General features: G+C 40.6%; 49 protein-coding genes (1 of these 49 cut by a window edge). 34 read left to right on the top strand and 15 right to left on the bottom strand.

The features are described 5' to 3' along the window. The 7 genes from MPH60_RS11010 to MPH60_RS10980 form a co-directional block, all read left to right on the top strand. Positions 1–1049 carry the 3' portion of a long-chain-fatty-acid--CoA ligase gene (locus MPH60_RS11010; protein WP_241588734.1) on the top strand. 541 nt of this gene lie to the left of the window's left edge, so only the last 1049 of its 1590 coding nucleotides appear in the window; its start codon lies off the left edge, out of view; its stop codon occupies positions 1047–1049. Positions 1050–1520: 471 nt separating this feature from the next. After that, positions 1521–2624 carry an amidohydrolase/deacetylase family metallohydrolase gene (locus MPH60_RS11005; protein WP_241588733.1) on the top strand — a complete coding sequence of 368 codons (1104 nt, stop codon included), beginning with the start codon at positions 1521–1523 and terminating at the stop codon, positions 2622–2624. Then, positions 2602–3711, top strand: coding sequence for a DgaE family pyridoxal phosphate-dependent ammonia lyase (locus tag MPH60_RS11000; RefSeq protein ID WP_241588732.1), 1110 nt, complete (start codon positions 2602–2604; stop codon positions 3709–3711). The genes MPH60_RS11005 and MPH60_RS11000 overlap by 23 nt, the downstream gene beginning before the upstream one ends. Beyond that, positions 3708–4463, top strand: coding sequence for a 2-dehydro-3-deoxy-phosphogluconate aldolase (dagF, locus tag MPH60_RS10995; protein ID WP_241588731.1), 756 nt, complete (start codon positions 3708–3710; stop codon positions 4461–4463). The genes MPH60_RS11000 and dagF overlap by 4 nt, the downstream gene beginning before the upstream one ends. Next, positions 4456–5469 carry a sugar kinase gene (locus MPH60_RS10990; protein ID WP_241588730.1) on the top strand — a complete coding sequence of 338 codons (1014 nt, stop codon included), beginning with the start codon at positions 4456–4458 and terminating at the stop codon, positions 5467–5469. Before dagF ends, MPH60_RS10990 begins: the two co-directional genes overlap by 8 nt. Before the next feature lie 16 nt (positions 5470–5485). Next, the gene (locus MPH60_RS10985) at positions 5486–6208 is read left to right on the top strand and encodes a GntR family transcriptional regulator (RefSeq protein ID WP_241588729.1); all 723 of its coding nucleotides are present in this window, start codon (positions 5486–5488) and stop codon (positions 6206–6208) included. A 55-nt stretch (positions 6209–6263) separates the two neighbouring features. Next, on the top strand, positions 6264–7589 hold the full coding sequence (locus MPH60_RS10980; protein ID WP_241588728.1) for a GntT/GntP/DsdX family permease: 1326 nt from the start codon (positions 6264–6266) through the stop codon (positions 7587–7589). 212 nt (positions 7590–7801) lie between these two features. On the opposite strand, the gene yppF is transcribed toward MPH60_RS10980, so the two are convergent. Both yppF and MPH60_RS10970 read right to left on the bottom strand, forming a co-directional pair. Further along, a complete protein-coding gene (gene yppF, locus MPH60_RS27895) occupies positions 7802–7984 on the bottom strand; it encodes a YppF family protein (RefSeq protein WP_214746539.1) in 183 nt (60 codons plus the stop codon). A 259-nt stretch (positions 7985–8243) separates the two neighbouring features. After that, positions 8244–9536, bottom strand: a complete 1293-nt coding sequence (locus MPH60_RS10970) for an MFS transporter (RefSeq protein ID WP_241588727.1) — start codon at positions 9534–9536, stop codon at positions 8244–8246. Positions 9537–10220: 684 nt separating this feature from the next. Between MPH60_RS10970 and MPH60_RS10965 the strand changes: the two genes are divergently transcribed. From MPH60_RS10965 to MPH60_RS10875, 19 genes are all read left to right on the top strand, one after another. Then, positions 10221–10412, top strand: a complete 192-nt coding sequence (locus tag MPH60_RS10965) for a hypothetical protein (RefSeq protein WP_241588726.1) — start codon at positions 10221–10223, stop codon at positions 10410–10412. Positions 10413–10680: 268 nt separating this feature from the next. Then, entirely contained in the window at positions 10681–11496 is an 816-nt protein-coding gene (locus MPH60_RS10960) for an IclR family transcriptional regulator (protein WP_137020733.1), read from the top strand. A 270-nt stretch (positions 11497–11766) separates the two neighbouring features. Next, positions 11767–12300 carry a cupin domain-containing protein gene (locus MPH60_RS10955; protein ID WP_241588725.1) on the top strand — a complete coding sequence of 178 codons (534 nt, stop codon included), beginning with the start codon at positions 11767–11769 and terminating at the stop codon, positions 12298–12300. A 122-nt stretch (positions 12301–12422) separates the two neighbouring features. Next, complete coding sequence (locus MPH60_RS10950; protein WP_137020735.1) at positions 12423–13361, top strand: VOC family protein; 939 nt, start codon at positions 12423–12425, stop codon at positions 13359–13361. A gap of 82 nt (positions 13362–13443) precedes the next feature. Continuing rightward, positions 13444–14235, top strand: coding sequence for an SDR family oxidoreductase (locus tag MPH60_RS10945; RefSeq protein ID WP_101221933.1), 792 nt, complete (start codon positions 13444–13446; stop codon positions 14233–14235). Between the two features lie 30 nt (positions 14236–14265). Further along, complete coding sequence (locus MPH60_RS10940) at positions 14266–15954, top strand: thiamine pyrophosphate-binding protein (protein ID WP_241588724.1); 1689 nt, start codon at positions 14266–14268, stop codon at positions 15952–15954. 12 nt (positions 15955–15966) lie between these two features. Continuing rightward, entirely contained in the window at positions 15967–17412 is a 1446-nt protein-coding gene (locus MPH60_RS10935) for an aldehyde dehydrogenase family protein (RefSeq protein ID WP_241615826.1), read from the top strand. 17 nt (positions 17413–17429) lie between these two features. Then, positions 17430–18215: an aspartate dehydrogenase gene (gene nadX, locus MPH60_RS10930; RefSeq protein WP_241588722.1), complete on the top strand. Its 786-nt coding sequence runs from the start codon at positions 17430–17432 to the stop codon at positions 18213–18215. 38 nt (positions 18216–18253) lie between these two features. Next, positions 18254–19555, top strand: a complete 1302-nt coding sequence (locus MPH60_RS10925; protein WP_098371931.1) for an aromatic ring-hydroxylating oxygenase subunit alpha — start codon at positions 18254–18256, stop codon at positions 19553–19555. A 21-nt stretch (positions 19556–19576) separates the two neighbouring features. Further along, positions 19577–20086, top strand: coding sequence for an aromatic-ring-hydroxylating dioxygenase subunit beta (locus MPH60_RS10920; protein WP_241588721.1), 510 nt, complete (start codon positions 19577–19579; stop codon positions 20084–20086). Between the two features lie 33 nt (positions 20087–20119). Beyond that, on the top strand, positions 20120–20908 hold the full coding sequence (locus MPH60_RS10915) for an SDR family NAD(P)-dependent oxidoreductase (protein WP_241588720.1): 789 nt from the start codon (positions 20120–20122) through the stop codon (positions 20906–20908). Positions 20909–20948: 40 nt separating this feature from the next. Next, the gene (locus tag MPH60_RS10910; protein WP_241588719.1) at positions 20949–21908 is read left to right on the top strand and encodes a VOC family protein; all 960 of its coding nucleotides are present in this window, start codon (positions 20949–20951) and stop codon (positions 21906–21908) included. A gap of 329 nt (positions 21909–22237) precedes the next feature. Then, a complete protein-coding gene (locus tag MPH60_RS10905; protein WP_241615825.1) occupies positions 22238–22765 on the top strand; it encodes an SRPBCC family protein in 528 nt (175 codons plus the stop codon). Continuing rightward, a complete protein-coding gene (locus MPH60_RS27890) occupies positions 22752–23681 on the top strand; it encodes an FAD binding domain-containing protein (RefSeq protein WP_336275362.1) in 930 nt (309 codons plus the stop codon). The genes MPH60_RS10905 and MPH60_RS27890 overlap by 14 nt, the downstream gene beginning before the upstream one ends. Further along, entirely contained in the window at positions 23681–24157 is a 477-nt protein-coding gene (locus MPH60_RS10895) for a (2Fe-2S)-binding protein (RefSeq protein ID WP_241589033.1), read from the top strand. Before MPH60_RS27890 ends, MPH60_RS10895 begins: the two co-directional genes overlap by 1 nt. A 13-nt stretch (positions 24158–24170) precedes the next feature. Next, positions 24171–26549, top strand: coding sequence for a xanthine dehydrogenase family protein molybdopterin-binding subunit (locus tag MPH60_RS10890; RefSeq protein ID WP_241588716.1), 2379 nt, complete (start codon positions 24171–24173; stop codon positions 26547–26549). A 141-nt stretch (positions 26550–26690) separates the two neighbouring features. Then, positions 26691–27965: an MFS transporter gene (locus MPH60_RS10885; protein WP_241588715.1), complete on the top strand. Its 1275-nt coding sequence runs from the start codon at positions 26691–26693 to the stop codon at positions 27963–27965. A 118-nt stretch (positions 27966–28083) separates the two neighbouring features. Beyond that, the gene (locus MPH60_RS10880; protein ID WP_241588714.1) at positions 28084–29133 is read left to right on the top strand and encodes an XdhC family protein; all 1050 of its coding nucleotides are present in this window, start codon (positions 28084–28086) and stop codon (positions 29131–29133) included. After that, entirely contained in the window at positions 29126–29740 is a 615-nt protein-coding gene (locus MPH60_RS10875) for a nucleotidyltransferase family protein (RefSeq protein ID WP_241588713.1), read from the top strand. Before MPH60_RS10880 ends, MPH60_RS10875 begins: the two co-directional genes overlap by 8 nt. A gap of 156 nt (positions 29741–29896) precedes the next feature. Here MPH60_RS10875 and MPH60_RS10870 read toward each other — a convergent pair whose 3' ends face one another. After that, positions 29897–30610, bottom strand: a complete 714-nt coding sequence (locus MPH60_RS10870) for a GntR family transcriptional regulator (protein ID WP_241588712.1) — start codon at positions 30608–30610, stop codon at positions 29897–29899. Between the two features lie 499 nt (positions 30611–31109). On the opposite strand from MPH60_RS10870, the gene MPH60_RS10865 reads away from it, so the two are divergent. Further along, complete coding sequence (locus MPH60_RS10865; protein ID WP_241588711.1) at positions 31110–32105, top strand: D-cysteine desulfhydrase; 996 nt, start codon at positions 31110–31112, stop codon at positions 32103–32105. 159 nt (positions 32106–32264) lie between these two features. Here the strand turns inward: MPH60_RS10865 and MPH60_RS10860 are convergent, their stop codons facing one another. The 5 genes from MPH60_RS10860 to MPH60_RS10840 all read right to left on the bottom strand — a co-directional run bounded on the left by MPH60_RS10860 (position 32265) and on the right by MPH60_RS10840 (position 39723). Beyond that, positions 32265–33896 carry an amidohydrolase gene (locus tag MPH60_RS10860; RefSeq protein ID WP_241588710.1) on the bottom strand — a complete coding sequence of 544 codons (1632 nt, stop codon included), beginning with the start codon at positions 33894–33896 and terminating at the stop codon, positions 32265–32267. A 43-nt stretch (positions 33897–33939) separates the two neighbouring features. After that, positions 33940–35283, bottom strand: a complete 1344-nt coding sequence (locus MPH60_RS10855) for an APC family permease (RefSeq protein ID WP_241588709.1) — start codon at positions 35281–35283, stop codon at positions 33940–33942. Positions 35284–35381: 98 nt separating this feature from the next. Beyond that, entirely contained in the window at positions 35382–36992 is a 1611-nt protein-coding gene (locus MPH60_RS10850) for an amidohydrolase (RefSeq protein ID WP_241589032.1), read from the bottom strand. A 33-nt stretch (positions 36993–37025) separates the two neighbouring features. Next, positions 37026–38369 carry an APC family permease gene (locus MPH60_RS10845; protein WP_241588708.1) on the bottom strand — a complete coding sequence of 448 codons (1344 nt, stop codon included), beginning with the start codon at positions 38367–38369 and terminating at the stop codon, positions 37026–37028. 490 nt (positions 38370–38859) lie between these two features. After that, positions 38860–39723 (bottom strand): MerR family transcriptional regulator, encoded by an 864-nt coding sequence (locus MPH60_RS10840; protein WP_241588707.1) that lies wholly within the window; start codon positions 39721–39723, stop codon positions 38860–38862. Positions 39724–40161: 438 nt separating this feature from the next. Between MPH60_RS10840 and MPH60_RS10835 the strand changes: the two genes are divergently transcribed. Both MPH60_RS10835 and sigH read left to right on the top strand, forming a co-directional pair. Beyond that, on the top strand, positions 40162–40665 hold the full coding sequence (locus MPH60_RS10835) for a DinB family protein (protein ID WP_241588706.1): 504 nt from the start codon (positions 40162–40164) through the stop codon (positions 40663–40665). A gap of 619 nt (positions 40666–41284) precedes the next feature. After that, positions 41285–41935, top strand: coding sequence for an RNA polymerase sporulation sigma factor SigH (sigH, locus tag MPH60_RS10830; protein ID WP_241588705.1), 651 nt, complete (start codon positions 41285–41287; stop codon positions 41933–41935). 243 nt (positions 41936–42178) lie between these two features. Here the strand turns inward: sigH and MPH60_RS10825 are convergent, their stop codons facing one another. Both MPH60_RS10825 and MPH60_RS10820 read right to left on the bottom strand, forming a co-directional pair. Continuing rightward, the gene (locus MPH60_RS10825) at positions 42179–42493 is read right to left on the bottom strand and encodes an iron-sulfur cluster biosynthesis family protein (protein ID WP_241588704.1); all 315 of its coding nucleotides are present in this window, start codon (positions 42491–42493) and stop codon (positions 42179–42181) included. A 228-nt stretch (positions 42494–42721) separates the two neighbouring features. After that, positions 42722–43630, bottom strand: a complete 909-nt coding sequence (locus MPH60_RS10820) for a LysR family transcriptional regulator (RefSeq protein WP_241588703.1) — start codon at positions 43628–43630, stop codon at positions 42722–42724. 330 nt (positions 43631–43960) lie between these two features. Here MPH60_RS10820 and MPH60_RS10815 point away from each other — a divergent pair, with 330 nt between their 5' ends. Beyond that, positions 43961–45775, top strand: coding sequence for an assimilatory sulfite reductase (NADPH) flavoprotein subunit (locus tag MPH60_RS10815; protein WP_241588702.1), 1815 nt, complete (start codon positions 43961–43963; stop codon positions 45773–45775). Between the two features lie 26 nt (positions 45776–45801). Further along, positions 45802–47520, top strand: coding sequence for an assimilatory sulfite reductase (NADPH) hemoprotein subunit (cysI, locus tag MPH60_RS10810; protein ID WP_241588701.1), 1719 nt, complete (start codon positions 45802–45804; stop codon positions 47518–47520). A gap of 157 nt (positions 47521–47677) precedes the next feature. Here cysI and MPH60_RS10805 read toward each other — a convergent pair whose 3' ends face one another. The 4 genes from MPH60_RS10805 to MPH60_RS10790 form a co-directional block, all read right to left on the bottom strand. Further along, positions 47678–48229: a Rid family hydrolase gene (locus MPH60_RS10805; protein ID WP_241588700.1), complete on the bottom strand. Its 552-nt coding sequence runs from the start codon at positions 48227–48229 to the stop codon at positions 47678–47680. Positions 48230–48479: 250 nt separating this feature from the next. Beyond that, complete coding sequence (locus tag MPH60_RS10800; RefSeq protein ID WP_241588699.1) at positions 48480–49565, bottom strand: Ger(x)C family spore germination protein; 1086 nt, start codon at positions 49563–49565, stop codon at positions 48480–48482. Then, complete coding sequence (locus MPH60_RS10795) at positions 49562–50653, bottom strand: GerAB/ArcD/ProY family transporter (RefSeq protein WP_241588698.1); 1092 nt, start codon at positions 50651–50653, stop codon at positions 49562–49564. Before MPH60_RS10795 ends, MPH60_RS10800 begins: the two co-directional genes overlap by 4 nt. Positions 50654–50671: 18 nt before the next feature. After that, positions 50672–52129: a spore germination protein gene (locus MPH60_RS10790; RefSeq protein ID WP_336275361.1), complete on the bottom strand. Its 1458-nt coding sequence runs from the start codon at positions 52127–52129 to the stop codon at positions 50672–50674. A 277-nt stretch (positions 52130–52406) separates the two neighbouring features. Between MPH60_RS10790 and MPH60_RS10785 the strand changes: the two genes are divergently transcribed. Genes MPH60_RS10785 through MPH60_RS10775 form a run of 3 tightly spaced genes read left to right on the top strand, consistent with a single transcriptional unit; the run spans position 52407 to position 56036 of the window. Beyond that, entirely contained in the window at positions 52407–53861 is a 1455-nt protein-coding gene (locus MPH60_RS10785) for a spore germination protein (protein WP_241588696.1), read from the top strand. Beyond that, entirely contained in the window at positions 53833–54927 is a 1095-nt protein-coding gene (locus tag MPH60_RS10780; protein ID WP_241588695.1) for a GerAB/ArcD/ProY family transporter, read from the top strand. Before MPH60_RS10785 ends, MPH60_RS10780 begins: the two co-directional genes overlap by 29 nt. Next, on the top strand, positions 54924–56036 hold the full coding sequence (locus MPH60_RS10775; protein ID WP_241588694.1) for a Ger(x)C family spore germination protein: 1113 nt from the start codon (positions 54924–54926) through the stop codon (positions 56034–56036). The genes MPH60_RS10780 and MPH60_RS10775 overlap by 4 nt, the downstream gene beginning before the upstream one ends. A gap of 93 nt (positions 56037–56129) precedes the next feature. On the opposite strand, the gene MPH60_RS10770 is transcribed toward MPH60_RS10775, so the two are convergent. Next, a complete protein-coding gene (locus MPH60_RS10770) occupies positions 56130–57578 on the bottom strand; it encodes a flavin monoamine oxidase family protein (protein WP_405390740.1) in 1449 nt (482 codons plus the stop codon). Positions 57579–57671 lie beyond the last annotated feature (93 nt).

Genomic DNA, 57671 nt, shown 5'->3' with positions numbered 1-57671 from the left:
AAGGGGTAATGTTGACCCATCGCGGGAATTACATGAACGCCGCTAATTTCATTTATCACCTTGGCGTGAATCATGACGATGTATACTTACATACCCTGCCAATGTTTCACGCTAATGGCTGGGGAGGTGTATGGTCGGTAACGGCTACTGGCGGGACTCATGTATGTTTAAGGAAAGTGGATCCCCCTCTTATCCTCAACTTATTCGCCCAGCATAAGATTACATTATTATGTGGAGCACCTACTGTCGTAAATATGCTAGTGAATGATCCTAAAGCAAAAGAAACAAATATCAAAGTGCGTCCAAGGATGGCAACAGCAGGTGCTCCTCCAGCAGCAGCGCTTATACAAAAGGCACAAGAAATCCTTGGTTTGAATATGATTCACGTATATGGATTAACAGAAACATCCCCTTTCATCCTATATAACGAGTGGAAGGATGAGTTTGAAGCAAAATCGGCGGACGAACAAGCAATAATAAAGGCAAGACAAGGTATTGAATTGATTTTCAATGGGGAAACGATGGTAGTCAATCAATATGGGAAAGCAGTCGCTTGGGACGGAAAGGAACTGGGGGAAATTATTACTCGCGGCAACGTTGTAATGGAAGGATATTATAAGGATCCGGAAAAGACGGCCGAAGCAATTCGGGATGGCTGGTTTCATACAGGGGATCTGGCAGTGACCTATCCCGATGGATATATTGAAATACAGGACAGGGCTAAGGATTTAATCATTTCCGGCGGGGAAAATATTTCTTCTACAGAGGTGGAAGGGATATTGTATAAACATCCAGATGTTTTGGAGGCAGCGGTCATTGCCATCCCACACGATAAATGGGGAGAAACGCCTAAGGCAATCATAGTGCTGCATCCCAATGCGGAAGTGACAGAAAATGAGATTATTGCCTTTTGCCGTTCAAAAATGGCCCACTTTAAAGCACCGACAAAAGTTGAATTCGTAGAGTCTTTACCGAAAACGGCAACAGGAAAGCTACAAAAATACCGTTTGAGGGAAATCCATTGGAAAGGATCGAAAAAGGTAAATTAAAGGCTTTCCTTATAGGGACGGGTTGTCATAAAAGTTTAAAATCAAATATAGTGCTGTAAATAACAAGACCAAGAATGCATATAAATAACTATTCTTGGTTTTATAGTTATGGAAAGCACCATTTCCGGATAATTAGAGTAGGAACTTACAGCATTGGTTATTGGTAACAACTCATAAACAAAGGCGGGAGAAAAAACAAATTGTTTTTTCTCCCGCCTTTGTTATGAATAAAAAAATTTTAAAAAACATAATGAGATCATATTATATGAAGAAACTAAGAAACACAACAAACGATGAGCTATTAAAAATTCTGTAAATTTAATTCAAACATTATAACGTTATATTGATTAGTTTGAAAAAATATGATAATCTATTTTTGTAAAGAGAAATAAAATGAATTCTCATACAATTCAGTGTAACCGTATACAAAGTACTTGCAATCGATAGGAAGTATCAAAAAGGATGAGGGAAATGACAGATACGTTAGTTCTGAAGAATGTAAAGATGTTAGAGGGAAATGCAGCGGATATCATACTGGAAAATGGGATGATTAAAGAAATTGCACCTCCCGGAACTGCAACAGGGGATAAGATAATAGATTATGATCAAAAAGTTTATGTTTCTAGCGGATGGATTGATATGCATGTACATGCTTTCCCGGAATTCGATCCTTATGGTGATGAAGTTGATGAGATTGGATACAAGACTGGTGTAACAACGGTCATTGATGCGGGAAGCACGGGGGCAGATAGGATATCTGATTTGGTAAACAGCTGTAAAAATTCCAAAACCAATGTTTTCGCCTTTCTGAATATTTCTCGGATTGGATTGAAAAGGATTGATGAGTTATCTGATATTTCATGGCTGGACGAAGGGGAATTAAGAAAGGCAGTTTCCAAGTACGGGGATTTTGTCGTTGGGCTTAAAGCGAGAATAAGTAAAAGTGTGGTTGGTCCAAATGGTGTCGATCCATTAAAAATCGCTAGGAAGTTCTCGACTGAAACTGGTTTACCATTAATGGTCCATATCGGTTCAGGGCCCCCTGATATTAAAGAAGTCCTTGAATTACTAGAGGAAAAGGACATCATTACACATTTCTTAAATGGTAAAGCGAATAATTTATTTAATGAAAGAGATGAGCCGCTGCCTGAGTTCAGTAAGGCGATTGAACGTGGTATCCATTTGGATGTAGGTCATGGAACGGCAAGCTTTTCTTTTAAAACTGCAGAAATGGCGAAACAGCGGGGAATCCGCTTCAATACGATCAGTACGGATATATATCGGAAAAACAGAGAGAATGGGCCGGTTTTTAATATGGCAAATGTGCTTACAAAATTTTTGTACCTCGGTTATCCGTTAAAAGATGTAATAGATGCAGTTACGGTGAATGCAGCTGCTTGGTTGCATAAACCAGAGCTTGGCAGGATTTCATCTGGGGATATTGCGAACTTGACCTTATTCTCGATCGAGAATGAACCGATTCTTTTATTGGATTCCGAAGGTGAAAAAAGGATGGCAGAAAAAAGAGTTGTTGTAAAAGGAGTGGTGATAAATGGAGAATTCATTGAACGCTAAATACGGTTTGAAAAGAGTCATCAATGCAAGCGGAAGAATGAGCATATTGGGGGTTTCTGCCCCAACTGACACAGTGATGGGCGCGATGAAACAAGGTGGGCAAAATTATGTTGAAATTTCTGATTTAGTTGATAAGTCAGGGCAGCATATAGCGAATTTGCTTCATTCTGAAGCAGCGGTCGTCGTAAACTCAGCATCAAGTGGAATTGCGCTTTCAGTAGCGGCGATCGTGACTGAAGGAAACAGAAGGAAAAGTGAAAGGCTTCATCAAGATCTCATTCAAAAGAATGAAATCATCATGCTGAAAGGCCATAACGTTCAGTATGGTGCACCAGTTGAAACCATGATTTACCTTGGTGGCGGAAAATTGGTTGAAGTTGGGTATGCAAACGAGGGGAAGGCGGAACATATTGCGGATGCCATTAATGAAAATACTGCCGCCATTTTATATGTGAAATCACATCATGCTGTTCAGAAAAATATGATATCGGTCGAAGAAGCATGGGAAGTGGCCAAAAAGAATAGTATCCCTCTGATTGTTGATGCAGCAGCCGAGGAGGATTTGGAAAAATATGTACAATTATCCGACTTGGCGATCTATAGTGGATCAAAAGCCATTGAAGGACCCACATCAGGTATCGTTGCTGGCAGAAAAAAGTATATCGAATGGGTAAAGGTTCAACTGCACTGTATCGGAAGGAGCATGAAGGTTGGAAAGGAAACTACCTTTGGGCTGCTACAGGCATTGGATGAGTATTTTGTCAAGACAGATAATAGCGAAAAAGAAAAAGCTAGTTTACAAGTTCTCACATCACTTGACTCCATTGATGGCGTAAAAGTAACGATAGTGCAGGATGAAGCCGGCCGTGCCATATACAGAGCCCGTATTTCCATTGATCCTTTGATAACGGAAACAACGGCGAAAGAAGTGAACGAGCAGCTCAGAAATGGGGATATTGCCATTTATACACGTGATTATGGGATACGGCAAGGGTTTTTCGATATAGATCCGCGTCCATTGCAAGGTGATGATATACATGTCATTGAAGGACAATTAAGAACCATATTAGGAGGACAACAAGGATGACAAACATAAACAAACGGTTATTGAATGATCGTGTAGCCTTAAATGTACTTGCAAATAGTGTAGAAAATGCAGTGGAAGTCTTTGAAGCGGCGGAAGGCCATGTATTGGTTGGCGTACTCTCAAAAGATTATCCAACTGTGGAAGCTGGTGTTACAGCAATGAAAGAATATGGGGAAGCCATTGATGAGGCCGTTTCAATAGGATTGGGCGCGGGCGATAATAGACAGGCAGCAGTGGTCGCAGAAATCGCAAAATCCTATCCTGGCAGTCATATTAACCAGGTTTTTCCGGCTGTTGGTGCTACGAGGGCCAATTTAGGTGTGAAGGATAGCTGGATCAATTCACTTGTTTCTCCAACTGGGAAAGTCGGTTATGTGAATATCTCCACTGGTCCAGTAAGTGCAGGTGCAAGTGAAACGGCCATTGTGCCTATCAAAGCTGCCATTGCGCTTGTTCGCGATATGGGAGGAAATGCATTGAAATACTTCCCGATGAAAGGCCTGAAGCATGAAGATGAATATCGTGCTGTGGCAAAAGCTTGTGGTGAAGAGGGATTTGCTTTGGAACCAACAGGGGGAATCGATTTGAATAATTTCGAGACCATATTGGAAATTGCATTAGAAGCAAAAGTGCCTAAAGTCATTCCCCATGTATATTCTTCCATCATCGATGAAGAGACTGGTAAAACGAATGGTGAGGATGTACGGAAATTATTGGCCATAACAAAAAAATTGGTTGAAAAATATGCCTAAAAGGATTGTGGCATTCGGGGAAGTAATGATGCGTTTGCAGGTACCGGGGTATGATTTGCTATCACAGGCTAACACTTTGCAATACTCCTTTTCAGGCACGGGAGTAAACGTAGCTTCTGCGATGACAAAGCTTGGTCATGATGGATATGTTGTGACCAAGTTACCGGATAACCCCCTTGGGGATTCAGCGATTTCAGCTTTGCAGCGCTTAGGAATTGGAAGGAATTTCATCTCCAGAGGCGGCAAATACATGGGGATGTACTTTTTGGAAAATGGTTTTGGACAGCGGGCGAGCCGTGTCACCTATTCCAATCGACTCGAAAGCAGTTTTAATACAGCCACCTTATCTGATTACGATATGGATATAATTTCGGAAAGTACGGATATCATCCATTTTTGCGGAATCACGCTTGCAATGGCGGAAAATGTACGGGAAAGTATGAAGGCGCTGGCTGGAAAGGTCAAAGAAAAAGGCGGTACAGTCTGTTTCGATTGCAACTACCGTCCCACTTTATGGGAGGGAGGTTACGCTGTCGCAAGGCCTCATTATGAAGAAATGCTTTCTTTGGCTGATATCGTCATGATGAATGAGAAAGACGCCCTATATATTTTAGGTATGAAGTCAGAAGGCTCCACAAGGGAAGAGCAGCTTATTGAGTTGATCCCAGAAGTGGCCAAGAAATTCAATATTCAATCGATAGCAGGAACACATCGTTCGATCAACAGTGATAATAGCCATACATTGAGGGGGTATATATACAAGGACGAGACATTTTACTTTTCCGATATCCTATCATTTTCCGTATATGATAGAATAGGTTCAGGCGATGCTTACACAAGCGGAATCCTACATGGCGAATTGCTAGGATATTCCCCTGAAAAGACAGTTCGGTTTGCGGCTGTTTCAGGAATGCTGGCGTGTACGGTCGTTGGAGATACTCCATTGGCAACCGAAAAGGAAATACTTTCGGCAATGGAAGGTAAAATGGAAGATATTAAGAGATAAAGGCAGGAGATTAGGAATGAATGTGAACAGAAAAAATGGACCGATGTATTTACAGATAAAAGAAATATTAAAGGATCGTATTTTACATGGGGTTTATGCCATTGACACAAACATTCCCTCTGAGCCTCTTTTGGAAGAAGAATTTAACGTAAGTAAGGTCACTGTCCGTAATGCAATCAAAGAACTCGTGCAAGAGGGCTATGTTGAAAAGAAAAGCGGCAAAGGCACTAGGGTCATAGCTAATGGTGCGATTGTCAAACTTTCCAAAGGAAAGCGTTTCACAGAGCTGTTGGTGGAGGAAGGGCACTCCATTTTAAAAAAGGTGTTAAACATAAGTCATGTTGACCTTTCTTCAGACTCAAAGCTGCACTCTTTATTTGGTGATCATTGCATAAGTATCGAACGGATATATTTATTGGACAATGAACCTTATATTTACTTTACACATTATATTTCACTCGATATGAACGATGAAGAAATGAAAGAGGTCCAGATCAATTCTTTGTACCGCTTTTTGGAAGATCAAAACGTCAAACTTGAAGCATTCAGAGATGAGTTTGCCGTTGCTATCGCTCCGGATCACATTTGCGAAACACTGAAAATCGAAAACAATAGTCCTGTACTAAAAAGGATTCGGATTTCCAGTGATGGGGACGGAAATGTTATGGAATACAGTGAAGGATATTACAACACGGCTAAACAGAACTACATTGTGACATATAATGAGCCGGTACAATAATTCGATTATTGTATCGGATTGATTGTAAGCGATTTCAATAGGGTGGGGAGAACATATGGATCTATATTTATTAGGAATCACGCTGATAGCTATCGTAATTGTTATTTTGGGGGTATCATGGTGGAAATGGCATGCTTTCATTAGCTTGACTGTAGCCAGTTTATTTTTAGCGGTTTTTTCTGGATTGCCGATGGACAAGATTGTAGGAGCATATGAAACGGGTGTCGGAGCGGTCCTTGGTCACCTTATAGGAATATTGGCTTTAGGGACCATCTTAGGAAAGATGATGTCCGACTCTGGAGCCGGTATGCAGGTTGCTGACTTTTTCATTAATAAATTCGGCGTGAAAAAACTGCCATGGGCCATGCTTTTATCTGGTTTCATCATCGGCATTCCGGTATTTTTCGAGGTTGGTTTAGTAATATTGCTTCCTTTGGTCATTTCCATTCGGAAATCTACCAAAGTGAACATCTTGTTAATTGGTATTCCAGTACTTGCTGGTTTATCGATCGTACATGGGCTGGTACCTCCGCATCCGGGAGCCATGACAGCTATTGGAATCTATAATGCTAACATGGGGCAGGTACTTCTGTACTCATTGATCATCGCTTTCCCGACTGCTATAATTGCGGGACCTCTATTCTCAAAATGGATTCATAAACGGGTTATTCCTGTCGGAGAACCGGAATTGATCCGGGTGGAAACAAAATCAAGTGGATTACCAGGCACTGGAGTTTCGTTCTTCATTATCCTTTTGCCAGTTTTGTTGATGGTTTTAACTGTAGTGGCGCCTTATATGCCGATTCCGGGTTCCATTGAAAAATTCTTATTGTTTATCGGAAGTCCAGTGATCGCCCTATTAATCTCCTGTTTTGCAGCTTACTATTTCTTGGGCTACAGACAGGGAATGGACAAATCACTAATTAAACAGCTGACGGAAGAATGCTTATTGCCATTAGCTTCCATAATTCTTATTATCGGTGCTGGCGGAGGGTTCAAGCAAATTTTAATTGATAGTGGCGTAGGGACTGCAATCGCTTCCATGTCTGAGGAAATTTCTTTATCCCCGATCGTTCTTGCATTCCTTGTGGCCGGATTGATTCGGATTGCCACAGGTTCTGCAACCGTCGCTTTGACTACGGCAGCAGGGATCGTTTCCCCGGTCGTTGCCAATATGACGGGTGTTAATCTAGAATTGCTCGTTATTGCCACGGGAGCAGGGTCACTTATGTTTTCCCATGTTAATGACGCCGGTTTCTGGTTAGTAAAAGAATACATGGGACTAACCGTTAAAGAAACTTTCAAAACATGGACAGTGATGGAAACATTACTTTCCTTCGTAGCATTCGGTTTGGTTTTAATTTTCGATATATTCATTTAATTAAAGAAAATTTCTGCAATGTCTGATTAAGTAACATTTACCTCCGTGAACTGTCTTAAGTTGGCAGATCACGGAGGCTTTTATTAGTTATGAACATATTGAGGAGAGAGGAAATGACCGACTTTACATTTATGGATAGGTCGTTGCGGAAAAAACAGAAACTAAAATCATTCACAATTGGAAATAGTATGACCAGTGACAAGGGTGTAGTTTCACCCAGGAGACGTTTGCTTGGCCCCTCGAAGATATAAGTCCTGACAGAGACTTCTATATTGCAAGATTGACAGCTTCCCGTTTACATATTCATTCTGAATATAATCCAATAATTCATTGGCATGGTTAGGCTTTTGACGTTTTTCCTGAATATAATGGAGAATTAAAACTTCTATATTCACACACTCACCTTACTTGACAAGTATTTTTTTCCATTAACAATATAACATGGGTAATCAAAAAAATATCATTTTTTGAATATTTTAACTATCGACATATTTATACAAATAAAGGAGTGATTCGGAGTAAGCGTTGAAAATTTTATCGGGAAATGCAAAAAGAACGATATTGACTTGATTTTAAGGTCGGCACAAAAAAATCCCTTGATAATTCAAGGGTTTTTTTGTTGATTTAGGTGATAAAAATGACCTTTCAAGAACTTCATGCTTGTATCTTTTGTACAGGTAAAGGTGATAAGCGCAGTTCTGCTGATTCTCTCTTAATGGAGAATAAATAAGCTGCCAAACCTAGGAAGGCTGTAAAAATCAGCATCGCGATCGATGAACTGAAGTCCCCGCCAGACAAGTCACGAAGCCATCCCATGATATAGCTCGAAAAGCCGCCCATGATATTCGTGAACCCAATTAGACCAGCGGCTCGTCCTGCAGTTTCAGGTGTTGAGTATTTTACCATGAGCATATTACTTAGATGGAACACCCCGCCTTGACATCCCATTGCCAGTCCCATACATAGTCCTGCCAAAATAGGGTTGGGGATGAAGACAGCTACAGTCAAAAAGACAGCCGTCAATGAAAATAGAATCGTGGCCATCAAACTTGGACGTCTGGTTTTGTCAGCAAGAAAACCGCATGCCAAGACAAATCCTAAAGCGAATAGCCAGGAAAGTGAAGTAATGCTCGACATTCCTTCCTTTTCGAATCCTTTTGCCTCAATGAGGTAGGTAGGAAGCCAAATGCTGATTCCGAAGAATAAAAAGGAGCATACGAGCATGCCGAACCAAACAATCCAGAAACGATAATCTTGGGCGAAACTCTTCTTGTTCTCGGAGGATGTGGTTTCTTTCATTTCATCATCCGTTTGGCGAATGAAAGCCAATTCTTCCTTACTTATACGGGAGTGCTCTTCTGGCCTATTCCTCGTCATAAAGATGAACATCGGGATATTTATAAATAAGTTGAAAGCTGCGAGCATAAAGAAAGCTGCTTGCCAGTGGAGTAAAGATATCACGAGCACCAAAACAACGGCTCCCATTGCCGGTCCTAAATAGTTTCCGGTAAGCCAAGATGCCTGGGCCCTCCCCAATTCGCGTTTATTAAACCAGTTAGAAATGAGCTTTCCGGAAACCGGAATCATCATCCCTTCACCAAAACCAAGAATGATCCTGCTAATTAAAAATATTTCATATGAATTTGCCAGGCCTGACATAATCATCGTGAGTGTCCAAACGAATAAACCGGCGATGGCTGTTTTACGGGCACCTAATTTATCAATGATGAAGCCCCAAAAAAGATTTGAAACTCCATAAGCAATGGTGAATACAAATGATAGAAGACCGATCTTTGCATTTTTGTCATCACCTGTCATACCGAGTGCATGCAGGAATTCTGGATCTGTTTGAATGATGGAAATGCCAACCTTATCAATTTGCCCGAAAAACCAAAAGAAAAAAATTGGAACGGCAATATACAACCATCTTTTTTGCCCATTTAACATAATACCATCTCCTTATCGCTTTTTAACATTCCTTAAAACACTTACATGTGAGAATAAGTGTTTTACGGTTATCCCTTTAGAAAGGTACTAGTTTTGATTTTTCCCGCCTTTCTTTATAATTTTGATAGATAAAAAGGAACAGAAGTGTTTTGTAAGGAAAACAAAGTTTTACTTTCTTAACGATAAATTAAAATAATTTGATTGTCAATTTAATATTTTGACAATTTTATATTTTTGGAATAAACAATCTTATAAGCGCTTTCAGTTAAAAGTCGAACTCTGTTTCATCTTTTTTGAGTAGATGGATCTCTATCAAGCAAGGACTTATATTGGATTCTTTGTGTCAAAAAAACAAATTATTATCAAATTATTAAAAATTCTGACATGTTGATATTGAATTTAAAATCAGGAAAATCTATAATTCATTTATATTGTTTTGTATATGAAATACTTAATAATGGAAAATTTCTTGATTTGGCAAAGAATATCGGTGTATTAAAATTCTTCATTTGTTTTTACTTGTATATTTGGTTATATTTGGTTATATAACAACGAGCTTTTCTGTCGATAAGTCAATTACGCTAGGCCTTCCAAATAGTTTTATATATGTAAATATGCTTTAATTGACACATATACACTATTCTACTTAAACATGAAGGGTAAAGGATTGCGAGGTAGAAATGGTTGCCAATTTGCAGTACTGCCCGATTCGTTATCAGGAATAGGGATAAGGAATATCACTTGAAGACACCAGCTTGGTTATCGCTCTCGGCCTTTACTAGCCGTTATCCGGAAGCGGTGAAAGAGTTGATTGTATCTGATGTGACTCGCGGACCAGCTGTTGTTAGCATGAAAGAAAGTAATCGGAACGTTTGAATTGATTACAATCCATCGAAATATGATCGGATGAACTTGTTAAGCAGAGGGAAGTGCGCAGCTACTGGCGCCAAAGTTCCTGTCTAGTTAAGGAAGCAAAAGAAAACAGCCAACCATTGAAGGCTGCATCAAAAACATTCACCAAATGAACTATCAGAAAAAAATGTACATATACTGCAAGTTCTTCTTTCTAGTTATGAAGAAAGCTTTACTGAATGGTTATAGTCAGGAGAAAATGAGATTTATTCACAACGGGGGGAATACTCGAATGGCAAGCGAAGAAAAAGAGAAAGAGAAATATAGTGCTAATTCATTGGTTAGAGGTTTGGAAATCATTAAGCTCTTTAATGAAGTACAGCCGAGCTTGTCTCTTTCAGAAATAGCAAAACAACTGGGAGTAAGCAGAACAGTACCATATCGTTTATTATTCACATTACAAAATATTGGTTACTTGTCTCAGGACGAACATACCAAACGTTATAGTTTAACGCCAAAGGTCCTTGAATTGGGATTCAGCTATTTGAATAGCTTGAAATTCCAGGAAATAGTCCAACCTTATATGGAGACCTTGCGTGATGAAATCGGAGCCTCCTGCCATCTTTCCATTTTGGATGGACAGGAAGTTGTTTATGTTGGAAGTGCCCCGATCAGAGGTGTATCCGCTGTCAATGTAAACATAGGTTTGCGGCTGCCGGCACATGCTTTGGCCAATGGAAAATTACTTTTGGCATATCAACCGAAAGAAATGCTAATGCAAATGTTCAAAATCTCAAACCTAACTCCTTATACAGACAAAACACTCACTGCGCCTGGTGAATTTCAAAAACAGCTGGAATCGATTCGGCAAAATGGTTATTCGATGACAAGCGGTGAATTCCACCCTGGCATCCGGTCGGTTGCCGCCCCGATTTTTGACAGGACAGGGAAAGTATTGGCTGCCTTGAATGTCGTGGCAACAGAGTCTGCTTACCAGGAGGATTTCATCGATAAAATTGCCTTGCCGAAACTGTTGGAAGTTTCTCGACAGTTATCCGTTTATATGGGATATAGCGGGGTTAAGCCTTATCAACATGAAGATGTCTGAACGATTTAAAATCTATTAATAAATGAATAACCGCTTTCGAAAGTGTGGATCCCCAATAGGGAATCCACACTTTTTGTGTTAATAAAAGCAAAGCATTACAAGTTTATCCTGTATTGGTGAGCATTCGGATTATAAAAATAGTTTTAAATATTCTAAAAACTATTTGACAATGAAGCGGTTTCATTTTAGACTTAATTCATAGACAAAACAGTGTTTTGCTTATGAAACATAATGCGGTTTGGAAACAACAAATAAGGGAGGAATTTTAAAATGACTAAAGAAGCTTTTTCAGTGAAGGATTTTGAAAAAAAATATGTTGCCCGATTGCAAGACCGTTCGCTTGATTGGGATGTCTTGAAGTTCCAAGAAGAAATTGATCCCGCTTATAAACGCGCACAGATGAGATATATCGGACGTGGTGCGACTGCTAATAATGATACGAATGTAATTGCAGGTGTACATTTCACTTTAAGTACAATGGTGCTTCCTCCGGGATGTATCGGTCCTTTGCACCTGCACGACGATGTTGAAGAAGTGTTTTTCATTCTTGAAGGTGAAGTCACCGCATTAATTCAAGAGGACAGCTACAGTGAAGTGCATGAAATTAAATTAAGTGCGAGAGACTGCATCAGCAGCCCACCAGGGGTTTATCGGGGAATCAGGAATGACGGGGATGTAGAGGCGCGCATGCTCGTGATGCTAGGGGCAGTGAAACCTAACTTGCCGACTTATCCTGAAGGCAGTGACCTCGAAGAACTGCGTAAACAACGCGCTAAAGAAAGAGAAGCCATCATTAAAGAGTGATCATTTAGCTGAGAAGGGCACCTGCATTATGAAAATTAATGAGGCGCCCTTTTCGATTAGATTGTTAAATATGGCCAATGCAATTTATCTAAAGTCCAATTAAATTATGGGAGGTATAAAAAATGCTTGGGATTACTCATTTACGGCATATAAGCATGATAACTCCGAATTTCGACGATCAAGCAGAGTTTTATGAAAAGGTTTGGGGACTGGATAGAGTGGATGTTCCGGAAGAGGAGAATACGGTTTATTTCCGCGGGGCTGGACCGGAACATCATATTTTGAGCCTTCACAAGGGAGAAAAACGTGGTTTGCATCATATAGCTTTTGGCATGGTCGATAAAAATGCGGTGGATCGTGCAGCAGGGATATTACAATCGAAGGGCGTTCGAATTATTGAACCACCTGGATATTTGGATGAAGCAGGGGCCGGTTATGGCCTGCGGTTTATTGATCCGGAAAACCGCGTGATTGAGCTTTCGGCTTGGGTTGAAGTGCAAACGTCTATTTGGAGCAAGAAAAATGTTGACCCAGTGAAATTGAACCATGTTGTGATGAACACGAAGAACTTAGATATGATCGTTGAGTTTTATACGGATGTACTTGGTTTTAAAGTTACTGATTGGAGTGAGCACCAAATGTCATTCCTCCGGTGCAACAGAAAGCATCACTCCATTGCCTTCAATCAAGATGAGCATGCGTCAGTCAATCATATTGCATACGAGGTCGATTCCGTGGATGAATTGATGCGAGGAATAAGCAATGTGCGAAAAGCGGGCTTGTCAGAACTTTGGGGACCTGGACGTCATGGGCCGGGAGACAATATCTTCTGTTATTTTCAAGACCCAGGCGGTTTTGTTATGGAGTATACATGCTATCTGGAAACGATCGAAGATGAATCTGAGTGGAGAGCACGTGTATGGAAACGGGTTCCGCATTTAATGGATCAGTGGGGGATTGCAGGGCCGCCGAAACCTGAAGCCCGCAAAGCAATGGGAGGAGATCCCGATCCAGGCTGGGTTGATTCTCATATAGATGGTTCTGTCATGGCGGAAAAATGAGGAGGATTTTTGATTTCCTCCCATGATTCTTGCACGTAGTTACAGCGTTTGAGGAAAATGGCTTTGAAAAGGAGTGAAGAGAGTGGATTTAGGATTGCAAGGAAAAGTGGCTGTCATTATGGGCGGCACGTCGGGAGTGGGATTAAAAACAGCAGAAATGTTTTTAGCAGAAGGAGCGAAAGTGGCTATTTGCGGCAGAAGCGCTGAGCGTATGGAAAGTGCACAAAGTCAATTGCTCTCATTTGGTGAAAAGGCAGATATTTTTGCATCAACATGTGATGTCACCTCGAAATCGGATGTGGATTCTTTCATTAATGGTACCGCTGAGAGGTTTGGCGGAATCGATATATTGGTGAATGCAGCCGGTCAAAGCGTGATGGGTCACTTTTTTGACATAACGGATGAGCAGTGGGAAGAACAGATTCAGTTAAAGTTCTTTGCCATCATATATGCCGTTCGTGCTTCGCATCCTCATTTAGTGAAAAGGGGAGGAGGGCGGATCATTAATATTAATGCAACGCTTGCTAAAGAACCTGAACGTCATATGGTAGCGACTGCAGCAGCAAGGGCTGGTCTCCTTAATTTAAGCAAAACCTTGTCCCAGGAATTGGCTTTTGACAATATATTGGTTAATTCAGTGAGTCTTGGATTGATCCGGACCGATCAATGGGAGCGAAGAAGATTGAAAAATGCACCTGATATGGACCCTGAAGAGTATTACGGAGACCTTGCGAAGAAACGTAATATCCCTCTTGGACGTGTAGGTGAAGCGGAAGAAGTGGCCAGTGTCATCGTTTTTCTTGCTTCAGACAAAGCAAGTTATGTAGCGGGTTCGACGATTGAGACGGCAGGAGCGATCGGAAAGGCACTTTAAATATATTACTAAAAAAGGTAGGATAACGCGATGAAAATACAAGAAGAAATAGAGTTTACGACCGCCGATTCCATCGTAAAGGAGCTTGTACAAGCAGGAGTGGAAGCTGCTTTCGGGATTGTCAGTATTCACAATATGCCAATCTATGATGCAATTCTTAGAGAAGGGAGCATCAAACTCATTTGTTCACGCGGTGAGAGCGGTGCCGTGAATATGGCTGATGGATATGCCCGCGCCACTGGGAAACTGGGTGTAGTGATTACAAGTACCGGAACAGGGGCAGGAAATGCTGCTGGTTCTCTGGTGGAAGCATGGGCAGCTGGTGTCCCCCTTCTTCATCTTACCGGTGAGGTGGCTTCTTCTTATCTTGGTACAGGTAAAGGATACATACATGAGTGTAAAGACCAGCTATCAATGATGAGCGGAGCTTGTAAAAATGCGGTGAGGCTTAGAAACCCTGACCAATCAGCAGCAGTGGTAAGGAAGGCGATCCAAGAAGCATTAACTGCACCAACCGGTCCGGTTACATTGGAAATCCCGATTGACTTTCAATCGGCGATCATAGAAGATCTTTCACTCGAAGGGTTGCGGTCTTCAACATCTGAAACAAATTCATTGCCATTCATTCCTGAACAAGCCGTGCAAAAAATGGTAGGCGCACGCCGTCCTGTAATATGGGCTGGTGGTGGAGTCATCAGTGCCAATGCTTCGCAAGAGCTGCAAAAATTAGCGGAACTCCTTGGTGCTGCGGTTATAACAAGTCAGTCAGGAAAAGGGGCTATTCCAGAAAACCATGAACAATGCATCGGACATTTTGCAGCATATGAAACAACAAAAGAGTTTTTAAGAAATGCAGATTTATTGATTAGCGTAGGTGTAAGGTTTAGGGGGAATGAAACATCCAACTGGAAAGTGCCGGTGCCACAAGAACATATAGCGATCGATGCGGATTGGCAAGCCATTAACCGGAACTATAAAGCTTCGTTAGGCTTGGTTGGCGATGCGAAAGATATGCTGGCTGCCATCATTCAAAAGCTCGAAGACCATTCAGTTCATGCGGAACCTTCTTATTTAGAAGATGTTCTTTCACTTAGAAATGAAGTGCGCACCCAACTCAGGGAAACGCTTGGACCTTACGAGCAATTTGTGGATGGCATGAGGGAGATATTACCAGACGATACCATTCTGGTTCGTGATGTAACCGTACAGGCAAACGTTTGGGGCAGCCGTTTATTTGAAATCTATGAACCGAGAACATCCATTCATGCATCAGGCGGCGGAATTGGTCAAGGTCTTCCAACAGCAATCGGTGCCCAAATGGGTTGTCCAGATAAGACCGTCGTTTTAATGGCTGGGGACGGTGGGTTTATGGTGAATGTCGGGGAAATGGTCACGGCAGCCGAAGAAAACTTACCAATTATCATCGTATTGTTCGATGACTCAGGCTATGGGGTTCTTCGAAACATTCAAACAGCCGCATACGGTCGGCAGGTAGCCGTGGATTTATTGAGTCCTGATTTTGTGAAATTGGCTGAGTCCATGCATTTTGATGCTGTCCGTATTGGTTCTGGAGATGAATTCATATCCGAACTGAAAAAGGCAAAGGAAAGACGTAAACCTTCAATGATCGTTGTTGATATGGAAGCTGTAGGGCCAATGGCCAAGCCATTTGGCGGACCGCCCGGAGCTGCGGAAGCATTCAAGCCCAAAAAACTATAAGGAGGATTGAGAATGATTTCGACATACCCATTTGTTTCAGGGAAATATCTAGTTAATGGAGAATGGTTAGAAATATCGGAAAAAGTCGATGTAGTAAATCCGGCAAATACATCAGAAGTAGTTGGCCAGGTGGCAAAATGCTCTGAAGAAAACGTGAATGACGTGATTGAAGCGGCAGAAAATGCTTTTGAAACATGGTCCCGCTCTGATATCGGGGAACGGGCTAAGCGGATGAATACTGCTGCAGATGAACTTTCAAAAGTAATCGAGGAAAATGTTACAGTGTTTGTACGTGAAAATGGGAAAACACTTGTAGAAGCTAAAAAGGATTTACTGCGCTTTGTTGAAGTCATGAAGGGCTGTGCAGCAGAGTTACTCCATTGGTGGAAGCCTGAAGTGCTCCCTGGAAATCAAAAAGTCCAGATCCGAAGAAGGGCAAGAGGTGTCACGGCCATTATCACACCGTGGAATTCTCCGATGATATTAACATTTAAACGGGTTATACCTGCTGTTCTGGCAGGCAATGCCGTTGTCGTAAAACCTGCAACGAATTGTCCTTTAACGATAATGACCTGTTTAAAAGTTGTTGCTGAACATTTTCCTCCAGGAGTCATCAATATAGTCTCAGGATCAGGAAAAGCAATTGGCGACAAACTATGTTCCGATTCACGCGTACGGACATTGGCGTTTGTCGGAAGTACGGAAACCGGAAAAGATATCATGCAAAAATCAGCTGGAAATCTGCAAAAAGTATATATGGAACTTGGCGGTAATGATCCTGCCATCATTTTGGAAGATGCCATTATGGATGAAGCCGCTATCAAGCGTTTGAGGATGGGGATTTTACGAGCAGCGGGTCAGGTCTGTTCTGCAGTAAAAAGAGTGTACGTCCATAAATCACGTTATGAAGAGGTTGTGGAAAAGCTGACCAAGGAGTTTAGCCGGATGGTAATTGGTGATGGCATTCAGCCTGACGTGACTATGGGCCCATTGAATAATAAAGCACAATATGACTTTGTGAAGGGCTTGATCGAACGTACCGCTAAATCAGGAGGAAATATAATCACGACTGGCATTCAGTTGAATCCTGAGACTTGGGATAAAGGTTTTTATATGCTTCCTTCCATTATTACTGGTGTCGATCAGCAAAGCGAATTGGTACGGGTAGAACAATTTGGACCCCTCATTCCAATTTTACCTTTCAATGATATTGATGAAGCTGTAAAATTAGCGAATGATAGTGAGTTTGCACTGCGTGCATCTGTTTGGACCGAGAATGAAGATATCGCTGTCGAAATGGCAGATCGCCTTGAAGCTGGTGCGGTTTTCCATAATAATCATACCGTTTTCAGCGACTTGGCTCTGGATTTCCCTGGCTTAAAAGAAAGTGGTGTTTCTCGGGAAACAAGACATTGCGGGTTGGAATTCTTTGCGGACTCATACGGGTTTGCTGATTGAGGAAGGATGAAACTAACATGAAATTAGGTTTAATCGGGTGTGGTAATATCGGAAAATTTCTGCTTCAGGCCATTAATACCGACGGGCTTCTTCCGGGTGGGAAAATCGTTGCGATTTATGCCCGCCGTGAAGAAATCGCGGCACAGCTAGCAGAAGAATTCAGGACACAGTCATTTAGTGATGTCGATGAACTCCTTAAATCCGATGTGGATTTAGTCATAGAGGCTGCTACGATTGAAGCAGCTGAAGAGTATGCATTGAAAGTGCTTAAAAGCGGGAAGGATCTCTTGCTAAGCAGCATTGGCGTGATGGCGAATCCTGCATTTGAAGAACAATCAAATCAGATTTGCAAAATGAATAATGTGAATATTCTCCTTCCGTCTGGTGCGATTGGAGGTCTCGATGTACTTAAGTCGGCAAAAGCGGTGAATGGCCTTGAATCTGTTTGCATCACCACAAGAAAACCGCCAAACGCATTGCCTGCAGGTTCTACAGTGACAGAAGAAACGGTATTATTTGAAGGAACTGCTGCAGAAGCGATTAAACAGTTTCCGAGAAACATTAATGTTGCGATTGTGCTGTCCTTGGCTGGCCTTGGAACTGAAAAGACGAAAGTGAAAATCATTGCCGATCCAAATGTGTTAAAAAACAATCACCTCATAGAAGCGTCAGGTTCATTCGGGAAACTGAAACTGGAAGTCGAAAATGATCCGATGCCAAATAATCCGAAAACGAGTTATCTAGCGGCATTAAGTGTTTTGGCTACTCTGCAAAATAAGGAAAAGAGCGTTCAAATCGGTTAAAGACTTATGATTTAAAGCTTGGAAGGGAGAGAAAAAGTATGCTTAAAACTGATAAATCCTTAGAAGAAATGTCGAAACAGCAAGTTATTAACTATCTGAACGAAACGGTTAAACCAGAGGAAGGCGCTATACCTGCATACCTCCTTGGTGACCCAAAGGTTTATGATATAGAACATGAAAAAGTGTTTTTGAAAACATGGGTTTTTATCGGTCATGATTCTGAAGTACCCAACAAAGGAGACTTCATGACCCGTGAACTGGCTGGCTACTCACTCATCATCACTCGTGATGCTGAAGGGGAAATCAGGGCGTTTTATAATATGTGCACACATCGCGGAATGAAACTATGCCGTGCAGATAAAGGGAACAAGTCACTATTTACGTGTCCTTACCATGGGTTTAATTTCAAAAACACTGGTGAGCTCGTAGGGGTGCCATTACAAAAGGACATATATGGGGGCAACCTTGACCGGGCGGAAATGGGCCTTCACAAAGTGAAGCTTGAATCCTATAAAGGTCTTTTATTTGGAACTTGGAATGAAGATGCAGAGCCGCTTGAAGAGTTTCTTGGAGACATTAAATGGTATTTGGATATACTCGTAGGTCGTGCAGAAATGGAAGTAATCGGGGTTCCGCAAAGATTCGTTGTCAATTCCAACTGGAAAGTTGGTTCCGATAACTTTGTTGGTGATTCCTATCATACGATGGTCACACACGGATCGATTGCCAAACTGGGCATGGTGCCCAATGCTACCTATTCAAAGCGTGGTTTTCAAATCCATACGGAAAACGGGCATGGACTAAACTTAGGGACACCTAACCCTGAATTCGCTTTCCCGGAAGAATTGAAGGATGAATTTAAAACTAATTTGTCTGAAGAACAATATGGAGTGTTATCAAACTTAAAGAATATGATTGGGAACGTTTTCCCTAACTTATCATTTTTAATATCCCATACAAAAATCAAAGACCAATTTATCTCCAACACTTCAATTAGAATGTGGCGGCCAATCGGTCACAATAAAATGGAAGTGATCGCTTGGATGCTCGTGGAAAAGAACGCCTCCCAAGATTGGAAAGATAGATCAAGAGATTCATTTATATTGACCTTTAGCCCATCCGGTATTTTCGAACAGGATGATACGGAAGTGTTTACGGATATTACTGAAGCAGCCCAAGGCCCAATGCCTTTCCTAAAGAATTTAACCTACAATTATACAATGGGGCTTCACCGTGAACCTGTTGATTTTATAGGACCGGGTGTTGCTTACGATGATAAATTCACTGAAGCGAGCCAAAGGAATTTTTACAAGTATTGGCTTGAATTAATGACGAAATGATAAGCGGGAGGGGGAACGGAAATGAATGTGGAGAAAATGTTGCTCAAATGTGAATTTGAACAGTGGCTGTATGATGAAGCTCAATTACTGGATGATATTGAATTTGATGATTGGTTCGATTTAATGCACTCGAGCTTACGTTATCAAATGCCTGTACGTGTTAATAAAGAAGGGGTGGAACGCCCGGATTATTCAACGGAAATGTTTACATTTAATGATGATATTGAGCTGCTGAAACTGCGCGTGGATCGTTTGAAAACGGATTATGCTTGGGCGGAAATACCTCCATCAAGAACACGGCGTTTTGTCTCTAATGTACGCGTTAAGGACTATGTTGAAGGCGAAAAGGCAGTCGTAAAGAGCTACCTGCTCATCTATCGAAACCGCAGCACGGATATTCAACATGATTTGATTTCGGGGGAACGAAATGATGAATTCATTTTCGAAGAAGGTAAATGGAAGCTATCCAAACGGATTTTCATTGTTGATCAATCAACGATAAATACTAGAAATCTTGCTATCTTCATATAATATTGACTCGGAAAAAAGAGGAGGCTGGTTACGATGGCAATGGCATTAAAGGATAAAGTAGTGTTGATTACCGGGGGCAATTCAGGTATTGGAGAGGCTGTCACTAGACGTTTTATACAAGAAGGGGCAAAAGTCAGCATCATCGGCCGCTCGATAGAAACGCTAAAGAAAATGAAGGAGGAATTTGGTGAAGAGATTCTCATTAACCAAGGCGATGTAAGCAAATATGAAGACAATGAGAGGGCTGTACAGGCCACAGTCGAGCAATTTGGAAAGCTGGACGTTTTCGTTGCTAATGCAGGTGTCTTTGATGGATTTGCTAAATTTGCCGACGTAACTCCCGATGCACTTTCCGAAGCATATGATTTTCTGATCGATATTAATGTTAAAGGATCTTTCTTCGGTGCTAAGGCCGCTCTTGAAGAATTGCAAAAATCGAATGGCAATATTATTTTCACCGTATCCGGTGCCAGTTTTTATCCAGATGGCGGCGGGGTGTGGTACACAGCGAGCAAGCATGCCCAAATAGGGTTGATGCGCCAACTTGCCTTTGAACTTGCTCCTAACATTAGGGTGAATGCTGTTGCGCCTGGTGGCACTCTGACAGCATTATCGGTGATTCCTCCCCTACGTCCATTCGTTAAAATCGTGGATAATGAAACGAAGGCCAATAGTATTAAAAAAAGAAACCCTCTTCAGCTTGCACAGATGCCAGAAGATCATGTAGCAGCTTATGTCCTGTTAGCGTCGGACGCAGCGCGTGCAATTACCGGCGAAGTCATCTCCAGTGATGGAGGATTGTCAGTTCGCGGATTGGGTTGAGTTCATTACAAAATAAACTATGGGAAGAAGGTTTATAAGTATGGCTGAATCACTATTGGGCAATAGGAATATTAATCAACTTGCATTTGTTGTAAAAGATATTGAAGCTGCTAATATAGCTTTCACAAAACTGCTGGGCATTAAGAAGTCAGAACCATTTCTAACTGGTGACAGTGCTGTTTCGAAAGTCACTTTTAGAGGTGTGCCAACGAAATCACAATCCAAACTGGCTTTTCTGAATACACCAACCATCCAATTTGAACTAATAGAACCCGATAAAAATCCAGGAACGATGCGTGAGTTCCTGGATGAAGTAGGTGAAGGGATTCACCATATTGCTTTTGATGTAGACTCTATCCAAAAAAGGCTGCCAATCATGGAGAAAAGTGGATACCCAGCTTTGCAAACGGGAGAATTCACTTCAAGTGACGGCCGATATGTATATGTGGATACACTGGATGATCACAAAACGTTAATTGAGATGCTTGAAAGTGCAGAGCCGAGAGAAACGGCATGGGAAAGACCAGAAGATGATAGCGTTCAGCCGTTATTAGGGACTAACAAAGTGGAACAGATAGCGTTAGTTGTAAAAGACCTCGATGCGGCTGCAGAAGCATATTGTAAGTTGTTGGGGATTGAAAAACCTCCCATCATCCATTCTGGTTCAACCGATATTACAAACGTGATTTACAAAGGCAAGCCCACTGAAGGAAAGTCAAAATATATGTTCATCAATACGCCGTTAATTCAAATTGAATTGATTGAGCCGGGTGAATCACCCAGTACGTGGAAAGATCATCTTGAAACAAATGGTGAGGGTGTTCACCATATCTCTTTTGTCGTTAAAGACATGGAGGCTAAAATGAAGATGTTAGAAGAAATGGGCTATCCGGTCATACAGACAGGTAACTTTTTTAACGGAAAAGGCCGATATGCCTATATGGATACAACATCGACTTATAAAGTTATTATTGAATTGCTAGAACGTTTTGATGAGTAAAAATGTATCAATTGATCATCAAAAAGTGTTCTGGATGCAATTGTCTGAGCACTTGGGCTTACATAATTTGTAATAATGAACCCCGGCGGCCATTAAATCAAAACGTGGCTATTTTTCCACCTAATCCGCTGATTAACTAACTAGAAGTGAAACCGTAAAAAGCATACAAGGCAATGGGGAGGAAGGGGACTTCAACCATGGCCTTGTACGGTAGAAATAAAAGTGAAAAAATTAACAACAAACAGAAAAAAATATTGACAGATAATTCGTAATATTAATATTATTAAAAGTAATCATTTGTTTGGTTTTTTTTAAACTAAGGTGTATACATGTATGCAGGTGAAGGTGTTCTTTTATCAAAGGAGCAAAAGGTTATAAAAAATTTGTACGATCGGGGGCGAAGAGAATTGGAGATATCCGGGAAAATAAACTTTGATTATAGTGCAGAAGTGATTTGGGAAGCCATGCATAATCCGGAATTACTTAAGAATGCCATTCCAGGCTGTCAAGACCTTTCATTAGTTGCAGATGGTGAGTATGATGTTGAACTTAAGCTTGGTGTTGCAGCTGTAAAAGGTGACTACAAGGGGAAGGTGAAATTGAAGGATTTGGAAGTGCCCCATCAGTATATTTTAAATGCTGATGGCAGCGGGAAGCCAGGTTTTGTTTCTGCTGAAATGGACTGTAAAATCATTCCTGATGGTGATGGTTGTCAATTAATTTGGGAATGTAAGGCAGATATAGGTGGAATGATCGCTGGTGTGGGAAGCAGGGTAATTGGTGGTATTGCAAAATTCATGGCAGGTAAATTTTTTAAAGATATGGAGAAACAGTTAAAAACGCATCAAAGAATTTGATGCATGTCATTCAATTACGAATGGAGGGGTTCCTATCAAACCAGCTAAGTTTAATTACCTTCGGCCTTCGAGCTTGGAAGAAGCGGTCCACTATTTATCAGAATACGGCGAAGATGCTAAAGTTTTATCCGGAGGACAAAGTTTGATTCCATTATTGAATATGAGACTTTCAACGCCAAAATACCTGATTGATATAGGCAGAACTGAAGGGTTGAGTTATATACAAGAAGATGGTGATTCATTGGTCATCGGGGCATTGACGAAACACAGGGAAATAGAAAAATCCAAGTTGGTTAAGGAAAAGTGTCCATTGCTATCGGAAGCGATCCGGTGGGTAGGCCATGAACAAATACGCAATCGGGGAACTGTTGGCGGCAGCATCGCCCATGGTGATCCATCTGCGGAACTACCATGCGTTTTAACCGCTTTAAAAGGAGAAATAGTCCTTGCCGATGTAAACGGCGAAGAAATAGTAAGCCCTGAAGAGTTCTTCCTTACCTATATGCTTACATCCTTACAGCCGGATCAATTGGTTAAAGAAATTCGGTTCCCGATAATAAGGCCGACTAGTGGATCGGCATTTGTTGAAGTGGCTAGAAGGCATGGGGATTTTGGTCTGGTAGAGGTGGCTGCAGTAGTGGATTTAAGTGAAAATGGAAGTTATTCTGAGATTAAATTAGCCATTGGTGGCGTGAATTCCATTCCTACAGCCTTAGAGGATGTGGAGAGGCTTTTGGTTGGAAAGGAACCGACTGAAGAACTTTATAAGGAGGCTAGCGATTTAACAATGGAGCTGGTAGAACCTGAATCAGATCTCCATGGTACTGCTGAATATAGAAGGGAACTATCCGGTACGATGGTCACCCGGGCCTTAAAGCAAGCGACTGTTCGTGCACAAGGGGGCAGGGTGATGTGATGGATGAAGTTAAGATAAAACTAAAAGTAAACGGACAAGATATATCGAGGGTAGTAGACACTAGATTGCTATTATCGGATTTTATCAGGGAGAACCTTTTGCTTACTGGAACACATATTGGCTGTGAACATGGAGTTTGCGGAGCTTGTACAATCCATGTTAACGGTGACCCAGTCCGCTCATGCTTAATGCTTGCAGTCCAAGCGGATGGATGTGAAGTCAAGACTGTGGAGTCACTCATCAAGGAGAATGGGAAACTTAATCACCTACAGCAAGCATTTTCGGATAATCATGCCCTCCAATGCGGATTTTGCACACCAGGGTTTTTGATGACGGTTTCAAGTTTCCTGGAAGAAAATTCAAATCCAGGTGAAGAAGAAATAAGAAAATGCATTTCAGGAAATTTATGTCGATGCACCGGTTACTCCAATATTATTAAAGCTGTGAAGCAGGCAGCCCAAACTGTGTCCAATTAAGGAGGGAACATGCATGACAAAATACGTTGGCCAAAGTGTTAAGCGGAAGGAAGATTATCGTTTGGTTACAGGTACAGGGGAATTCGTGGGAGATATCCGAATGGCAAATATGGTTGAAGCAGTCTTTGTCCGCAGCACACATGCACATGCCGCAATTAAAGGAATTGATATCTCTGAAGCTCAGGCATTGGATGGGGTGCATGCCATTCTCACGGGAAAGGATATAGATGGGATCATAAAGCCTCTTGTCCAATTTGAATCACATTGTGCTTTGCCTCCCAATCTGAAGGAAGCGATCAATCCCACTATCCATTATTGCTATGAAGATGTCCTGGCCAAGAATAAGGTGATGTATGTAGGGCAGCCCATTGCAGTCGTCGTTGCAGAAAACAGGTATGTGGCCGAAGATGCAGCCGATTTAATAAAAGTGGAATATGAAACGTTACAAGTGGTTGTCGACCCATTCAAGTCAATGGATAAAGGAGCACCCTTGATTCAAGAGCATTTACAGAATAACGTACAGTCAAATTTCCATGTTACGACAGGAAATGCTGAACAGTCGCTTAAAGATGCAGATCAAGTTCTGAAGGCAAGAATCCAAACGCCAAGAGTTTCTTCCAACCCGCTCGAAACGAGGGGAGTAGTTTCCACCTATGAAAACCGTACAGATCAATTGCATGTATATTCGTCCACTCAACTTCCTTTTGAAATTAGAACTTATATTGCTAGATCACTGGGGTTGGTTGAACAGCAAATCAGGGTGACAGCACCTGACGTAGGTGGTGGTTTCGGACCAAAAGGTGGGGTTCACCCAGAAGAAATCATGGTTCCATATCTCTCCAAGTTATTGAAGAGACCAGTTAAGTGGATTGAGGACCGTCTGGAACATTTGACAAGTGCCCGCCATTCACGGGATCAAATCCATGATGTTGAGGTTGCTTATAATCTGGATGGCACTATTTTGGGAATTAAAGATCACTTCATCATTGATAGTGGCGCTGTCAATTATTTCGGATTAACATGTGCCTACAATAGTGCCTACCATCTAAGGGGAGCCTATAAGATTCCAAACTATGATGTTACTTGCCAGATTGTCTTAACGAATAAAACACCGAATGTCCCATTTCGGGGAGCAGGGAGACCAGAGGTCGTTTTCGTAATGGATCGAATCATCGATATGGTCGCTAGAAAGTTGAAAAAAGATCCAGTGGAAGTAATGCGAAAGAACATGATTCAAGCGGAGGATATGCCCTATGACCAAGGGATTTTGGTTAAAGATGGTGCAAAGCTGATTTATGATAGCGGAGACTACCCCGCTGCACTGGATCAAGGTTTGAAAATGGTCGATTACAAAGAATTTAGAGTAAGGCAAAAAGAGTTGAAGAAGCAAGGAAAGCTAGTCGGTGTCGGCATTTCCAGTTATGTAGAGGGCACCGGTGCAGGTCCATTCGAAAGTGCCTATGTCACGGTTGATGGTTCTGGACAGGTTGTTGCCTACCTTGGAGCATCCCCACAGGGGCAAGGTCACGAAACTGTATTCTCCCAAATCTGTGCGGATGAATTAATGCTTAGCCCAAAAGAAATTACAATAAGGGTCGGGGATACAGCGAACTTGGCCTTTGGTGCCGGAACGTACGCAAGCCGGAGTGCAGTAAATGCTGGATCTGCGATTCAAATTGCTTCAGCGAAATTAAGGGAAAAAGTATTGGCGGTCGCAGCGGCCATGCTTGAAGTTGAATCCTCTGATTTACAAATGGAAAATGGTAAAGCCTTTGTTAAGACCGACCCTGAAAAATGTGTGAACTTTAAGGAAATTGCGGAAGCGGCACGTCCAGGAAACAGATGCAAGGTGCCGGTTGGTATGGAACCAGGCCTGCAAGTCACACATTACTTCGTTCCGCCCACCGTTACTTTTTCATCGTCCGTCCACATTGCCATGGTGGAAGTGGATAAGGAAACTGGTTTTGTCGAGTTGAAGGGATATAGTGTGGTTCATGACGCAGGAAAGGTCATCAATCCAATGATCGTGGATGGTCAAGTGCAGGGTGGCATAGCCCAGGGGATTGGTGCAGCTCTATATGAAGAAGTCATATACGATGAGAAAGGCCAACTTTTGACGGGATCTTATATGGATTATTTATTGCCGACTTCAATGGAGATCCCGACTGTTGAAAAGTCCCACCAAGAATTCCTCTCTACCCGAAATCCACTTGGAATCAAGGGAGTAGGTGAAGGAGGAGCCATTTCCCCGCCTGCAGCCATAGCGAATGCTGTCGTCGATGCGCTCTCACCATTAGAAATCACGATCAATCAATTGCCCATTAGCCCAAGTAAACTCCGTAATTGGATAAAAGAAGCGGAAACGAAAAAGTGCAAAATCGAAATAGGTTAAAAAGTTCAATTAGCGATTTAGAATTCATTGTTGATGGAAAATGCCCTATGCCATGACAGAAGAACAGACGAGCATGAAAATGGAAGTGTAAATAGGGGATTACACTAGTTACGACATTTCATGATAATAGGGGCTGATTTTTTGAATAATTTAAATCCACAATTGCATGATGCATCGGGCAAAATGACGAATGCCCGTTGGTTCTTTACGGCTTTTCCTTTGCTTGTTCTTTTCACTGTTTCCATGATGGATAAGGCAAATATTAATATTTTGCTAGCCAACAAGCCTTTTCTAACTGATTTGGGCATTGATGGTAACTTAGTGAAAGGTACGCTTAGCAGCATATTTTTAGTGACTTATGCTTTTGGTCAATTGGCTTGGGGCTTCATCGTCGATAAGATAGGTGCACTACGCAGCGGTTTCATCGGCATAGCCCTGTGGGCTTTTGCGATGGTTTTAGGTGGAATGGCCGATTCCATCAGTGCGATTTTATGGTCCAGGGCCATTTTGGGAATCGGTGAAGGAGTCCTGTATCCAATGGCATTGAAATTAACTTCAAGCTGGTTCCCGCAGAATGAACAAGCAAAGGCACAGACAACCTGGTATAACGGAAATGCGATAGGACCAGTTCTGGGGCTTCCGCTAATAGCGATTATAGCGTCCACATATGGCTGGAGGGAAAGTTACTTTATTCTTGCGGCATTATCTGTCTTGTGTTTGATCTTATTTGTAATCATGACAAGAGATAATCCAGCTAAGCATTATGCGGTTAATTCAATGGAATTAAACTATATACAAAGTAATCAAAAAGCTGGGAAAACTTCAACCGCAAGTAAAGGCAATGTTAAAGCGGTTCTTTCGAGTCCGATGTTCTGGATCTTAACGATTGTATATTCTTGCATTTCCATTGCTTATTACGGGATTTCGACCTTTTTACCAAGTTATTTGACAGAAGAAAAAGGGATTGCTTTTGTTAATTCAGCTGTTATAAATGCAGGTGGATTTGCATTAGCCATTGTTGTACAAATGGTGGCGGGGTTTCTCTCCGATCGTTTCATGAAGAGGGCGATTTTTGTAGGCGGGGCATGCGGTCTTATCATCGTTTTCATGCTTTTCTCACTTTTCACTACAAATAGCTCAGTGGCGGCCGTCTTGAGCATTTTATTGATAGGTCTTCTGTTTATGCCAGCTGCCTTGACCATGACCATGCTTCACCGAGTCGCTTCACCCGAGGTTATGGGGAGCATCAGCGGGGTTTTCGGCTGTGTATCGTATTTAATTGCAGCTCTTGGGCCCATGGTTGTCGGTTTATTCAGTCAAATGAGCGGTTCATATAATGGCGGGTTCATTGCCCTTCTCTGTTTTGTTGCCCTCTCCCTTTTCTTAAGTGTTTTCTTAGTCAGAAAAGGATATTAGTGCTCTGATGTAAATCATTGAAAATGAATAATGGGGGAGAAACAAATAGGTCATTTTCTATTTGTCTCCCTTTTTCTGCTTCCAAATGTGAATACCAGATTTAGAGGAGGGGTTAGGGATGTCAAGGTTACAAGAATTTAAAGATGTGTTGGAGAATATAAGTTCCGCATGGGAGCGGCATGAAAAGGCAGCCATGGTCATGCAGATAGGTGTCAAGGGTTCAGCATACAGACTTCCAGGTGCAAAAATGATGATGGCAACGGACGGTCGTATGTTTGGTACGATAAGTGGCGGGTGTTTGGAAAGCGATTTATATGGCTGGGCGGAAAAAGCTATGGAAACTAACACTTTCGTTACCCACCAATATGACTTAAGTGAGAATGAAATTTGGGGGTTGGGAATAGGATGCAAAGGTAAATTGGATATATGTATCCTCCCTATTGAGCCAAATGACGAATTCTGGATGATGACAAATCAAATTGTCCAGAAAGGTCATAAATTCACGATGGTATTGGATGTATCCACCGGTAAAGGTCTAATCGTCGATAAATATGGTAACCTCATTGGGAATCCTGGAGGTATACCATCTGAAGTCGTTGAAAAAGCAAGGATGGTAATGGATACACAAACTCGAGCGGAATTGATGGATCTGAAGGGAAAACGATATCTAATTGATGCAATAAAACCCAGTGAGCATTTGATTATTGCCGGGGCTGGCAGGGATGCTGTTCCAGTGGTCGAATTAGCAGCAAAAGCTGGGTTTTCCGTAACGGTATTGGATTCACGTAAGAATTTCAATAATGATCGCTTGTTTCCTTTAGCTACTAATTTGCAAAAATGCCCAGATGAAATAGACCCTTCTGAATTAACTGGATCATGGTGGGTAGTCATGAATCATATCCAGTCCTTGGATGAGAAAACCTTACAAGTGGCTTTGGAAAGTGACCCTCGATATATCGGGGTGCTTGGCCCGATCTCCCGTACCACGGAAATGCTTAATACAATTGGAGAAGACTTCAACAGCGGTCCGATCCACTCACCAATTGGTTTGGATATCGGTGCTGAAACGATGGATGAAGTTGCAATAAGTATTGTGTCGGAATTGATGTCGGTTAGAAATGGAAGAATTCCCGCACCCTTGCATGGAAAAGTGAAAATTCATGCCTAAAATAGGTGCGATTATACTTGCGGCAGGCATGTCGGTTCGAATGGGAGAACCGAAACTGTTACTTCCTTTACGGGGCAAACCTCTATTTCGTCATGTCATGGATTCTATCCATGGCAGTTCCATGCAGCCCATCTATTTGGTTGCCGGTAAATATATGGAAGAAATCCGGCAACATAGTGAAGATTATCCAGAATTGAAGATTATTCATAATCCGAATTATGCAGATGGATTGTCCACTTCTCTAAAACTTGGAGTTCAATCCATTAAAGAACATGTGGATGCAGTCATGATCTTCCTTGCGGATCAGCCCCTTATTTCCCTTGAAGTCATTCAAGCTTTAATTGAAAAATATAAAGAGTGTAAAGACGAAGGAGTACGGATCGTCCGGCCAGAATATAAAGGAGAGGTAGGACATCCGATACTAGTGGATGCAGTAATACTCAAAGAATTCCATTCAATAAAAGGTGATCAAGGTGGTAAAAACATCATCAAAAAAAATGATGAGGTGACTGAGACCGTTTCTTTTGACAATTCGATGTTGGGCTTTGACATTGACACGCCTGAAGACTTCTTTAAAGTGAAGCTGCATTTGGATTCAATTCATTGAAATGACATGAGTAATCCTGGTCGGAATTTCGAGCGGGACGGCAGAAAAAAAGAGTGAAGGCCAAATAACTCCCGAATCGTTCGAAATGCTGCCTGATATAGTAAAAGGGTCCCTACAATTGCGGTATTCGCAAAAAGGAACCCTTTTATGTGAATTTTATTGTGATACACGTTTTATGTAATCGAGGTAATAATCATAGTTTTTTTGGATATGGATTGTATTGATCTTTATTGCTTTTTCTGCATCTTTGTCACGAATGGCTTGGATTACCTGTAAGTGCTCGTTGTTTCGTTCCTCATACCAAGATTTATCAACCATTGTAACATCTTCATTACGGGCGGATAAAAAGGAAATTCGAAAAGAAAGCCATAATGAATCCGTAGTCTTTTGGAGAAAGGTATTTCCCGAGTAGGAATATAATAAGCGGTGAAATTCAATGTTTGCACGGCTTGCAGCTATTCTGTCATTACTATTAATTGCCTGCTGCAGTTTATCCGTTGCCCATTCCAGTTTTTTTAATTCCTCTTCCGTAATTCCTTCACAAGCTTTTTCTATCGAATAGTTTTCGAGCATTTTCCGGATTTCCAATTCCTGCTGTAAAAGTTCAATATCCACATTGGATATGACCATCCCGATACCAGGTTTCACCTGAAGCAAATTTTCCTGTTCCAATTTCCTCAAAGCTTCACGAACCGGTGTACGGCTACAATTGAATTGCTGGGCAATATCATCTTCCGTTAAACGGTCCCCGGGTAAAAATATTCCTTCAATAATCGCATTTTTTATAACAAAAAATATAGCTTCCCTTAAGGGCTTAGAAGAATAATGTTCTATTTGTTCTGTAATATATTGATAGTGATTGGTTTCCATGGTGCTCCTTTCTAAAATCCAATTATATACAAGTATATTTATTTTATCTTAAAAAATGATTTAAGTCATTTCAATGCTTCATACTTTTGATTATTTATACAATTCAATGTGGCGAGACCATTTCTGTTGCGGCACAACTAATGATATAGAAAAGGAGGGGGATGTGGTCTATGAAACTATTATAACCAAAGACTCTCACAAGGCTATCTGTCCTTATTGGCAAGGGGAAAAATTCAGGGAAGCCCCCATCCATGCTGAAATTGGGGAACTGCTGATACTTTTGTTATATAATCAACGGTTGATATGCCTCACATTGCCTTGATGAATGATGTATATGGGGATTTTTTTTACAGATAACCATGCAAGAAGTGAGATTCATGTTGCTCGATTTCATAAAAATGCTATGATTGAAATCGAAGATTATACTAAAGAAATGAATACATCAGATTGATATTTTCATTTCTTTAATATACATAGAGGATACAGGAGGAGCTTTAAAATGAATTTAGCACAATTTCCTAGAAAGAGATATACACCGACATATACACCAATTGAGAGGTTAGATCATTTTTCTGATGTTCTTGGTGGACCATCCATTTACGTCAAACGTGATGATATGCTTGGTTTGACGGCTGGGGGAAATAAAACAAGAAAACTGGAATTCCTTGTTGCCGATGCATTGGAAAAAGGTGCGGACACGTTGATTACATGTGGGGGCATTCAGTCAAATCATTGCCGCTTGACACTGGCTGCTGCGGTTAAAGAGAAAATGAAATGCATCCTTGTGTTGGAAGAGGGACTTTCAAAAAATTCAGAGCCGGATTTTAACGGTAACTATTTTCTCTATCATTTATTGGGGGCTGACCAAATTATAGTTGTACCTAATGGAGCGGACTTAATGCAAGAAATGCAGAAAGTGGCTAAAGAGGTAACAGGGAAAGGACACCGACCTTACATCATTCCTGTTGGGGGATCCAACGTCATTGGTGCAACCGGATACGTTGCATGCGCTCAGGAGATCTTGGCACAGTCCTTTGAGCAAGGGATTGATTTGAAAGCAGTTATTTGTGTAAGCGGCAGTGGGGGAATGCATGCTGGCTTGGTGGCAGGTTTTCATGGAAATCAAAGTGGAGTGTCAGTAATTGGAATAAACGTAAGCAGAGGAAAAGCGGAGCAAGAAGAGAAAGTTTTTCAGCTTGTTAAAGAAACTTTAACACATATCGGCATTCCAAATTCAATTCCTCGTGAAGCGGTTACGTGTTTTGATGAGTATGTCGGGCCGGGTTATGCTTTGCCAACACCTGAAATGGTGGAAGCAGTCAAGCTCATGGCAAGAACGGAAGGGATATTGCTGGATCCGGTATATACGGGTAAAGCGGCAGCGGGACTCATTGATTTAATACAAAAAGGCACATTTAAGCCGGAGGATAACATCTTATTCATTCACTCTGGTGGTTCTTCATCTTTATATGCCAATACTTCTCTATTTAATTGAAGCACTCATCATGCAGGTGGCCTAATCCCACTTTTTTCAATAAAATAGGCATGGCTATTAAGCGAAATACATATGTCTAACGCATTGGTTGCGGAATAGACGATTGTCCATGGACAAAAGAGGATTCTACAGTTGTAGAATCCTCTTTTAATGATTATATTACTTGTTGATTAAAGACGCCGTATGATCAAAAACTACTTTTCCATCAACGATCGTAAGCTGTACCTTTGTATTAGGAATTTCTTCTGCTGGTACTTCAAAGAGGTTTCGTTCTAATACTATGATATCAGCAAGTTTTCCTACTTCTAATGTACCCAGTTCCTCATCTCTAAAAGTACCATAAGCGGATCCGGCTGTATAAGCTTTCAATGCCTCGGACAGTGTGATGCACTCATGTGGATGCCATACCGTTTCACCGCTGCTGTCGATTCTCGTTATTGCACGATAGATTTGCAGAAGCGGATCAAGGGAATCGATTGGGAAGTCGGTTCCGAATGCCAATTTCGCACCGGCTTCTTGCAATGTTTTAATCGAGAAAACATGCTTTTCTCGTTCTTTACCAATTCGCTCGGTGTATACACCTCTTTCGGACATCGCAAAGTGATCTGGCTGCATTGAAGCTGTCACGCCCAGCTCTTTGAACCGATGAACATCTTCAGGATGGATCACTTCAATGTGTTCAACAGAATGACGCGAATCTCGTTTACCATTTGTCTTTTGCGCTTCCTCATAGGCATCTAAAGCAAGGCGAATCGCTCCGTCGCCAATGGCATGAAAACGAATGCTAAAGCCCTCTTTATCTGCATCAACGACCCATTTTTTGATCGTTTCAGGAGGGAACGAAGATTCACCGCATGTTTTCGGTTGATCAGCATAAGGCTCAAGTAAGTAAGCGGTACGGGCCGTAATGACGCCATCGATAAATTGTTTCAGTCCTGCCACACGAAGTTTATCCGATTGAAATGTATCTCGTAATTGTTTGACACGTTCAAGATTGCCATTTAAAGCCGGCCATAAATGAATACGTGCTGTCAATTCTCCATTGTCTTCAAATTCCTTGAAAACATCATAATCATTAAGCATTTCCAATGCTTCTATAGCAAATAAGTCGTGGACGGATGTTACTCCTAAACTAGCCGCATGAACGAGGAAATTCGTGAAAAGTTCTCTCTTTTGTTCTTTAGTAAAATCATAGGCATGGAGGATAACCGAATCCATTGCTTTTTCGTATAAAAGGCCATTGGGTTCTCCAGTTTCGTCTTTTCCAATAAATCCATACGAAGGGTTTTCCGTATGTCGGGTAATATTTGCGATTTCAAGTGCCTTTGAATTTACCCATGCGTAATGACCTTCGGCGTGAAACATAAGCACCGGACGATCGGGAAGAATACGATCCAATGAATACCGATTCGGTAATTGCTGCGAATCCCAATATCCCGCATCCCATGAAGCGCCGATTATCCATGGATCTTGCGGACGTGATTCGGCAAATTCACGAATCATTTCCAATGCTTCTTCTTCTGAACGTGCTGAGAATAAGTTGGCACTATTCATCGAAACAGCCCCATCCATCATGTGAAGATGGAAATCATGAAAACCCGGTATAATTAATTGGTCATTATATTGATAGATTTTCGTATTCTCGCCTGAATAAGATTTAACCTCCTCCACAGTACCAATCGCAATGATTTTGTTGTCCTTAATCGCAATTGAGGCGGGCTCAGGTTGATCATTAAGACCTGTAAATACAGCATTACTTGAAATGATCACATCAGCTAGTTGTTGATTCATTATCAATCATTCCTTTCAATTCCATAGAGTAGCTTCCTTATTATTAAGCTTGTTCAATGGCAAGCTCAGGAGGCGGTTGTCTAAACATTTTCGTAAGATTTAAAAGATACATAAATCCGATCGCAAACCAAGTTCCTCCTAGTATTAGCGAATAGATATCCAACTTTATCCAAAAGAAACCTGTCAGAGAAGCACCAATTAACGGAATAATAAGGTACCGAATTGTCCCCATTAAGGAACGCTGCTTTTTTCGGATATAATAGTGAGCGATAACCGAAAGATTAACGAAAGTAAAAGCGAATAATGCACCAAAATTTATAAGAGATACGGCAGTCGTAAGACTTATGAATAGAGCGCTTAAAGCAACGACACCTATAATTAATATGTTGAATACAGGTGTACGAAATTTAGGAGAAAGATATCCGAATATTTTGGCAGGAAGTACACGTTCACGTCCCATTGCATATAAAATACGTGAAGCACTTGTTCCCGACGCAATAGCTGATGAAAAACTTGACATGATTCCTTCAGCAAGCATATAACTTATTAAAAAGTTACCCCCGATATACATGGCAATTTCCATATAGGCAGATTCCGGGGCTTTAAATGATTGGTAGTCTGGCCAGACAAGCTGTAAAAAATAAGATCCGATAAAATAATATAATCCACCAATGATCGTTACAAGATAAATAGGCCTGGGTATAGATTTTCGAGGGTTTTTCGTTTCTTCAGAAAGAGTTGTTACTGCATCAAATCCTAAAAAGGAAAAGCATAAAATAGGGATTATGGACATGAAGCCCTGCATATTTATATTTGGATCAATAAAAGGAAGGATCGAAAAAAGCGTTCCTGCTCCTTGACCATTTAAAAGACCCTTCAATGAAAAAATCGTGAACAACGCAAGTGTTCCGAATTGCAAGAATAGAAGACCCATATTAAGCTTAGCCGCTACCTTAATACCAAGAATATTTATAATCGTAACCGTGGCGATAAAGAGAACAATCCAAATGTACATAGGAATCAAAGGGAAATAGGCCTTCATTGCAATTCCTAACAATAGCGCACTAATCATAGGACTGAACATATAATCCAGTATGATTGTCCAACCTACGAGAAAACCAATGTGAGGACTTAGGGATTTTTGCGTAAACGTATAGGCAGCACCAGCATTTGGAAAGGCTTTTACCATTTGCGCATAGCTGTATGCTGTAAATAACATAACGATTAAGGCAACGATATAAGCAGTTGTAATCATCCCGTTCGTGCTTTGAACAGCTACTCCATATGTTGAAAACAAAGTAGTTGGAGCCATAAAGGCCAAACCAAAAAACACAACATTTTTTAATGGTAGTGAACGCTTAAGAGTTGGTGAGTTTGTATTATTCATATATCAGTCCCCCGTATTTAATTGGCTACATCAATATAAAGTGAACATTAGGTGATAAAGACGCCTTTAAGTGGAGCTTCTTAATATCAAGCCGTTTATTAATGCTCCAGAATATCATAAACTACTTTTCCATCCACGATCGTTAACTGTACCTTTGTATCTGGTATTTCTTCCACGGGTACTTCAAAGAGATTTCGCTCTAAGACTACAATATCTGCAAGCTTACCTACTTCCAGAGTCCCTAATTCCTGCTCTTTAAATGCTCCGTAAGCGGGTCCGACTGTATAAGCTTTCAATGCTTCGGCAAGAGTGATGCGCTCATGTGGATGCCATGACGTTTTTCCACTGCTGTCGATTCTCGTTACTGCACGATAGATTTGTAGAAGCGGATTGAGGATATCAATTGGGAAGTCCGTTCCAAATGCCAAATTCGCTCCGGCTTTTTGCAATGCATTAATCGAGAAAACATGTGTTTCACGTTCAGTACCAATGCGCTCGGTGTAAACTCCTCTTTCTGACATCGCCAAGTGGTCTGGCTGCATCGAAGCTGTTACTCCAAGCTCTTTGAAACGATGGATATCATCTGGATGAATCACTTCAATATGTTCGACGGAATGCCGTGAATCTCGTTTACCATTTGCCTTTTGCGCTTCCTCATAGGCGTCTAAAGCAAGACGAATCGCTCCATCTCCAATGGCATGAAAACGAATGCTAAAGCCCTCATTATCGGCATCAACGACCCATTTTTTGATCGTTTCAGAAGGGAATGACGTTTCACCGCGTGTTTCTGGCTGATCCGCATAAGGCTCGAGTAAATAAGCCGTCCGGGCGGTAATGACGCCATCGATAAATTGTTTCAGTCCTGCCACACGGAGTTTATCCGATTGATAAGTCTCTCGTAGCCGTTTAGAGTACTCAAGATCGCCATTTAAAGCAGGCCATAAATGAATGCGCGTTGTTAATTTATCTTTTTCTTCAAATTCCTTGAAAACATCTAGAGATTCTATGTTTTTTAAACCATGTAAGTCATGGACAGCAGTCACCCCTAAGCTTGCTGTGTGTGCCAAGAAATTAGAGAAGATATCATTCTTCTGTGACTTTGAAAAATTAAATGCATGTCGGATAACCCCATCCATTGCTTGTTCATATAACATGCCATTGGGTTCTCCATTTTCGTCTCTTCCTATAATGCCATAAGAAGGATTTTCCGTATGACGAGTAATATTTGCAATCTCCAATGCTTTCGTATTCACCCATGCATAATGTCCTTCAGCGTGAAACATGAGTGCTGGCCGTTTAGGGAGAATGTGATCCAATGAATGGCGAGTCGGTAACTGCTGTGTATCCCAATAACCTGCATCCCATGTAAATCCGATTACCCATTGATTTTCCGGTTTTGACTCAGCGAATTCAGATATCATATCCAGCGCTTCATCTTCTGAACGAGCTGCGAACAGATTGACACTACTGAGGGCAACGGCACCTTGCATAATATGAAGATGGAAATCATGGAATCCCGGCATTATTAATTGGTCTTTAAACTGATAGATTTTCGTGTGCTCACCTGCGTAATGTTTAATTTCTTCCTCAGAACCAATCGCAACGATTTTGTTGTCGTTAATAGCAATGGAAGCGGGTTCAGGTTGGTCGGAAAGACCTGTAAATACAGTTGTGCTTGAAATAATTATGTCAGCTAGTCGTTGATTCATCATCCATCATTCCCTTCTTTTATAGTTCTATTATCAAGCCTCTTCAAAGGCAAGCTCAGGAGGCGGTTGTCTAAACATTTTCGTTAAGTTTAATAGGTAAATAAATCCGATAAGCAGCCAAGTTCCACCTAGTATTAATGAATGTTTATCTAGTTTTATAAAAAACAATCCGATTAATGCTGCACCAATAAGCGGAATAATCAAATATTGAATCGTTCCTTTAAAGGACCTCTGTTTCTTTTGGAAATAATAGTAAGAAACAACCGAAAGATTCACAAAGAAAAAGGCAAATAACGCTCCAAAACTAATAAGCGATACGGCTGTCGTTAGATTTAAGAAAAGAGCACTTAACGCAACAACACCTATGAGTAAAATATTGAATACCGGTGTCCGGTATTTCGGGGAAAGATAGCCGAAGATTTTTTTCGGCAATACATTTTCCCTTCCCATCGCATACAAAATACGAGAGGCACTCGTTCCCGATGCAACGGCTGAAGCAGTGGTAGAAGTTAGTCCTACTGCTACAAAGAAGCTCACAAAAATGTTTCCGCCGATATACATCGCAACCTCTAAATAGGCGGATTCAGGGTTATTGAAAGAATGAAACTCCGGAAAAATTAGTTGTGCAAAATAAGAACCTGTGATAAATAAAAATCCGCCGATAATCGTTATGAAATAAATCGCTTTTGGCAACGTTCTCGTAGGATCCTTCGTCTCTTCTGATAATGTAGTTACTGCATCAAAGCCTAAAAAGCTAAAACATAGTATAGGGATGACAGATAGAAGAGTGGGTACGCTAATCTCAGAATCATAAAAGGGAAGAGTTGAAAATAATGACCCTGCACCTTTACCTGCAATAAGCCCTTTAATGCACAAAATGAAAAATAGTGCAAACAATAAAAATTGCAAGAAAAGCATATACGCATTAAGTTTCGCAGCCAATTTAATGCCAAGGATGTTGACAGTCGTAATAACCACAATAAATAAAATGATCCAAACAAACATCGGAAGTGATGGAAAATATGCTTTCAATGAAATTCCGACGATAAGGGAGCTGATCATCGGGCTAAATATATAATCAATGATGATTGTCCAACCGACGATAAACCCAATATGTGGACTTATTGATTTTTGCGTAAACGTATATGCTGCACCTGCATTAGGAAACGCTTTCACTAATTGAACATAGCTATAAGCTGTGAATAACATGACAACTAAAGCAATAGCATATGCCGTTGGCATCATCCCGTTGGTACTGTGTACAGCAACCCCATATGTTGAGAAAAACGTTTTTGGAGCCATGAAAGCCAATCCGAAAAAGACGACATACTTCAAAGTAAGAGTACGTTTAAGAGTTGCTGAATTCGTATTTTCCATAAATCAATCCTCCTTGTGAATGTATTGCTAACGATCGATGGATAAAATTCATTAAAGCGCACATTATGAATAGATAGAATATTCCTAATATTGAATTTGGAATTCCGCATATTTTCAGGTAATGGAAAAAAGTATCTACTTGTGAGCGAAACAGCTGCCATGGCTGGATGGCATTTAAGCGTTTTCATAATTTCTCTTTAGTGCTTTTCCTCTAATTGGACGCATAGAGGAGTTGGAAATGCAGAGTAGGAAAACGAAACAACACTATCAAAACGGATTGTCTTTTTTGATTTTAATCTTTAATAAATGGCATCACTCCTAGTACAAAATTATTTTTAAATAATGCTTGCTATTTCATTTAGGAAAGCATCACTCCATTCAGTATGTATAAATCCATTATAAAGTCTCGACTAACACCAGAGTAAACAGTGAATATACAAAAAAAACAGCCCTGAAATGATAATACTTTCATTTCAAAGGCTGTTTATTGCTAGTTTACTTTATCTTGAATCGGAATTTGTATTTCATAATAAGCTTCATCATATTGATCAGTCAGAGAAACGTCAACCTGCATGATTCGAAAGGCATCACCGGTAATAACATAGTCATGAGTATCGCAATAGTGGAGTAGCTTTTTTAGCTGTGTTAGCATTTTCTCCCTTGTGAGTCCTCCATAATAGGAACATAAAAATAGCCCTTTTTCAATTTTTTGGGTTGGTTGCTCTGACTCTCCATCCTGAACAAGAATGAATAATTGAGATTGAAAGGCACTTAGGTTACCGTTACAGTCAGATGACTGACGGATTTTATCAAAGTACTCTTTCTTGATGAAATCTCCAAATTTATTGCTGGCCAAAGCAGGAATGATTCCGCCAATCCTGTTTTCGAGCTCCAAGAAACCAAGATACAGATTTTCTGTATCCCCCCAACTTACAGGCCTGGCTAGCTGGATGTATTCCCGTTCGTCAAATTGTTTTATCACGATATCCGAATTCCTGTAACTGTTTGTGAAATGTTCAATATTGTATAATCGTGTCATCAATATATTATGGATATCTTGCAATTTTTTAATTTCTTCCTGTATATTGGCCATTGATTCTTTAAGTGATTGAACCGACTTTTTGACATTGCGATTCGTAAGAAATTGCTTGATTTCCCCTAAGGAAAGACCGATTCCCCTTAATTCTTTTATCGTTCCGAGAACTTCATACTGGGAAATGGAATAATAACGATAGCCAGTTTCAGGGTCAATATGATAGGGCTTTAGCAATCCAATTTTATCGTAATGCCGCAATGTATCTACCGTTACGCTTCGTAACTTCGCCATTTCACCTATACTCAGCTTATTTTGCATGGCTTTATCTCCTAACCAACACTGAATTTATCTATTTTGTAAATGATACCCCTTATTATAAAGTAGCGTTTCTTGTTGTGTATAGCTAGTAGTAGGATGATTTGTAGAGCATTGAACTTCCAAGTATAATTCGAATATTGGTCTGTAATTTTATGGGCGTGGGTTATCCATTACAATTCTTGAAGTATGGAAATACCAAAAATATGTTTTCTTTAGAAGTATTTAAAGGAAGCAAAAGTATCGTTCAACATTTTTTGTAACCGAAAACTCCAAGAAGCACAAAAATGAAGCCAATTTATATGTAAAGACAATGAGGTCAAAGCCTAAAAGTTTAATTTCAAAATGAACTGGATTGCATGAGGAATTTGTAATGAGGGAACGTATGTTTTATAATGTGCTTTGAGTAAGTAATTATCTATCGAAATAGGGAGGTATCATATGTATAGTACAATTTCTGATTTTATTAAAGAATGGAATAGAGAAGCCATACTGACTCAAAATGTTTTGGACGGTCTGACTGATGATTCCTTAGATCAACAAGTTTATCCCAAAGGTCGCACTTTAGGAAGAATTGCGTGGCATTTCACTACGAATATTCCAGATTATCTAGCTCATTTCGGGTTAAAGATAGACAGGATAGAAAGTTCGGAAAACGTTCCATCTTCAGCCCAGGAAATTGCTATCACTTTTAAAAATGTAAGTGCTCACGCAGCCAAAATAATTCAACAACAATGGACGGACGAATCCCTGGAGCAAATACAAGAAGCGTTTGGAAGACAGGAAACAAATGCATCCATCCTTATGGGGCTAATCAAGCATATTGTACATCATCGCGGACAAGTTACGGTTCTGATGCGTCAAGCCGGAATAAAACCTTATGGGGTTTATGGACCGCCAAAAGAAGATTGGATTCATCTAGGTGTGGAGAGTCCACCACTTTAATAACTTTTGCATGCTTAAGTAATGACCTTAACGAAGGGACATTTGCGAATAATTAAATCCCAGATCTCAATTTTATAACCGAATTGAGTAATATATTATAGCATCCTTTGAAGGGTGCTTTTTTATTTTGCCAAGAAGGGTTTAAATGAAACCTGCTAATTAGAGAAGATATTTTAAATGTCCTTTTTTTCGATTAAAACTATTAAAGTAAAAGGTGCAATAGATTCCAGTCTTTCCCTTTAAATAGGCTATGTTAAACCAGTATTGCAGAATAGTTCTTTAATCGTATTATTTATAATTATACTAGTATTAAGCTTCCGTATCCTGAACCCCCACGGTAATTGCCACAACCATCGGCACAACTATATCCTTCAATGATAAGGAGTTAAACAAAACGACTATAATGACGAGATCTTAACCAAATCAATGAAAGCTGACTGAAAGTGTATAGATATAGTGCAGGACTTATAAATATCAGTATTTTGTTGAAAAATGTCGTTATTTGCGAATATCATTATCGTCATTTCTGAGATATTATAATATTGAATGTACTTTAATACATTGAAGTGATAATGCAACTTATATGTCATGACTCAACTTAGTGAGTGGGGGAAAATAAATGAGTGTAATCATCGAGAAGAAACGAATGGAAAACTATGCTCATATGGAAGATGTAATATTGGTTGGGAAAATCCATAATGGTGATGAAGATGCACTGGACTTTTTAATCAAAAAATACAGATGTGTCGTTCAATCAAATGCTTTAAAGTATTTTTTAACGGGTGGAGATAAGGAAGACGTCTATCAGGAAGGGATGATTGGACTATATAAGGCCATTCGGGACTACAAGAATTGCAAAAAGTCATCTTTCAGATCATTTGCGGAACTGTGCATTACAAGACAAATCATAACAGCTGTTAAAGCGGCTATTTGCCAAAAGCATTCTCCCTTAAATAATTATGTTTCATTGTATAAGCCTATCTATCAAGAGGAGTCGGAACAGTGCCTAATTGATCTAATCGCTGAACAGAGACAAAATGACCCAGTCACGATCTTAATTAAATCAGAAGAAATTTGCGATATTGAGATAATTCTAACGGAAGTACTTAGTGAGTTGGAAAGTAGTGTTGTGGACTTGTACCTGGAAGGAAAAACTTATTTTGAAATATCAAAGGAATTGAATGTTCCAAAAAAGACGATTGATAATGCACTTCAGCGGGTAAAAAGAAAGTTGGAGCGGTACTTCGAGTCCAGGAGGTTGGAAGCATAATAACTACAATTCTTTAAATTTTCATTCATTATTATTTGCAACAACATCAAACGATTCAGTAATAAAGGATAAAAACAATAGTTCAATGCATTGATTCTGGTAATGGGGCTATTAGTGCAGTACTATCCTATGGAAAAATAAAAATAAAATTCCCTCTAGGTAATTGCCTATGATAAATTCCCTCAGTATAAACACAAAAAAGCCCAACTGATACAGAAGGGCTTTTACTATGTTCATTTTAAATCAATTCACTCTATTCAACTGGAGATTATATCTCAATGTTTCTTCGTCTGAATATAATTTGTATCCAAGTCCATCACTGTAGTTAAGAAAGACTTTTTCCGGAAGATGCTTTTTAGACTCACTTGATATTAAGATGGGGACCCCATCAATTAGGAATCTCTCATCATCTTCGTTCTTCTCATCAATTTTCAATTCGTGTTCCACATAAATCGAACAGCTTCCAATATAAATGGCTTCGATACGAACACCTTCATTGTCTTTATAATCCACTTTTACTAGTTGTTCAATCGCTGCTTCTTTAATCTCAATATTCATAAAACCCGCTCCCATACAAAATTGATATTATTTTTATCTATGCAAGGAAAACAAAAATCAATCCATGAAGAATCCTCTAGTTATTCATATACCCAATTGTTTATAAGTTCATGTGTATAGGAATGACAAGTTGGATTCACTCAGAAAGTTTTGTGAACATAAGCAACCTGTTAAACAGCCTGCTCCCCGATTTCCCAGTCTGTAATAAAACAGCATTCTTCGCAATGATCATCCTATCGTCTTTGCTTTCATGGGCCATTTTTTGTTTAATTCAGTTATAAAAGTCTTGACATTCTTTTTATCTTCCATAATTGGGGAATAGACGTACGAAAGTGTCCTGTTAAAGGATTCATTTTTTACCTGAATAATAGAAAGGATTTTATTTTGTACATCCCTTTCAATTACACTTCGGGAAAGCAGAGCCAGCCCTGCGCCGTTTTTTATAAGTGTTTCTTTAATTCCTTGATTACTGCTTATCGTGAGTATCGATTTAATTTTCAATCCATTGGAACGTATGACGTGGTTAAGGTATTCACGAGTACCCGATCCAACTTCCCTGGTTACCCATGCTTGGTCATGTAAATCAGTAATCTCCGCTTCGGCTTTATTAGCGAGTTCATGATTGTTAGAAGACACAATGAATAGCTCATCTTGCATGAATGGGTGAACAGAAAGCTCTTTTTCATTGGTTTGACCCTCGATTAAACCAATATCCACTTTGTATAGCCGAACGGCTTGAACGATCTCTTCCGTGTTTCCAATTACGACTTGAAGTTCAAGTTCTGGATAGTCCTCTTGAAGGTCAATGAGTAAAGAAGGAAGGATATACTCTCCTATTGTAAAACTTGCCCCTATCTTTAATTCGCCTTTGATGGAACTATCGTGTTCCTGAATGTCTTGTCTGGTCTGTTCATAGATTGTGATCATTTGCTTTGCCCGGTCATAAAGAATTTCTCCCGTCAAGGTGACTTTTAGGAATTTAGGAGAACGGAGAAACAATTTCGTTTGGAACTCTTCTTCCAATTTTTTTATATGTAAACTAACACTCGGTTGGGACATAAGAAGCATTTCTGCTGTTTTTGTAAAATTCTTGACCTCCACAAGGGTCACGAATGTTTTTAGAGCATCATAGTACATAGAAATTTCTCCTTATTATTAATATTCTTAATAGTTATAATAAATTATATATATTTTACTAATGATGTGACTTCCAGTAAAGTTTTAATGAGAAACTTATTTTAGGAAGAGTATAGGCTGGGGATGGCTATTGTCCTTTATAACCTTATTTTTTTATTTGTTGCGTGCTATGAACCTATATGACCATTTTTTTTTGCAGTTAAAACCGACTTGGTCTATAGGAGTAAACGAGTTAATTAATTTATTAATGGATATAAAAATGTTTAAACCCACTCGTTATACATAATAGTCAACTAAGATAAGTTAATATCCCTTTGTGAGGTGGAAATCGTGCAACTTCAGGTAAGTAACAGTCCCTTTAATCAAGAGCAGGCAGAGCTCCTTAACAGCCTGCTGCCGGGCTTGACAGAAACACAAAAAATTTGGTTGAGCGGTTATCTGACTGCATCTTTGTCAGTTTCGAATACGAGTTCAGCCGACGCCCCTGTATTGGAAGCTCAAAGCGGCGGGAAGACAATATCAAAAGAGGTCACTATTCTTTTTGGTTCACAGACGGGTAATGCTCAAGGGCTGGCAGAAAATGCGGCGAGTAAGCTTGAGGGTAATGGCTTTCACGTTACCATTTCATCCATGAGTGACTTTAAAGTCAACAATTTGAAAAAAATCGAAAATCTTCTGATTGCCGTTAGCACGCATGGAGAAGGTGATCCGCCGGATAATTCATTGTCCTTCCATGAGTACCTTCATGGCAGGAGGGCACCAAGCCTTGAAGGTCTCCGCTTTTCGGTATTGGCGCTAGGGGACAGCTCATATGAGTTTTTCTGTGAAACGGGAAAACAATTCGATAAACGCTTGGAAGAACTTGGCGGAACACGGTTATTTCCGAGAATGGACTGTGACCTAGATTATGATGAGCCTGCTAGCGAATGGCTGGAAGGAGTACTTTCTAGTTTAAGTGAAGGGGAAGTCAGTCCTGCTGCTGCAGTTCCCGAAACAAAAGCTTCTGTTGGTGAACAAACGTATTCGAGAACAAATCCGTTTAAGGCGGAAGTGTTGGAAAATATAAATTTGAACGGACGTGGCTCCAATAAAGAGACACATCACCTTGAGTTATCTCTTGAGGGCTCAGGTCTTGCATTTGAACCTGGTGACAGTCTTGGTGTTTATCCGAAAAATGATTCGGGTTTAGTCGATATGCTTCTTACGGAACTCAATTGGGACCCTGAAGAAACCGTGCAGGTCAATAAGCAGGGAGAGCTTCGACAGCTTAGGGAATCGCTCATCTCCGATTTTGAGATTACGGTATTGACAAAATCGCTCATTGAACAAGCGGCACAGCTTTCAGGTAATGAGGATTTAAAGGAACTTATAGAGCCTGGTAATGAAGAAAGGTTAAAAGAATATCGTGATGGCCGTGATTTGCTTGATTTTGTCCGTGATTTTGGCTCATGGGGTGAATCGGCGCAAGAGTTCGTATCGATACTCCGGAAAATGCCAGCCCGTCTATATTCGATTGCGAATAGCTTATCCGCATATCCGGATGAAGTGCATTTGACTATCGGAGCTGTCCGGTATGAAAGTCACGGACGAGAAAGGAACGGTGTCTGCTCCATTTTATGTGCGGACAGATTACAGCCAGGGGATACGCTGCCCGTTTACATTCAGCATAACCAGAACTTCAAGCAGCCGGAGAACCCGGACACTCCAATTATCATGGTTGGACCGGGAACGGGCATTGCTCCATTCAGATCCTTTATCCAGGATCGCGAAGAAGCTGAAGCGAAAGGAAAAACGTGGCTCTTTTACGGCGATCAGCATTTCGTGACGGATTTCCTTTATCAGACCGAATGGCAAAAGTGGTTGAAAACAGGTGTACTTACGAAAATGGATGTTGCCTTTTCACGAGATACGGATGAAAAAGTGTATGTTCAAAACCGGATGCGCGAGCACAGCGCGGAATTATACGAATGGCTTCAAGAAGGGGCAGCTGTATACATTTGTGGTGATGAGAAAAACATGGCACATGATGTCCATAATACGCTTATTGAGATCATTGAAAAAGAAGGTAATGTGAGCCATGCTGATGCTAAGGCTTATCTTGAAGAAATGCAACAGAATAAACGTTATCAACGTGATGTGTACTGAAATTTGGATGAAAAGGAGATAACGACATGGTGAAAACACTATTAAAAGCACCAGAAGGCCCGCCAAGTGATGTTGAGCAAATTAAAGAAAAAAGCGATTATTTGCGAGGTACACTTGGAAAAGTGATGCAGGATCGCATCAGCGCCGGTATTCCGGATGATGACAATCGATTAATGAAACATCACGGCAGCTATTTGCAGGATGACCGGGATCTGCGTAATGAGCGTCAAAAACAAAAACTGGAGCCTGCCTATCAGTTTATGTTGCGTGTCCGCATGGCCGGCGGGGTAGCACAGCCTTCTCAATGGCTTGTTATGGATGACCTCGCTCAGAAATACGGTAACGGAACTTTGAAATTGACAACAAGACAGACGTTTCAAATGCATGGTATTTTAAAATGGAATATGAAAAAAACCATACAGGAAATCCATGCTTCCATGCTGGATACAATCGCTGCATGCGGAGATGTAAACCGGAACGTAATGTGCAATTCGATTCCATTTCAATCCGAAATCCATTCCGAAGTATATGAATGGTCGAAAAAATTGAGTGATTATCTCTTGCCGCGTACAAGGGCGTACCATGAAATCTGGCTAGATGAAGAAAAAGTGGTTGGTACTCCTGAAGTGGAGGAAGTCGAACCAATGTACGGAAAGCTTTATTTGCCAAGGAAGTTTAAAATAGGCATAGCCGTCCCTCCATCCAATGACATTGATGTTTACTCCCAGGATCTTGGCTTCATAGCAATTGTTGAAAATGGTAACCTTGTCGGTTTTAATGTGGCAATCGGCGGCGGAATGGGAATGACCCACGGTGACAAGGCGACATATCCCCAACTAGCAAAGGTAATCGGCTTTTGCCAGCCAGACAAAATACTCGATGTGGCTGAAAAAATCATTACGATTCAGCGAGATTACGGGAACCGATCCGTAAGGAAAAATGCTCGGTTCAAGTATACGGTAGACCGGCTTGGGCTTGAAGCGGTAAAGGCTGAACTGGAAAATCGTTTAGGCTGGAAGCTGGAGGAAAAGAGAACTTATCATTTTGACAATAATGGTGACCGCTATGGATGGGTAAAAGGGATGCAAGGAAAATGGCATTTTACATTATTTGTCGAGGGTGGCCGAATTGCCGATATCAATGATTACAAGCTGATGACCGGTTTGCGCGAAATCGCAAAGATCCATACAGGTGATTTCCGTTTGACAGCCAATCAAAACCTTATCATTGCAGATGTGTCTAGTCAGAAAAAGAAAAGGATCATAGAATTGCTTGAAACATACGGTTTGACGGATGGTGCACATCATTCGGCGCTCCGACGCAGCTCGATTGCATGTGTTGCGCTTCCAACATGCGGGTTGGCAATGGCCGAAGCAGAGCGTTATTTGCCGGTTCTGCTTGATAAAATAGAGACCATCGTTGATGAAAACGGACTGAGGAACGAAGAAATCACGATTCGCATGACCGGTTGTCCGAATGGATGTGCCCGGCATGCACTCGGGGAAATTGGTTTTATCGGTAAGGCACCTGGCAAATATAATATGTATCTCGGTGCGGCATTCGACGGAAGCCGGTTAAGTAAAATGTACCGTGAAAACATCGGTGAAGAAGAGATTTTAAAAGAGCTGCGTGTACTTCTTTCCCGGTATGCAAAAGAACGTCAGCAAGGAGAGCATTTCGGCGACTTCGTCATCAATGCAGGCATTGTCAAAGAAGTGACGGATGGAACGAATTTTCATGATTGATTAAAACAAACGAGAGACAATAGAAGTTTGGTATGCTCAACGTTCAAATTGTACAGTCTGTGAGACAGGAATAACTTCCTGTCTCTTGGACATTCATAGGTTTTCCGGTGTGCCTGGAACACTTGTATTTTCAATCATGAACATATACACCTATTGTCTATTTATTTGTCTTGCTGTTATTTTTATAGGCTACTTCTGCTTCAATCTCAATGAGAAAATCCGGCGAAACGAGACTTTCAACACCTACTGTTGAACGAGCTGTTTTCACTGGATTTTCTTTCGTATTAAAGAACAGAGCATAGGCATCGAACCAGCCTTGATAGTCTTGTGCACCATCTTTGTTTGGATCTGGCGCGACATACACACGTAGAAATGTTACATCAGCGAGAGAAAGTCCTTTTGTTTTCAAATCTGCTTTTAATTTCTCTAGAATTCCGATTGCCTGCTTTTCTGTATTGCCATATCTCTCATAAGTCGTTTCTCCATCCTTGTTTAAAAGAGGAGCCACTGTTCCGCTAAACAATATCCGGTTATAACTTTGAGGTACAGCAACGGAACTGGAAATCGCAGAAGTTGGGGACCCAAAGAAGGTCACTTTATCCGATTTCAATTCATCTTGTTCGTTTTCTGCGGAAGCAAAAGAGAATCCTGCATTTAAACTTATACCTAATACTGAGGCAGCGATGATCGATTTCATTGGTGTTTTCATAAAGTCAGCTCCTGTTATTTATGTAACGACGATAGGTAAATGAAATTAGTCCTGCTTTAGAAGGGACTTTACCTTCTTTTAAAAATTCTTCATGAATCCGGTTAACCACAATTCGTGCTCTTTCAAAAGCACCTGCCAAGTCAACCAGTTAAATTACTCAGCTGTTCACAAGCACCTTTATGACTCATTTAATATGAAAGTAGTTTTTGCGATAAAGATTCAGAATAGTAAATGGCCCATCGACCATTTATTATTCTGAAACCCCAGTTTGGATGATGTTAACTTTAGTTTCTATATTAATGTCCATCACCGGATAAATCTTTTTCCATTGTTCATAGGTCATTTTTTTATTTTTGGCGTGATATTTTTCCTTCAGGCCTATCGGATCAAGGGATTTTTTCTGAAAATCTTTCATAAGACGGTTTGCTTGCTTGGTTAAATCAGCTTCCATTTCCTTTTCAATTTTTTTTATCATCTTTCTATTGGTTAGGTTTTCACTTCGCATGGATTCCTTGATTTGTCCTTTGATGTTGATCTTAATCGTAATCGAGGGATTTTTCTCTGATTCGGATACTTCATAACTTGAACCGCTTCGGATACTTTCCACTACGATATCGCTTTTTTTCTTATCTTTTAATTTGAATTTGTATATTCCCCGCCTATGATGTTGAACTAATGTCTTAAAAATGAACATATCACCGGTTCGGACTTTCGTGACCATCTTATCTTCATGAAACAGAGCCACTCCAGAAACCGAAACTTCATTATTAATCAATTTAAATAAAGGAAGATACGCATCGCCGCCAGTTTCTAGAGCGTTTCCTAAAAAAAGATGGAGGTTAGTATCCGGACCGTTCCCTGTTTCATTTTGTTGATTGATTAAATCCGATAAATAGATTCCAATATTCACATTCGTATTTGGTGGTTTCGTATTGATGACATTCTTGACCTTTCCTTCAACGATGGTCAAAATCACCCTGTTTCCAAGTTGTGGCTCACGGTAGAGATAATCGGTCAGTTCTGTTATTCCGATTTCACGTACCATTTTCTCGCTAAATAAAATGATGCGTGTCTGTCCAAGCAATACCGGCTTATCCGCTTTTTTGGAAACGACAGCCTGAACATCACTCGTTGTCGTCGATGTTCCAGTTAAAATTTGATATTTGCCCATTTTGTCCTGTTGGAAGATGGGGATGACGAACAATCCCTCGACATTACCATTCTTCAGTATATCGTAGCCAATGGCCTGGGACATATTTACTTCATCAACCACCCTTGGCTGGGCGCAGCTGCAAAGGAGGGGGAAAGCCAAGATAACAAGAAATAATTTTCTCATATACGTTTCCTCATTTTCTTTATATAGATGATGACCAAAAGAAAAGGCAAGTACAAAATAAGGAAGAGCACGCCGTATGGATCGATTATCTTATTCAAGATATATAGGGAATCGATATCAAAAACAAATATATTGGTAATCAGGATAATAATCGACATCCCCCATAATGGATACTTTTGCTGAACATTGAATAAACGCTTGAAGGCTCGGGTTGCTGCCCACAAGGCGATGGTCATGTTAGGTATGATTACGATGGCCCACCAAGAAACATCTATGTATTCAAATCGCTGGATAAAGGGCAATTCGACAATGCTGGTCAGTGACAGTGTCGGCCATATAGTCAGTTCCAACTGTTTTTGTGAATAAAAAACAAGTGAAACCAAATAAACGAATACGGTCATTAAGGTTGTCGTTAAGGCCCCGCCATGAGCATATTTTTGTGAAGTTTTAGCATCTTTGATGAACGGGTAATACATCAGGATCATTTCAAATCCAAGCATCGTTAATGAAGTGCTTCTGGTTCCTTTCAATATATCCAATGGAGTGTGGTGGAAAACAGGAAGCAAATTGGTGAATTCAGAATATTTCATGGCATAGAATAGGACAAATAAAAGCCAGTATGTCAACATGACGCTTAAAAAGGCAATACCTGTAATGGTTCGGAATCCTCCCGTATGAATATAATAAATCAAGACCAGGAAGACCACTGAAAACGCCCAAGATGGTACCTCTTCAAACATCCATACATGTATGACATTTATATAGCTATTCATGACAGTCATCCCAAGGATCAAAAAGTAAAGAATGAATAATAGACTGAAGAAATTCCCCATCCATTTTCCAAATGCTTGATTATTTGCAGAAATGATATCACCAGGAACGATGCTGAAGATTTTATATATGACCCAAATCATTATATGAACGATCAGGCCAGCTAGCAGTATCGAGATCCAGCCATCCGTTCCCGTTGACTTCGCTAAAACTCTTTGAAAACTCAAAACGCCTACTCCTGTTTGCATGGCATGCACTAAAAAAAACACATAGAACGGTGATACTTTATACTTTTCATTAACTCCAGCTTGGTTCATATAGGACCCTCATTTAGATCATTCATTAAAATCATTTTTTTTGATTCTTGCTTTTTTTGGCTGTGGCTGTCTGGATATATCATCTGGACGTAAATTTACAGGCCGCGATTTGAAAAGATTAAAAGGAAGCCGAACAAAGCTGTCTTTCCAATCTTGCATGCGAAATGGGTATATCGGTTCGAGGTATGGGTGTCCCATTGACGTTAATTTGATAAGGTGGGTCATCAAAAACACGGCTGCTATGGTAATGCCCAGCAGCCCCCAAATTTGGGCCCCGATTAAGAAGGGGAACCGCAGCAGCCGAATGGCATTCCCCATTTTATAAATGGGAGTAACAAATGATGCCAATGCCGAGAGGGCAACGATGATCAATAAGATATTACTGGTCAAACCAGCTACAACGGCTGCTTGACCGATAACGATACCGCCGACGATACCTAATGTCTGACCTACCTTTGTTGGCAGCCTGGCAGCCGCTTCACGTAATAACTCAATGGAAATCTCCAGGAATAATGCTTCGATCAATGGCTGAAAAGGTATTAAGTTCCTTGAAGTGACGATCGTTTCCAAAAGATCTTTAGGAATCAGTTCATAATGATAGGTCAGCACGGCTACATAAATGGGAGTGGCAAATATGGAAAAAGCGACCGCGAAGATCCTTAATAAACGGAAAGCAGATGCCGGAATCCACGGCATATTATAATCTTCCATCGTGATAAAGTATTCCAACAAAATGGTTGGAGTAATAAGTGCAGAAGACGACCTATCGATTAACAGGGCTACTTTACCTTCAGCCAATGCACTTGCGATGCGATCAGGCCTTTCCGTATTTAGAAAAAGGGGAAACAAGGTATTTGAATTATCATATAGCATTTGTGCGAGATAGGACCCGTCCAATATTTCATCAAACTCTACGTCATTGATCCTTTGGATAACATTATCAACATTTTCCTGATCAACGATTCCTTCTATCGATAAAACTGCCACTTTCGTTTTAGACAAGTATCCCACAGTCATTTCACATACTTGCAATCCAGGGACAGGAAGTCTTTTTCTGACTAAATTCAGATTGATATCAAGATCCTCGACAAATGCTTCTTGAGCACTTATGATTCCAAATTCAAGTTCAGGTTTCTCAACTTGTCTTCCTTGTTGGGCCGCAACATTGATTAATAGGCATTCATCAAGATTTCCATCTAAACGAAGTGCAATTTCTCCTCTCATGATTCTATCTTCAATTACAACTTTGGTACTGGTGATCAGTGTATTTTCAATAGGAACGTTTTCTTTTATTTGCTCCAAATTTATCGTTTCCAGAGTAGGTATGACAGAAAGAACACTTTCATGAAGTACCTGTGCATCGATCAAAGAGCGATAAAAAGAGACCCAATAGCCTATGCCATTAAATGTTCCTTGATGGTTAATGAAATCAGTGGATGAAGATAGGGTATTGAATAGATCCCTTACTTCCGAAATCGTATGTAATTCATCATTTTTTTCGTTTGGTTGATTTGGCTTTTTTTTGAATGTTCTGCGGTTAAACAATGTTGTCACCTCTGCACTAAAACTTATTATCCTAGCATTTGCAATTTAATTACAAATTAACCATTTTGGATGTTAATGTTGCTCGCTTTATAAGGGGATTTCAAAAAAAACCTTGGTTTAAATAGTGACCCATTTCCTCTTCGCATAAAAAACTTGAAAATAGAGGAAACTGATACAATAAAAACTCATGTAATCAAAGGAGTTCACCATGAAAAGTAAACCCTTGCATATTAAATTGGATCAAAAACTGGAAAAATTGAAATCTGAATTGAATATGCAGGATGATGTAGTTTTTAAACAAATATTCATTCCCGGTTATGAAGTTTCGGGATTATTTGTATTTGTCAATGGAACGATGGATTACCCTGCATTCAATGAGATAGTCCTAGATTTATCGGCTGCCCAGGTTGAATCCAGGCATCCGGTTTCAATCGAGCAGCTGGTCATTTCCAAAATCTGTTCAGTCAGGGAACAGGATGTTGAAACGTATGAAACAGCTAAAGAGTATATTTTTGACGGAAAAACGCTTTTATTTATAGAGGGAATGGCAAATGGTTATGTCTTGAATCTGGAAAAGGAAAAAGTTCGCACACTGGGCGAGCCTTCGACAGAGAGGGTTGTCCGTGGACCGAAGCTTGGTTTTATCGAAAGTCTCCAGGAAAATATCGGCTTGATAAGGCAATATTCAAATCATCCCAACCTTATCGTCAAACAACAGAAGTTCGGGACGATGGAAAAACGGGAAGTTGCGTTGATCTATTATGAAGGAAAAGCGAGCGATTCTTTATTGAAAGAAGTGAATAAACGGATAAATGAAGTGAAAGCTACTGATCTTCAAGACTCGGGGATGCTTGAGGAATTAATTGAAGATACAGCGTTAACCCCTTTCCCGCAGATCCAGAATACGGAGCGTCCGGATAAAGTATTGGCTGCACTGCAGGAGGGCAGGGTGGTCATCATGGTTGACGGCTCGCCATTTGCGCTAATGGCACCTACGACGATAACGATGCTGCTTCAGTCACCGGATGATTATTATGAAAGATGGGTTGCAGGATCTTTTTTGCGTGTACTTCGCTACATTTCTTTATTTATTACCGTATTTCTTTCAGGGATTTATATTTCCCTGGTATCGTTCAACCCTGGAATGCTGCCGACAGAATTAGCGATGACGATCGCGGGTACAAGGGAGAACGTGCCATTTCCGCCGTTTGTTGAAGCTATCATCATGGAAGTAACGATTGAACTGCTTCGTGAAGCAGGTATTCGGCTCCCATCACCGATTGGTCAAACGGTTGGATTGGTGGGCGGTGTCATTATTGGACAAGCAGCCGTTCAAGCGAATATTGTTAGTTCCCTGATGGTCATAATCGTTTCGATCACGACGATTACCTCCTTTACGGTACCACAATATAGCTTTGGACTGGCGTTTAGGGCTTTAAGATTCGGGGCGATGATTTTTGCCGCCGTTTTAGGTTTATACGGTACAACATTATTCTTTATCATCGTTATCAGCCATTTGTCAAAATTGACCAGCTTTCAAGAACCTTATTTTCAACCAATGGATTTTATCGGTAAAAAGACTTGGAAGGATGCGTTCCTACGGTTACCGAAGCGGAAAAAAGGGGGGAATTCTTTTGAGTCAATCCGACGGCAAAATTCTTAGTGGCGAATTGGCTGCGATCATTTCTTGCAGCATGCTAGGAATTGGAATGCTGACCCTTCCTAGGACGATAACGGAAAAAATCCATTCGACCGATGGATGGATCGTCTTGATTTTTAATGGGATCGCTATTGCCCTTTTGATATGCTTATTGGTTGTTCTGTTAAAAAAACATAAGGTGGCTAACTATTATACATACATGGAGGAGGCCTATGGAAAGTGGCTCTCCAAACTTATTGGAATGATCGTAGTCGTGTACTTTATAGGCGTGGCCAGCTTTGAAGTTCTTGCGATGAGTGAGATGGTCCGGTTTTATTTGTTGGAGGAAACCCCGGTTGAGATCGTGATACTTACCATGATTTTAGCGGGTGTGCATCTTTTGACAGGAAAAATTAAAGCCATAGCAAAGGCGTGTGTTTTCTTTCTTCCTTTGACAATAGTCATCGTCTTGCTCATTTATTTGTTCAGTCTCAGAGTAGTCGAGATAAAAAACCTCCAGCCTGTTCTTGCGAAAGGATTTCTTCCTGTCATGAAAGGAATGGGATCCGGAACTTTGTCTTTTTTTGGAATAGAACTTTTCATCTTTTTGTTTGGCGTCGTTAAAAATCAAAACAAAATAAAAAGCGGCGTTTTAATCGGTTTTTTCATACCGCTGATTTTATATGTGATTACATATGTATTGGTAGTGGCTACACTGACTGTCCCGGAAGTCAAAGCAGTTACGTGGCCAACCATTTCCTTTATCCAGTCCTATGAAGTAACAGGCATATTTTTAGAACGTATGGAGCTATTTCTCTTAATAACCTGGATTCTTCAGTTTTTTTTAACACATGCTATTTACTATTACTTCGCAGCAGAAGGACTGACGAAAATTTTTAACAATTCATATACGACTAATCTCATTGTACTGGTTCCCGTCGTTTTTTTTCTGGCCAAATTTCCTAAAAATACAATCGACATCTTTAAAATGAGCGATTTGCTGGGATATCTATTTCCGGTTATATTGATTGGCTTGCCCATTATCACATTCGTAATCGTTCAAGTGAAAAGGAGTAGAAGAAGCGGATGAAAAGATTATGGTTGATTTTGCTTATTCCTTTACTTACAGGCTGTTGGGACAGTGTAAATATAGAAGAATTATCGCTTGTCGTTGGAGTGGGAATCGATAAAAGCAAAAAGAAAGACGAAATCATGTTAACTCAGCAAATTCTGGTGCCTCCAGGAAATAGTGTTCAGGAAAATCAAGCTCAATTAAAATATAAAAATGTTTCCGTCAGTGCTAAAACGCTGCATGAAGCAATAAGGGACTCGTTACTCATAACCAATACGGTTTTAACCAATCATCAGCGTATCATCCTTATTAATGAAGATGTATTAAAGAAATTCCCGATGGAAGCGATCATTAACCAGTCGATACGTGATAATAATACAAGGAGAAGCTGTCATGTTTATTTAACAAAGAGACCGACGAAAGAAATATTGGGACGATCCGAAGATGGGGAAATCCCCTCGAATGTAATCTATGAATTGAAAGATAATGAGAACAGAACGAATAAGATACTTCCGCCTTTAACACTAGGCAAAGCATCCTCAAATTTGCAGTCAGATGGAAGCTTTGCCATTCAGGCCGTTGATATTAGGGGTGGGAAATTAATTTTGGAGGGTGCAGGGGTGATCAACAATTCAAAGTTGGTCGGGGTCATGAATGACGAAGATATAGCTGCATTAAATTGGTTAAACGGAGAGGTAAAGGGCGGAATAATTGAAGCCGTCCAACACGGTGAGCCTTTAAGTGTTGAAGTGATCAATAGGATAAGGAGGAAAATCACGACGGAATTGAACGGTGATCATTTGACGATCAATATTCAGGTCGGTTACACAGGAAGACTTTCGGAAGATTGGTATGGTAAGGAAAACTCATTTAAGGAAGGCTATCTAAAAGATGTTGAGCGTGTTGCTGAGGATGAAGTGAAGAAAGATGTCGAGAAAATCGTATACAAATTACAGCATGATTATAAAACAGGGGTAGCAGGATTATATCGTTATGTGCAAAATCAGCATCCAAAGTATTGGGAGAAAAATAAGCAGAAATGGGACGAAGTTTTCAGTAAAGCTGATATTAATTATGAAGTGGACATAAGGATCGTAGACTTCGGTTCAAAAGGAGGGATAAAGTGAATGATCATAAGTGAAAAAACCTTCCAAATGGGAAGGTTTTTTTGTCAATGGACTTAAATTATCGATCATTTATTATTCAAAGAAAAGGTCCATTCAAGGCGCACCGAACGTTCTTGGCAGATTCGTCACTTCATGTGCAACCCTGATGCCGGATTGAATGGCTCCTTCAATCCAAGCAGGTACGGTTGATGTATGCTCACCAGCGAAGTGGACCCTTCCTTCAGGAGTTGGGATGTATGGAAACAAGTCCGTCTCCTGACCAGGTTTAAACATGGAGAAAGCGCCGTATGCATACTGATTCAGTGTCCAGCTATAAGAAGCTCCTGATAAAAAATGATCATATACTTGTTTTCCATGGACCGTTGCTAAATTTTTCAATGCGTGTTGTAAACGATCATTTTCAGGAAGTATATCCCATAAAGTGGCATCATCTTCCCATGTGTAACTTGCTAAGATGAGACCGGATTCACTCTGGTTACTCGTTTGGCTGGGGTAATAAGAAAATCTTATAGGTAAATCGGTCGTCAATTTACCGCCGAAGATACCTTCCTTTTCCCAAAACCTATGCGTGAACTGAAGACCAATTTTTGTGGAAGCGGCATAATGAAGTTCCCTTATTGCCTTCCACTTATTATGAGAAAAGGAATTCCGGGGTTCAATATCCATAAATTGCAGCAATTGAAGAGGAATCGTCACGATGGCAAGGTCACCGGTAACCGTTAAGGGGTTTTGGCTTTGAGTATGTTTGGAATGGATGGTGACTTGATTATCATGTTGGATGATCTTTGTCACTTCATATCGGAAGTTAAGATTTTCCTTCAATTCCGGTAGAAAAGCATATGGAAGCCGGTCGTTTCCACCTTCGATTGCAAAAAAATTCACGTCTGGATTAAAGAGCGGCATAAGCTCCCGAAGTATGGCCGGAAAAGAAAGTTCCGGGAATCCTTCTAAACCCATCAGGACTTTGATGCTTTCAATCGCCCCTGTCGAAAGGCTGATTCCGACTGGATTGTACTGCAAAAAGAAGCTCATGGAGTATTTATCAAACTCTTTAATGACTATTTCCCAATTTCTACGTGGGTTTTGAATGATGAAGTCAGTCACAGGCTTAATTGCCATGTTGAGTAATTCTTCAGCTGTTTTACCCCTTTCATGGGGAGCTACAGGGTACCTCAGTATATCCGGGTTTCGTTGATATATGGCAGCGGTCGTCTTGATTCCATTGGCATAAATGGGGTCATTAGGAGTCGCATTCACAAAGGTGTTGACTCGTAAACCATACTTCTTGATGTATTCCGCAACTAAATAATGATAATTCGGAATGCGCATGGCACCGGCTTCAAGGTAGGAACCTTCTGAAAATGGTTCCCGTATGGTCAAAACACGCCCTCCGACCCGCCCGGTTGCTTCCAATATCGTTACTTCGTGCCCCGCTTGTTTTAAAAGCGATGCTGCAACCAACCCAGACATGCCGGCACCAATGATAATGATTTTTTTGGGGATTGGAGAAGGCCCAAGGCCATTTCTGATAACAGCAAGCATTTGCTCGGGTGATAACGGATCTTTGAAAAGGGACAAAGTGTTTTTCTCCTCTCTTGTTACACCTTCTATATGGGATTTACGCTATCTTATTCC

It is taken from the genome of Peribacillus sp. Aquil_B1 (assembly GCF_022603275.1).
In the GTDB taxonomy this organism is placed as follows: Bacteria; Bacillota; Bacilli; order Bacillales; family DSM-1321; genus Peribacillus.
This window is presented reverse-complemented; position numbering and strand designations above follow the sequence as displayed.

Excerpts from the sequence above, each read along its gene's own strand:
- MPH60_RS11005 (WP_241588733.1), top strand. The coding sequence starts at position 1,521 with ATGACAGATACGTTAGTTCTGAAGAATGTAAAGATGTTAGAGGGAAAT.
- MPH60_RS11000 (WP_241588732.1), top strand. The coding sequence starts at position 2,602 with ATGGAGAATTCATTGAACGCTAAATACGGTTTGAAAAGAGTCATCAAT.
- dagF (WP_241588731.1), top strand. The coding sequence starts at position 3,708 with ATGACAAACATAAACAAACGGTTATTGAATGATCGTGTAGCCTTAAAT.
- MPH60_RS10990 (WP_241588730.1), top strand. The coding sequence starts at position 4,456 with ATGCCTAAAAGGATTGTGGCATTCGGGGAAGTAATGATGCGTTTGCAG.
- MPH60_RS10985 (WP_241588729.1), top strand. The coding sequence starts at position 5,486 with ATGAATGTGAACAGAAAAAATGGACCGATGTATTTACAGATAAAAGAA.
- MPH60_RS10980 (WP_241588728.1), top strand. The coding sequence starts at position 6,264 with ATGGATCTATATTTATTAGGAATCACGCTGATAGCTATCGTAATTGTT.
- MPH60_RS10970 (WP_241588727.1), bottom strand. The coding sequence starts at position 9,536 with ATGTTAAATGGGCAAAAAAGATGGTTGTATATTGCCGTTCCAATTTTT.
- MPH60_RS10960 (WP_137020733.1), top strand. The coding sequence starts at position 10,681 with ATGGCAAGCGAAGAAAAAGAGAAAGAGAAATATAGTGCTAATTCATTG.
- MPH60_RS10955 (WP_241588725.1), top strand. The coding sequence starts at position 11,767 with ATGACTAAAGAAGCTTTTTCAGTGAAGGATTTTGAAAAAAAATATGTT.
- MPH60_RS10950 (WP_137020735.1), top strand. The coding sequence starts at position 12,423 with ATGCTTGGGATTACTCATTTACGGCATATAAGCATGATAACTCCGAAT.
- MPH60_RS10940 (WP_241588724.1), top strand. The coding sequence starts at position 14,266 with ATGAAAATACAAGAAGAAATAGAGTTTACGACCGCCGATTCCATCGTA.
- MPH60_RS10935 (WP_241615826.1), top strand. The coding sequence starts at position 15,967 with ATGATTTCGACATACCCATTTGTTTCAGGGAAATATCTAGTTAATGGA.
- nadX (WP_241588722.1), top strand. The coding sequence starts at position 17,430 with ATGAAATTAGGTTTAATCGGGTGTGGTAATATCGGAAAATTTCTGCTT.
- MPH60_RS10925 (WP_098371931.1), top strand. The coding sequence starts at position 18,254 with ATGCTTAAAACTGATAAATCCTTAGAAGAAATGTCGAAACAGCAAGTT.
- MPH60_RS10920 (WP_241588721.1), top strand. The coding sequence starts at position 19,577 with ATGAATGTGGAGAAAATGTTGCTCAAATGTGAATTTGAACAGTGGCTG.
- MPH60_RS10915 (WP_241588720.1), top strand. The coding sequence starts at position 20,120 with ATGGCAATGGCATTAAAGGATAAAGTAGTGTTGATTACCGGGGGCAAT.
- MPH60_RS10910 (WP_241588719.1), top strand. The coding sequence starts at position 20,949 with ATGGCTGAATCACTATTGGGCAATAGGAATATTAATCAACTTGCATTT.
- MPH60_RS10905 (WP_241615825.1), top strand. The coding sequence starts at position 22,238 with ATGTATGCAGGTGAAGGTGTTCTTTTATCAAAGGAGCAAAAGGTTATA.
- MPH60_RS10895 (WP_241589033.1), top strand. The coding sequence starts at position 23,681 with ATGGATGAAGTTAAGATAAAACTAAAAGTAAACGGACAAGATATATCG.
- MPH60_RS10890 (WP_241588716.1), top strand. The coding sequence starts at position 24,171 with ATGACAAAATACGTTGGCCAAAGTGTTAAGCGGAAGGAAGATTATCGT.
- MPH60_RS10880 (WP_241588714.1), top strand. The coding sequence starts at position 28,084 with ATGTCAAGGTTACAAGAATTTAAAGATGTGTTGGAGAATATAAGTTCC.
- MPH60_RS10875 (WP_241588713.1), top strand. The coding sequence starts at position 29,126 with ATGCCTAAAATAGGTGCGATTATACTTGCGGCAGGCATGTCGGTTCGA.
- MPH60_RS10870 (WP_241588712.1), bottom strand. The coding sequence starts at position 30,610 with ATGGAAACCAATCACTATCAATATATTACAGAACAAATAGAACATTAT.
- MPH60_RS10865 (WP_241588711.1), top strand. The coding sequence starts at position 31,110 with ATGAATTTAGCACAATTTCCTAGAAAGAGATATACACCGACATATACA.
- MPH60_RS10860 (WP_241588710.1), bottom strand. The coding sequence starts at position 33,896 with ATGAATCAACAACTAGCTGATGTGATCATTTCAAGTAATGCTGTATTT.
- MPH60_RS10855 (WP_241588709.1), bottom strand. The coding sequence starts at position 35,283 with ATGAATAATACAAACTCACCAACTCTTAAGCGTTCACTACCATTAAAA.
- MPH60_RS10850 (WP_241589032.1), bottom strand. The coding sequence starts at position 36,992 with ATGAATCAACGACTAGCTGACATAATTATTTCAAGCACAACTGTATTT.
- MPH60_RS10845 (WP_241588708.1), bottom strand. The coding sequence starts at position 38,369 with ATGGAAAATACGAATTCAGCAACTCTTAAACGTACTCTTACTTTGAAG.
- MPH60_RS10840 (WP_241588707.1), bottom strand. The coding sequence starts at position 39,723 with ATGCAAAATAAGCTGAGTATAGGTGAAATGGCGAAGTTACGAAGCGTA.
- MPH60_RS10835 (WP_241588706.1), top strand. The coding sequence starts at position 40,162 with ATGTATAGTACAATTTCTGATTTTATTAAAGAATGGAATAGAGAAGCC.
- sigH (WP_241588705.1), top strand. The coding sequence starts at position 41,285 with ATGAGTGTAATCATCGAGAAGAAACGAATGGAAAACTATGCTCATATG.
- MPH60_RS10825 (WP_241588704.1), bottom strand. The coding sequence starts at position 42,493 with ATGAATATTGAGATTAAAGAAGCAGCGATTGAACAACTAGTAAAAGTG.
- MPH60_RS10820 (WP_241588703.1), bottom strand. The coding sequence starts at position 43,630 with ATGTACTATGATGCTCTAAAAACATTCGTGACCCTTGTGGAGGTCAAG.
- cysI (WP_241588701.1), top strand. The coding sequence starts at position 45,802 with ATGGTGAAAACACTATTAAAAGCACCAGAAGGCCCGCCAAGTGATGTT.
- MPH60_RS10805 (WP_241588700.1), bottom strand. The coding sequence starts at position 48,229 with ATGAAAACACCAATGAAATCGATCATCGCTGCCTCAGTATTAGGTATA.
- MPH60_RS10800 (WP_241588699.1), bottom strand. The coding sequence starts at position 49,565 with ATGAGAAAATTATTTCTTGTTATCTTGGCTTTCCCCCTCCTTTGCAGC.
- MPH60_RS10795 (WP_241588698.1), bottom strand. The coding sequence starts at position 50,653 with ATGAACCAAGCTGGAGTTAATGAAAAGTATAAAGTATCACCGTTCTAT.
- MPH60_RS10785 (WP_241588696.1), top strand. The coding sequence starts at position 52,407 with ATGAAAAGTAAACCCTTGCATATTAAATTGGATCAAAAACTGGAAAAA.
- MPH60_RS10775 (WP_241588694.1), top strand. The coding sequence starts at position 54,924 with ATGAAAAGATTATGGTTGATTTTGCTTATTCCTTTACTTACAGGCTGT.
- MPH60_RS10770 (WP_405390740.1), bottom strand. The coding sequence starts at position 57,578 with ATGCTTGCTGTTATCAGAAATGGCCTTGGGCCTTCTCCAATCCCCAAA.